Source organism: Gordonia amicalis NBRC 100051 = JCM 11271, assembly GCF_000332995.1.
GTDB lineage: Bacteria > Actinomycetota > Actinomycetes > Mycobacteriales > Mycobacteriaceae > Gordonia > Gordonia amicalis.
On sequence record NZ_BANS01000033.1, the window covers coordinates 1 to 57,671 of the forward strand.

At 67.2% G+C, this 57,671-nt stretch carries 46 protein-coding genes, 1 tRNA gene and 4 pseudogenes (1 of these 51 running past the window's edge); 32 read left to right on the forward strand and 19 right to left on the reverse strand.

The features are described from left to right. Positions 1 to 258: hypothetical protein (locus tag GOAMI_RS23305; protein WP_006437597.1), on the forward strand; the 258-nt coding region annotated here is incomplete at its 5' end. A 57-nt stretch (positions 259 to 315) separates the two neighbouring features. Next, a complete protein-coding gene (locus tag GOAMI_RS16025) occupies positions 316 to 813 on the forward strand; it encodes a hypothetical protein (protein WP_006437598.1) in 498 nt (165 codons plus the stop codon). Positions 814 to 1,243: 430 nt separating this feature from the next. Here the strand turns inward: GOAMI_RS16025 and GOAMI_RS16030 are convergent. Continuing rightward, positions 1,244 to 1,314, reverse strand: a tRNA-Gly gene (locus GOAMI_RS16030). A 158-nt stretch (positions 1,315 to 1,472) separates the two neighbouring features. Here GOAMI_RS16030 and GOAMI_RS16035 point away from each other — a divergent pair. From GOAMI_RS16035 to GOAMI_RS16050, 4 genes and pseudogenes are all read left to right on the forward strand, one after another. After that, positions 1,473 to 2,972, forward strand: coding sequence for an HNH endonuclease (locus tag GOAMI_RS16035; protein WP_006437599.1), 1,500 nt, complete (start codon positions 1,473 to 1,475; stop codon positions 2,970 to 2,972). Positions 2,973 to 2,992: 20 nt separating this feature from the next. Next, on the forward strand, positions 2,993 to 3,565 hold the full coding sequence (gene dcd, locus GOAMI_RS16040; RefSeq protein ID WP_006437600.1) for a dCTP deaminase: 573 nt from the start codon (positions 2,993 to 2,995) through the stop codon (positions 3,563 to 3,565). A gap of 77 nt (positions 3,566 to 3,642) precedes the next feature. Further along, a pseudogene (locus tag GOAMI_RS16045) lies at positions 3,643 to 5,078 on the forward strand (UDP-glucose dehydrogenase family protein). 77 nt (positions 5,079 to 5,155) lie between these two features. Further along, a complete protein-coding gene (locus GOAMI_RS16050; RefSeq protein WP_006437603.1) occupies positions 5,156 to 6,895 on the forward strand; it encodes a hypothetical protein in 1,740 nt (579 codons plus the stop codon). Here GOAMI_RS16050 and GOAMI_RS16055 read toward each other — a convergent pair whose 3' ends face one another. Then, positions 6,896 to 7,486: a TetR/AcrR family transcriptional regulator gene (locus tag GOAMI_RS16055; RefSeq protein ID WP_006437604.1), complete on the reverse strand. Its 591-nt coding sequence runs from the start codon at positions 7,484 to 7,486 to the stop codon at positions 6,896 to 6,898. 112 nt (positions 7,487 to 7,598) lie between these two features. On the opposite strand from GOAMI_RS16055, the pseudogene GOAMI_RS16060 reads away from it, so the two are divergent. After that, positions 7,599 to 9,187: pseudogene (locus GOAMI_RS16060) on the forward strand (DHA2 family efflux MFS transporter permease subunit). On the opposite strand, the gene GOAMI_RS16065 reads toward GOAMI_RS16060, so the two are convergent. The 6 genes from GOAMI_RS16065 to GOAMI_RS16090 form a co-directional block, all read right to left on the reverse strand. After that, positions 9,149 to 10,276, reverse strand: a complete 1,128-nt coding sequence (locus tag GOAMI_RS16065; protein ID WP_006437607.1) for a PDR/VanB family oxidoreductase — start codon at positions 10,274 to 10,276, stop codon at positions 9,149 to 9,151. The pseudogene GOAMI_RS16060 and the gene GOAMI_RS16065 overlap by 39 nt on opposite strands. 9 nt (positions 10,277 to 10,285) lie before the next feature. After that, on the reverse strand, positions 10,286 to 11,206 hold the full coding sequence (locus GOAMI_RS16070; RefSeq protein ID WP_006437608.1) for a metal-dependent hydrolase: 921 nt from the start codon (positions 11,204 to 11,206) through the stop codon (positions 10,286 to 10,288). Continuing rightward, entirely contained in the window at positions 11,203 to 12,984 is a 1,782-nt protein-coding gene (locus GOAMI_RS16075) for an SDR family oxidoreductase (RefSeq protein WP_040004915.1), read from the reverse strand. Before GOAMI_RS16075 ends, GOAMI_RS16070 begins: the two co-directional genes overlap by 4 nt. Positions 12,985 to 13,201: 217 nt before the next feature. Further along, on the reverse strand, positions 13,202 to 14,455 hold the full coding sequence (locus tag GOAMI_RS16080; RefSeq protein ID WP_024497365.1) for a pyridoxal phosphate-dependent aminotransferase: 1,254 nt from the start codon (positions 14,453 to 14,455) through the stop codon (positions 13,202 to 13,204). Between the two features lie 122 nt (positions 14,456 to 14,577). Then, positions 14,578 to 17,934 carry a (Fe-S)-binding protein gene (locus GOAMI_RS16085; protein ID WP_006437611.1) on the reverse strand — a complete coding sequence of 1,119 codons (3,357 nt, stop codon included), beginning with the start codon at positions 17,932 to 17,934 and terminating at the stop codon, positions 14,578 to 14,580. Between the two features lie 234 nt (positions 17,935 to 18,168). Beyond that, on the reverse strand, positions 18,169 to 19,542 hold the full coding sequence (locus GOAMI_RS16090; RefSeq protein WP_006437612.1) for a WS/DGAT/MGAT family O-acyltransferase: 1,374 nt from the start codon (positions 19,540 to 19,542) through the stop codon (positions 18,169 to 18,171). Positions 19,543 to 19,703: 161 nt separating this feature from the next. Between GOAMI_RS16090 and GOAMI_RS16095 the strand changes: the two genes are divergently transcribed. The 4 genes from GOAMI_RS16095 (at position 19,704) to GOAMI_RS16110 (ending at position 24,081) form a co-directional block, all read left to right on the forward strand. After that, the gene (locus GOAMI_RS16095; RefSeq protein ID WP_006437614.1) at positions 19,704 to 20,270 is read left to right on the forward strand and encodes a SanA/YdcF family protein; all 567 of its coding nucleotides are present in this window, start codon (positions 19,704 to 19,706) and stop codon (positions 20,268 to 20,270) included. Positions 20,271 to 20,373: 103 nt separating this feature from the next. After that, positions 20,374 to 21,399: an extracellular solute-binding protein gene (locus GOAMI_RS16100; protein WP_006437616.1), complete on the forward strand. Its 1,026-nt coding sequence runs from the start codon at positions 20,374 to 20,376 to the stop codon at positions 21,397 to 21,399. 58 nt (positions 21,400 to 21,457) lie between these two features. Next, positions 21,458 to 22,951: an ABC transporter permease gene (locus GOAMI_RS16105; RefSeq protein ID WP_006437617.1), complete on the forward strand. Its 1,494-nt coding sequence runs from the start codon at positions 21,458 to 21,460 to the stop codon at positions 22,949 to 22,951. Positions 22,952 to 22,962: 11 nt separating this feature from the next. Then, positions 22,963 to 24,081 (forward strand): ABC transporter ATP-binding protein, encoded by a 1,119-nt coding sequence (locus tag GOAMI_RS16110; protein WP_024497363.1) that lies wholly within the window; start codon positions 22,963 to 22,965, stop codon positions 24,079 to 24,081. Positions 24,082 to 24,112: 31 nt separating this feature from the next. Here the strand turns inward: GOAMI_RS16110 and GOAMI_RS16115 are convergent, their stop codons facing one another. Next, entirely contained in the window at positions 24,113 to 26,341 is a 2,229-nt protein-coding gene (locus GOAMI_RS16115) for an acyltransferase family protein (RefSeq protein WP_006437619.1), read from the reverse strand. Positions 26,342 to 26,499: 158 nt separating this feature from the next. Between GOAMI_RS16115 and GOAMI_RS16120 the strand changes: the two genes are divergently transcribed. From GOAMI_RS16120 to GOAMI_RS16130, 3 genes and pseudogenes are all read left to right on the forward strand, one after another. Next, positions 26,500 to 27,054: a dihydrofolate reductase family protein gene (locus GOAMI_RS16120; protein ID WP_006437620.1), complete on the forward strand. Its 555-nt coding sequence runs from the start codon at positions 26,500 to 26,502 to the stop codon at positions 27,052 to 27,054. A 188-nt stretch (positions 27,055 to 27,242) separates the two neighbouring features. Beyond that, positions 27,243 to 27,953 (forward strand): annotated as a pseudogene (locus tag GOAMI_RS16125) (monooxygenase); the annotation flags it as partial. A gap of 161 nt (positions 27,954 to 28,114) precedes the next feature. Beyond that, the gene (locus tag GOAMI_RS16130) at positions 28,115 to 29,047 is read left to right on the forward strand and encodes an oxidoreductase (protein ID WP_040004910.1); all 933 of its coding nucleotides are present in this window, start codon (positions 28,115 to 28,117) and stop codon (positions 29,045 to 29,047) included. Positions 29,048 to 29,125: 78 nt separating this feature from the next. On the opposite strand, the gene GOAMI_RS16135 is transcribed toward GOAMI_RS16130, so the two are convergent. Then, positions 29,126 to 30,211, reverse strand: a complete 1,086-nt coding sequence (locus GOAMI_RS16135) for an NAD(P)H-dependent amine dehydrogenase family protein (RefSeq protein ID WP_006437623.1) — start codon at positions 30,209 to 30,211, stop codon at positions 29,126 to 29,128. Beyond that, positions 30,208 to 31,287 (reverse strand): aromatic ring-hydroxylating dioxygenase subunit alpha, encoded by a 1,080-nt coding sequence (locus GOAMI_RS16140; protein ID WP_006437624.1) that lies wholly within the window; start codon positions 31,285 to 31,287, stop codon positions 30,208 to 30,210. The genes GOAMI_RS16135 and GOAMI_RS16140 overlap by 4 nt, the downstream gene beginning before the upstream one ends. Before the next feature lie 210 nt (positions 31,288 to 31,497). Here GOAMI_RS16140 and GOAMI_RS16145 point away from each other — a divergent pair, with 210 nt between their 5' ends. From GOAMI_RS16145 to GOAMI_RS16155, 3 genes are read left to right on the forward strand one after another with little or no spacing between them, the layout of a single operon-like run. Continuing rightward, on the forward strand, positions 31,498 to 32,541 hold the full coding sequence (locus GOAMI_RS16145) for an alpha/beta fold hydrolase (protein ID WP_006437625.1): 1,044 nt from the start codon (positions 31,498 to 31,500) through the stop codon (positions 32,539 to 32,541). A 43-nt stretch (positions 32,542 to 32,584) separates the two neighbouring features. After that, positions 32,585 to 33,466, forward strand: a complete 882-nt coding sequence (locus tag GOAMI_RS16150) for an LLM class flavin-dependent oxidoreductase (RefSeq protein WP_006437626.1) — start codon at positions 32,585 to 32,587, stop codon at positions 33,464 to 33,466. A gap of 27 nt (positions 33,467 to 33,493) precedes the next feature. Next, entirely contained in the window at positions 33,494 to 34,138 is a 645-nt protein-coding gene (locus tag GOAMI_RS16155) for a TetR/AcrR family transcriptional regulator (RefSeq protein WP_006437627.1), read from the forward strand. A gap of 15 nt (positions 34,139 to 34,153) precedes the next feature. On the opposite strand, the gene GOAMI_RS16160 is transcribed toward GOAMI_RS16155, so the two are convergent. Then, entirely contained in the window at positions 34,154 to 34,936 is a 783-nt protein-coding gene (locus GOAMI_RS16160) for a hypothetical protein (protein WP_006437628.1), read from the reverse strand. A gap of 177 nt (positions 34,937 to 35,113) precedes the next feature. On the opposite strand from GOAMI_RS16160, the gene thiM reads away from it, so the two are divergent. The 4 genes from thiM (at position 35,114) to GOAMI_RS16180 (ending at position 38,998) form a co-directional block, all read left to right on the forward strand. After that, on the forward strand, positions 35,114 to 35,935 hold the full coding sequence (gene thiM / locus GOAMI_RS16165; RefSeq protein WP_006437629.1) for a hydroxyethylthiazole kinase: 822 nt from the start codon (positions 35,114 to 35,116) through the stop codon (positions 35,933 to 35,935). A gap of 60 nt (positions 35,936 to 35,995) precedes the next feature. Further along, on the forward strand, positions 35,996 to 37,372 hold the full coding sequence (locus GOAMI_RS16170; protein ID WP_006437630.1) for an LLM class flavin-dependent oxidoreductase: 1,377 nt from the start codon (positions 35,996 to 35,998) through the stop codon (positions 37,370 to 37,372). Then, positions 37,369 to 38,253: a sulfurtransferase gene (locus GOAMI_RS16175; RefSeq protein ID WP_006437631.1), complete on the forward strand. Its 885-nt coding sequence runs from the start codon at positions 37,369 to 37,371 to the stop codon at positions 38,251 to 38,253. The genes GOAMI_RS16170 and GOAMI_RS16175 overlap by 4 nt, the downstream gene beginning before the upstream one ends. Before the next feature lie 85 nt (positions 38,254 to 38,338). Continuing rightward, the gene (locus GOAMI_RS16180) at positions 38,339 to 38,998 is read left to right on the forward strand and encodes a GntR family transcriptional regulator (RefSeq protein WP_006437632.1); all 660 of its coding nucleotides are present in this window, start codon (positions 38,339 to 38,341) and stop codon (positions 38,996 to 38,998) included. Positions 38,999 to 39,065: 67 nt separating this feature from the next. On the opposite strand, the gene GOAMI_RS16185 is transcribed toward GOAMI_RS16180, so the two are convergent. After that, the gene (locus GOAMI_RS16185) at positions 39,066 to 39,800 is read right to left on the reverse strand and encodes a cutinase family protein (protein ID WP_051349545.1); all 735 of its coding nucleotides are present in this window, start codon (positions 39,798 to 39,800) and stop codon (positions 39,066 to 39,068) included. Positions 39,801 to 40,119: 319 nt separating this feature from the next. Here GOAMI_RS16185 and GOAMI_RS16190 point away from each other — a divergent pair, with 319 nt between their 5' ends. The 3 genes and pseudogenes from GOAMI_RS16190 to GOAMI_RS16200 form a co-directional block, all read left to right on the forward strand. Then, positions 40,120 to 40,533 carry an SRPBCC family protein gene (locus GOAMI_RS16190; protein WP_006437635.1) on the forward strand — a complete coding sequence of 138 codons (414 nt, stop codon included), beginning with the start codon at positions 40,120 to 40,122 and terminating at the stop codon, positions 40,531 to 40,533. Between the two features lie 200 nt (positions 40,534 to 40,733). Further along, the gene (locus GOAMI_RS16195) at positions 40,734 to 41,984 is read left to right on the forward strand and encodes a hypothetical protein (protein WP_006437636.1); all 1,251 of its coding nucleotides are present in this window, start codon (positions 40,734 to 40,736) and stop codon (positions 41,982 to 41,984) included. Then, positions 41,981 to 43,318: pseudogene (locus GOAMI_RS16200) on the forward strand (lipase family protein); the annotation flags it as partial. The gene GOAMI_RS16195 and the pseudogene GOAMI_RS16200, both read left to right, overlap by 4 nt. 21 nt (positions 43,319 to 43,339) lie before the next feature. On the opposite strand, the gene GOAMI_RS22685 reads toward GOAMI_RS16200, so the two are convergent. Further along, positions 43,340 to 44,251, reverse strand: coding sequence for an alpha/beta hydrolase family protein (locus GOAMI_RS22685; protein ID WP_081598262.1), 912 nt, complete (start codon positions 44,249 to 44,251; stop codon positions 43,340 to 43,342). Between the two features lie 93 nt (positions 44,252 to 44,344). Here GOAMI_RS22685 and GOAMI_RS16210 point away from each other — a divergent pair, with 93 nt between their 5' ends. From GOAMI_RS16210 to GOAMI_RS16220, 3 genes are all read left to right on the forward strand, one after another. Then, complete coding sequence (locus GOAMI_RS16210) at positions 44,345 to 44,926, forward strand: TetR/AcrR family transcriptional regulator (protein ID WP_006437639.1); 582 nt, start codon at positions 44,345 to 44,347, stop codon at positions 44,924 to 44,926. Positions 44,927 to 45,007: 81 nt separating this feature from the next. Continuing rightward, positions 45,008 to 45,523 (forward strand): alpha/beta fold hydrolase, encoded by a 516-nt coding sequence (locus GOAMI_RS16215; protein WP_006437640.1) that lies wholly within the window; start codon positions 45,008 to 45,010, stop codon positions 45,521 to 45,523. 73 nt (positions 45,524 to 45,596) lie between these two features. Further along, on the forward strand, positions 45,597 to 46,799 hold the full coding sequence (locus GOAMI_RS16220; protein WP_006437641.1) for an MFS transporter: 1,203 nt from the start codon (positions 45,597 to 45,599) through the stop codon (positions 46,797 to 46,799). Here the strand turns inward: GOAMI_RS16220 and GOAMI_RS16225 are convergent. Continuing rightward, the gene (locus GOAMI_RS16225) at positions 46,796 to 47,215 is read right to left on the reverse strand and encodes a DoxX family protein (RefSeq protein ID WP_006437642.1); all 420 of its coding nucleotides are present in this window, start codon (positions 47,213 to 47,215) and stop codon (positions 46,796 to 46,798) included. The genes GOAMI_RS16220 and GOAMI_RS16225 overlap by 4 nt on opposite strands. Before the next feature lie 280 nt (positions 47,216 to 47,495). Between GOAMI_RS16225 and GOAMI_RS23225 the strand changes: the two genes are divergently transcribed. The 3 genes from GOAMI_RS23225 to lon all read left to right on the forward strand — a co-directional run bounded on the left by GOAMI_RS23225 (position 47,496) and on the right by lon (position 50,730). Continuing rightward, a complete protein-coding gene (locus tag GOAMI_RS23225; protein WP_167325107.1) occupies positions 47,496 to 47,642 on the forward strand; it encodes a hypothetical protein in 147 nt (48 codons plus the stop codon). 70 nt (positions 47,643 to 47,712) lie between these two features. Beyond that, the gene (locus GOAMI_RS16230) at positions 47,713 to 48,315 is read left to right on the forward strand and encodes a VOC family protein (RefSeq protein WP_006437643.1); all 603 of its coding nucleotides are present in this window, start codon (positions 47,713 to 47,715) and stop codon (positions 48,313 to 48,315) included. Positions 48,316 to 48,402: 87 nt separating this feature from the next. Further along, on the forward strand, positions 48,403 to 50,730 hold the full coding sequence (lon, locus tag GOAMI_RS16235; protein WP_006437644.1) for an endopeptidase La: 2,328 nt from the start codon (positions 48,403 to 48,405) through the stop codon (positions 50,728 to 50,730). 54 nt (positions 50,731 to 50,784) lie between these two features. Here the strand turns inward: lon and GOAMI_RS16240 are convergent, their stop codons facing one another. The 4 genes from GOAMI_RS16240 to GOAMI_RS16255 form a co-directional block, all read right to left on the reverse strand. Continuing rightward, complete coding sequence (locus GOAMI_RS16240; RefSeq protein WP_006437645.1) at positions 50,785 to 51,615, reverse strand: DUF1353 domain-containing protein; 831 nt, start codon at positions 51,613 to 51,615, stop codon at positions 50,785 to 50,787. A 105-nt stretch (positions 51,616 to 51,720) separates the two neighbouring features. After that, positions 51,721 to 52,983: a sulfotransferase gene (locus GOAMI_RS16245; RefSeq protein WP_006437646.1), complete on the reverse strand. Its 1,263-nt coding sequence runs from the start codon at positions 52,981 to 52,983 to the stop codon at positions 51,721 to 51,723. Continuing rightward, the gene (locus tag GOAMI_RS16250) at positions 52,983 to 54,065 is read right to left on the reverse strand and encodes a DUF1214 domain-containing protein (RefSeq protein WP_006437647.1); all 1,083 of its coding nucleotides are present in this window, start codon (positions 54,063 to 54,065) and stop codon (positions 52,983 to 52,985) included. Before GOAMI_RS16250 ends, GOAMI_RS16245 begins: the two co-directional genes overlap by 1 nt. Continuing rightward, complete coding sequence (locus tag GOAMI_RS16255; protein ID WP_210738413.1) at positions 54,062 to 55,249, reverse strand: hypothetical protein; 1,188 nt, start codon at positions 55,247 to 55,249, stop codon at positions 54,062 to 54,064. Before GOAMI_RS16255 ends, GOAMI_RS16250 begins: the two co-directional genes overlap by 4 nt. A gap of 338 nt (positions 55,250 to 55,587) precedes the next feature. On the opposite strand from GOAMI_RS16255, the gene dnaK reads away from it, so the two are divergent. Together dnaK and grpE are read left to right on the forward strand one after the other, a co-directional pair. Next, positions 55,588 to 57,435, forward strand: coding sequence for a molecular chaperone DnaK (dnaK, locus tag GOAMI_RS16260; protein WP_006437649.1), 1,848 nt, complete (start codon positions 55,588 to 55,590; stop codon positions 57,433 to 57,435). Next, a protein-coding gene (grpE, locus tag GOAMI_RS16265; RefSeq protein ID WP_006437650.1) for a nucleotide exchange factor GrpE crosses the window boundary here: on the forward strand, positions 57,432 to 57,671 show its 5' portion. The gene runs 399 nt beyond the window's last position; only the first 240 of its 639 coding nucleotides appear in the window; the start codon lies at positions 57,432 to 57,434; its stop codon lies beyond the right edge, outside the window. Before dnaK ends, grpE begins: the two co-directional genes overlap by 4 nt.

Genomic DNA, 57,671 nt, shown 5'->3' on the forward strand with positions numbered 1-57,671 from the left:
ATGTGCCGCAACTGCCACAAGCTGATCGACGCGTTCGAAAATCTGGAAATCTACTCTGTGGATTCGCTGGTTGAGATCAAACGTAGGCATGAGGAGGCTGGCGTGGCCGCCGGTGCGATAGACGCATCCTCGCAGGTAATTACTGCGCTGCAGTGGACGGTTGCTGTCTACGAGGCCGGGGCAACCCACATGGACTTCCGTAACGCCGTATTCAAAGTGGGGGGTGAGGGGGGCCACCCACTAGGGGGCGGGGGTTAGGGTGGTGTCCTGACGATTGTTGGGATCGGCAGCCTCCCAAACGATATAGCGGCCGAGATGACGATTGACCTTGCAGGCGGGCCGGGGAGTTATCCCGGAGGCGGCGGAGGCGGCGGCGGGGTTCTCAAGTTCGAGGGAAGAACCGTAGAAACTGACGACATCGCTGCTGGGCTGAAGATCCCGGTGTTCTTTCCAGCGAACAGTGTTGCCGTCGCGGATGGGCTCGTGCATCTGCTCGGTGGAGGTTGGGAGTACTACAGAGTTCCCGAACTGCCGTTCGCAACGATCATAGACGCTGCGCTGGTTGTCGAGTTCGGCACGACACAGCCTAACTCGATGCTGAGCTTCGATGTCTCCGTGCTGGACCCCGGAGAACACAGACGACACCTCAGTAGGATTGATGTGGAAGTGCCCGAACCCACGGGATCGCTCAACAGGGTATGTCGTTCCGTTCGCGCGTCCATTGAGTTTGAGGTTCCCGGAGTGCACGAGTTGGTTGTCACGTCAGGCGAGATCCGACTTTGTGTGTACTCGTTCGAAGTTCGTATCCAGTGAGACCCGTGGCCATCGCCAAAACTACTGCATGACAACCTAGTTCGTTATCGACGCGTGTAGGGTTAAGGCCGAGTCGTCGTCGGAGGCGACCGGCTCAGCACCTCTTCCGCTCAACCCCGCTGCGCGGTGCGTAGCAACTCCCTATCGGCTTTGTAGTCCGCGTCGTAGAACACGCGATCCCTGGGTAGGGAGAGACCCCTGACAACGTCTTCTACGAATGCACGTTGTTCACCCGCGATCGAGACAGCCAGGTCGTACTTGTAGTCATAGTCCGTCGGATGGCACCGCTGCCTGTTCAGTCACGCACAGATGATGCCAGACAAACCCGACATCAACAGCAAACGACACAGGTGCGGCCCCTACGCGGCCCGAAATCATCCGTACGAACCATGAAAGCCCGCCCAAGTCGCTCTGACCAGGGCTTTCGCTGAGCCGATGACGGGAATCGAACCCGCGTATTCAGCTTGGGAAGCTGATGTTCTGCCATTGAACTACATCGGCGTGCGAGCGCTGGGCTCGCGATCGAAAGCCTAGCAAACCGGCGTCGGGGTCTTCGCGAGCGGCGCGAAAAACCTTCCCGGATGGGGTTGCGCACCTGCGAGGACGCACGTACACTCGAACATAGTTTCGAGTAAAGCCATGATGACGGGGGTTTAATCATGGCTTTCGGCGAGCCATCTGCATCACAACCACTTCTTCTCGACCAGTACGAGCGTCTACACGCGCTGCTGGACGAGATCAGTGAGACGGCGTCCACGGACTGTTCCGATACAGACCTGCTCAAGGTCGCGATGGAGCACGAACGCGCCGAGCGTCGCATGCTCACGTCGTTCGCCGCCCACATCATCGACATCGACGAACGCTCCGCATACCGGAAAGCCGGCTGCCAGACCGTCACCAACTTCGTCACCAGCGTGCTCAACCGCAGCGGAGAGGCCAATCGGCTGCTGAACCGCGTGTGGGCGATCGGGAAATTCCCCGACATGCAGGGTGAGGTACTCGACCCGCGATTCCCGGAGACCGCCAAAGGTGTTGCCGAAGGCGAGATCTCGGGGAGGAACGTCGACGTCATCATCGAGGTGATGAAGAAGATCCCGGCCGCCGTGGACGCGGCCGACCGCGAAGCCGCCGAGGCGACGCTCGCGCACTATGCGCGCGACTACGATCCGTCCTCGCTACGTGAGCTCGGCGGGCGGATACTCGCCCACCTCGACCCCGACGGGACACTGACAGACGACCGCGACCGCGCCCGAATGCGCGGCATGCGCCTCGGTCCGCAGGACGCACAGCTGATGTCCAAGCTGACCGCCAACCTCGACCCAAAGACCCGGGCCATGCTCGACGTCGTACTGGCGGTCTGGGCAGCGCCGGGCATGAACAACCCCGACGACCCGGAGTCACCGGTCGGAGCTCCCGGCAGTGCTGATCCCGATGCCCTCGCGGCCGCTGCCGAACGCGACAACCGGTCGGCCGAGAAACGCAATCACGACGCCTTCTCCGCGCTGCTCCGATACGCGCTCGACAGCGGCGCGCTCGGCGGTTCCCACCACGGGCTGCCACCGCACCTCATCGTCACGATCACCGAATCGGCCCTCCGCGAGCGGGCCGGGGCTCCCGCGCGCACCGCAACGGGCACCCTGCTTCCGATCAAGGACGCCGTCGAACTCGCCTCAGAGTCGCAGCAGTACCTCGAGGTGTTCCGCGACCACACCAGCGAGGTCCTCTACCTCGGACGAGCCAAGCGCCTGGGATCCCGGGCCCAGCGGATCGCCGCGGTGGGTCGCGATGGTGGCTGTACGTGTCCACGCTGCACGCGGTCGTCCTTCGACTCCGAACTCCACCACGTGGCCGAATGGACAGCCGACGACGGTCCTACCGACATCGACAACATGACCACCGCCTGCGGACCGCACAACCGTGCCGTCGGCCCCGGCGACGACCAGTGGGCCACCACGATCGCCACCGATGGGGTCGACGCAGGTCGCGTCCTCTGGCACCCGCCGACGTCGCACCCGGATCAGACTCCGCGGGTAAACCGCGCTCATCGCACGGACGAGGTCCTCAACCGGATGCGAGCCGACGCCCGTCGACGCCGGTCGGGTGGCCACGGCGAGGGAGAAGGGTCCCGGACGGCCGATACCGGCGCAGACCCACCCTGACCGTTCGATAACCTCGACACGTGCTGCTCTCCGACCGCGACATCCGCTCCGAGATCGCTGACGGGCGCCTCGCCATCGATCCATTCGATCCTGCGCTCGTCCAGCCCTCCAGCGTCGACGTCCGGCTCGACAGTCTGTTCCGCGTGTTCAACAACACCCGGTACACCCACATCGACCCGGCCCAACGCCAAGACGAACTGACCACCCTCGTCGAACCGACCGAGGGTGAGCCCTTCGTGCTGCACCCGGGTGAGTTCGTGCTGGGTTCCACCCTCGAGGTGTGCACCCTGCCCGACGACCTCGCCGGACGCCTCGAAGGCAAGTCGTCGCTCGGACGCCTCGGCCTCCTGACCCACTCGACTGCCGGCTTCATCGACCCCGGCTTCTCGGGGCACATCACCCTGGAACTCTCCAACGTGGCCAACCTGCCGATCACGCTGTGGCCGGGCATGAAGATCGGCCAGCTGTGCCTCATCCGACTCAGCAGCCCAGCCGAGCACCCCTACGGCAGCGCGAAGGTCGGCTCGAAGTACCAGGGACAACGCGGACCCACCCCGTCGAAGGCGTACCTGAACTTCCTCAAGAACGACTGAGAAGTTCACCCGACCGATCACCACACGCAACGCCGCGGTTGGTTCACGGCACACCCGCCTGGGTAATCGTTGCGATCATGAAGCTCACGGTGATCGGATGCGGATACCTCGGCGCGACGCACGCGGCCTGTATGGCCGAGCTCGGACACGACGTCGTGGGCATCGACATCGACCCGCGGAAGGTCGAACGCCTGCAGGCCGGTGACGTCCCGTTCTTCGAACCCGGGCTCTCCGACATCCTTCGCCGCAACCTCGACGCCGGACGGCTCCGATTCACCACCGACCACTCGATCGCCGCCGACCACGCCTCGGTCCACTTCATCGGCGTCGGCACCCCGCAGGAAGACCGCGGACACCGCGCCGACCTGTCCCACGTCCACGCGGCCGTCGACACACTCGTTCCCACACTTCGCGGCCAGCACGTCCTGATCGGCAAGTCCACCGTCCCGGTCGGCACGTGTGAGCAACTGTCGCAACGGATCTCGCTACTCTCGGCGCCGGGCGCCGACGTCGAGCTGTCGTGGAGCCCCGAGTTCTTGAGGGAGGGTTTCGCCGTCGAAGACACCCTGTCGCCCGACCGGCTGGTCCTCGGTGCCGGACGGCTCGTCGACGACCCGCAGGCGGCACCGGCGGTGTCGCTGGCCGGCGAGGTGGTCCGAGACATCTATCGCGAAGTACTCGAAACCGGTGTGCCGTGATCGAGACCGACTGGGCCACTGCTGAACTCGTCAAAGTATCCGCCAATGCCTTTCTCGCCACCAAGATCTCGTTCATCAACGCGATGAGTGAACTGTGCGAGATCGCCGGTGCCGACGTCGGTACGCTCGCCGACGCCATGGGCCACGATCCCCGGATCGGCCGGCGATTCCTCAACGCGGGACTGGGCTTCGGCGGCGGCTGCCTACCCAAGGACATCCGAGCGCTGACCGCCCGCGCCGACGAGATGGGCGCCCCTCGCGCGGTAGGATTCCTGCGCGAGGTCGACGCCATCAACATGCGTCGGCGCAGCGCCGCCGCCGAACTCGTCGCCGAGGCGCTCGGCGGAGAAGCGTTGGGCCGCAATGTCGCCGTACTCGGTTCCTCCTTCAAACCCGAGAGCGACGACGTCCGCGACTCTCCCGCGCTCGCCGTTGCGGGCCGTCTCGCGCTGGACGGGGCGTCGGTCACCGTCTTCGACCCGCAGGCAATGGGCAATTCGCGCCGGGTGCAGCCGACACTGGGCTACGCGGCGTCGGCGCGCGAGGCCTGCGATCGCGCCGATGTCGTCGTCATCGCCACCGAATGGGCGGAGTTCGTCCACATGTCACCCGACGAGCTCGCGCCCGTGGTCCGCCACAAGCGCATTGTCGACACCCGTCGTTGCCTCGACCCACAGGCCTGGCGGGACGCCGGGTGGGACTACCGGGCGCTGGGCGGTCCGGTGCCGGCGCGAAAAATTGGGACAACAAGTTCGTTCACGCAGGTGAACGGGGCTTCGTCGAAAGCGGTTCCCCGAGTGGACGTGTTAGGTTAACCCCGCGATTGACGGGGGGACCTTCGCGCCGTGGGGGCGTGTAGGGCGAGGTGCACACAAGTGCAGGAATTGATCAGATGACCGACACGGTGTTCGATGCGGCCATGGGGCCGGCCTCTGCGTCTGCAGAGGTCTCGGTTCATCCCGCCGTGCTCGACGACGTGCGGGCCACACTCCGTCAGCGCGGGCTCGACGCCCCTGAGGTGGTGCTGCTGGGTCTCGACGGGAACGGTTGCGTATCCGTCGGGCGGTTCGACACCTCCCGGGGCACGGTCGCCGACACCTATTCCGACGTGGCCCTGTCTGTCGGTGCGCTCGACCGCGCCATCGCCGACCACCTGATCAGGATCGGGCGCGTCGAGTCACCGACATCGCCGGAATGGCATGACGAACTGTTCGATCTCATCGCCCGCGGACGCGAACGCCTGCAGGATTCCGACGGCACATTCCTGATGGGACGCCGACACATTCGGCTGTTCCGCCTGGCACGCCGGGATGTCGAGGAGGCGGGCGGCGCGCTGATCGCACGCGGTGAGGAACTGGCACGCGCAGCAGTGGCCGGTGCGCAGGCCCCTGCAGTCGTCATCACCGACGGTCTGAGCGTGTGGCCCGGCCTGCGCGACGGGATCGCCAAAGCCGTACAGGTACCGGTCGTCGACGCTGCGCCCAGTCCGCTGACGGCCACGGTGCCGGCTGTACCGCTCAGCGGCCCGCGGGAAGCGCACATACCGGATGCGGCTAGCGGCACCCCCGACGCCGAGGCAGCGACGTCCGCCGACCCCGACACCGACGGAACCGCGACCGCCGCCGATGCAGACCACAGCGCCGATGCAGACAACAGCGCCGCCGCAGACGACAGCGTCGATACAGACAACAGCGCTGCCGCGCACACCAGCCAGAGCACCGACAACATATCGACCGAGCCGGAAGCCGTGGACGGCGATCGAGACGAGACGCAGCCGTATGCGGACGCGGTGGAGGCCGAGAACGCCGACGAGTCACAGGCTGCGCGTGCCGGTGCCGACCCCGACAACGAGCCCGAGGTCGAAGATGGTGTCGGTGCCATCGTCGAACTCGACGCAGAACCAGTCGTCGACACGGCGCCGAACCTTGTGGCCGACGAGGTAACCGAGCCGCCGATCGGGAGTCCTGGTCGCTCAGGCGATTTCCCGGTCGTCGATGCTGACCGCATATCCAGTGAGCAGCCTTCACGTCCGGTAGATCCTGCGCCCGCAACGGCATTCGGTGCCACAGCGACCTCTGCCTTCGGAACTCCACCCGCGCAAGACCCCGCGCCGGTTCGAGAGCACGTGAACATGCCGCCGGCCTTCGAGGACGAGGCACGCCTGATTGACCCGGGTCCGCAGGTCGTCGGCACCGCCCCGATGATCCCAACCCATCGCACGTTCCCTGCGCGGGAACAGCATTCGCCCTACGGCCGACCTGCTCCGGTGCCGTCCCGTTCGCGACGCACGGTCCTGGCAGGCCTGGCGCTGGTATGCGCGCTCGCCATCACCGCGGTCGCGGTCGCACTGGCCACGGGGAACGATGACTCCTCGCAGGCGCCCGTTGCTGCTCCCACCACGCCCACAACTACGGCGCCCACCACCACGGCGCCGACCGGCCAGGAGTACGCCGACCCGGCCATCTTCGCCGAGGCGCGTCAGCCCGCGCAGGGCTACACGCCACCGCCACCGCCGGTGGTGACCAACGAGCAGGGGCCGGCACCGCGACCACGATCCCGCGCACCGCGTCCGCAGCGCGGCGTGACGATCCCGAATCCGATCCCCGGACTGCCGCCGATCGTCCTGCCGTGATCAGTCGGCGGGGCTCGGCGCCAGGCCTCGCGCGACGAACGCCAGGACCCTCTCGTAGTTCGCCGCGCCGTCGACCTGTGGCGGGTGCGTGCCGGCGAGTTCCAGGCTGACTGCACCGTGAACCGCTGACCAGGCCTGCATGGCGAGATCGGCGGGATCGCCGGCCATCACGACGCCGGCCACCTGTCCGTACCGGATGACGTCGACGAGTACGTCGAATGCATGCGCCGCCACCTCGAGATCCGGCGTGCAGCGCGTGGAGAACATCAGGCCGTAGAGGACGGGGTTCGACACGGCGAACTCGCGGTAGCCGCGACCGGAGTTCCGCAAGCGGGCGACCGGGTCGTCGTCGGTGGCTCCCACTGCTCGTGCGAATTCGACGAAACCATCGGTGACCAGCGCATCCAATAGTCCATCGCGGCCGTCGAAGTGGTTGTAGACGCCCATCGGCGCGACCTTCGCCTCAGCCGCGGCCGCCCGTACGGTGAGCCCGGCTTCGCCGTCGCGCTCGAGGATCGCACGACCTGCGCGCAGCAGTGCCGACCGGACGTCGGCGGCGGAGGTTCGGGTGCGCTGCTTTGCGGTGGGCATATTGACAATCTACTAGCACGGTGTTCTTCTTGAATAGAACAGTATTCTATAACTGTAGGACGAGGTTCTACTCCGTCTGAACTTCATCAGCTCACGGAACAGGAGAATGCCGATGCGTACAGGACGTATGGGCTCACGCTGGTGGGCGCTCGGCGCCCTCAGCTTTGCCGAACTGCTGGTCATGATCGACAACACGATCGTCAACGTCGCTCTGCCGACGCTGGCCCGCGACCTCGACGCCGGGATCTCCGGCCTGCAATGGATCGTCGACGCTTACACGCTCGTGTTCGCCGGCCTGCTCTTGACCGGTGGCTATCTGGGTGACCGGTTCGGCCACCGGCGGATGCTCCTCGCCGGCGTCGTCGGCTTCATGGCGGTCTCGATCCTGGCGGCGTCGTCGCAGAACCTGGGCCAGCTCATCGCGTCGCGCGGCGGCCTGGGACTCTTTGCCGCACTGGTGTTCCCGGCGACGCTGGCGATCATCACGACGATCTTCGTCGACGCCAGGGAGCGGGCGACGGCCGTCGGTATCTGGGCGGCCGTCTCCGGTGTGGCCGTCGCCATCGGTCCCGTCTTGGGTGGCTGGTTGCTCGAGCACTTCTCGTGGACCTCGGTCTTCTGGGTCAACGTCCCATTCGGGCTGGCCGCGCTGGCGGTGATCCTCGCGGTCGTCCCCGGTACCCGACCGTTGGCGGTGCCGCGATTCGACGCCATCGGTGTGGGCTTGTCGGTTGCCGGTCTGGGGCTTCTCACCTACACGCTGATCGAGGCGCCGCACGTCGGTTGGGGTGAGGTCCGAGCCGTCCTCGGAATCGTTGCGGCCCTGTCGATCCTGTCCGTGTTCGTGGTGACGCAGCTACGCATCGCCCATCCCATCCTCGATGTGCGACTGTTCGCCAACCGGCACTTCGCCACCGCGGCCGGGATGATCAGCGTGGCGTTCTTCGCACTGTTCGGGTTCATCTTCCTGATCACCCAGTTCTTCCAGGCGGTCAAGGGATACGGTCCGCTGGCCGCCGGTGTGCGAACCCTGCCGTTCGCCATCGTGATGGCGGTGCTGTCGCCGGTGGCGATGGCCCTGTCCCACCGGTTCGGTGCACGCTTCGTCGCCGTGGCGGGTGCATTCCTGATGTCCGGCGGCTTCGCGCTCGTCGAGATCTCCTCGCGCGCTTCGGGTTACTGGGAGCTCATCGTCTGGTCGATGTCGCTGATGGCTGCCGGCCTGGCCTTCATCTCGGGCCCGTGTACGCAGCTCATCATGGATGCGCTGCGGCCGGAACAGGCCGGTGCCGGCAGCGCCGTCAACGACACCACCCGCGAGATCGGCGGCACCCTCGGGGTTGCGGTGCTCGGCTCGATCCTGACCTCGGCCTACGTCGCGGCATCGGGGATCGGCTGTCGGACAGCGGATTGCCTCGAGAGGTGGTCGCAACCGCGGAACAGTCGGTGATGGCCGGGGTCGAGGTCGCCGGCCGGGTGCCCGCCGCGATGAGCGAGACGGTCCGGGTCGCGGTCCAGCAGGTGTTCATGGACGGTCTGCACAACGCGGTGTGGGCGGCGGTGGCGATCACGGCCGCAGCCGGTGTGACAGCGGCGTTCCTGCTGCGCGGCACGGTCGCCGGACGGCACGCGGTGCCGCGTCCTCAGGAAGCCGGGGACACCTCACAGGTCGAGCGTGAGGTTCCCGCCGGCACTGCGTGATACGCAGGTCAGCATGGTCCCGGCCTCCCGCTCGGGCTCGGTCAGGATGTTGTCACGGTGATCGATGTCGCCGGACAACGTCCTGACCTTGCATGTGCCACAGAAACCCTGCTGACACGAGTAGGGCACCGACGGCATCACTCGCCGGAGCGCGGCGAGCGCCGACTCGTCGGCGGCCACCGGAATCCGTTCGCCCGTGGACGCCAGCGTCACCGTGAACGGTGTGCCGTCCTCGACCGGCGGCGGGCTGAAGCGCTCGTAGTGCAGTTCGATGTCCGCGCGGTCGGCCAGGTGGCGGCGGAGGTTCTCCAGCATCGGGACCGGTCCGCAGCAGTACATGGCGAGGCCGGCGTCCGAATCCGGGACCGGACCGACCAGTTCCGACATCGTCGGGAGTCCGTGCCGATCGTCGGTGCGGATGGTGATGCGGTCGCCGAACCTCGCCACCTCGTCGAGGAAGGGGATCGAGTCGGCCGAGCGGCCGGTGTAGATCATCGACCAGTCCAGGCCGAAGCGCTCGGCGACGGCCAGCATCGGCAGGATCGGCGTGATGCCGATCCCGGCGGCGATGAAGCGAATCCGGCGAGCGGGCGATCCGTGGCCGGGTACGGCCAGGGGGAAAGCGTTGCGCGGTCCCTTGATCGACATCACGTCGCCGATCTCCAAAGCGTCGTGGACCTCGATGGAACCGCCACCGCCGTCCGGGATGCGCCGCACCGCGATGCGGTAGTGCTCACGGTCGGCGGTGTCGCCGCACAACGAGTACTCGCGCATGCGGCCGGACGGGAGCAGCACGTCGATGTGGGCCCCCGCACGCCACGGCGGCAGCACCCCGCCGTCCGCGGCCGTGAGGGTCAGCGCGATGACGTTCTCGTCATGTGCGACGACCTCGCGGTCCACGATGCGGACCCGGGTGATTCCGTCGTTGACCGGCGCCGGCCTCAGCGGGGACAGCGGCCGCCAAGCCGGCCACCACGCCCGCATGAACGCGGTCCCGACGGTGAGGATCGGATCGCGGCGCCACCGCCCGTACAGATGCGGCGGTGGCTGGGTGAGACTCGTCGAATGCGGATGTGCGCGTTGGTTCATCGGAGTCCCTCAGGCGGCGTTGCGTGCGGCCGGTGACTTGGCGAGGTATGCGACCGCCTGGGCGGTGCTGCCGATCTGTACGGGGCGGAAGCCGGGCCGGAAGTAACTGAACGTGGAGAAGACGATGCTCCGAAGCGGGGGCAGGACGTTGGCGCGCACGCCGCGGTGGAACTGCCACTTCTTCTGGATGTAGGACACCGACGTGTCCTGCTTCATGATGAACCGGTAGCCGCGCTGTATCAGGAACAGCAGCATCGGGAGGACGGCGAGCATCGCGCGCCCGCGGCGGAGGTAACTGTCGCCGAAATAGGCTGCGACGTCGTGCACGACGGCTCGATGTTCCACTTCCTCCGCGCCGTGCCACATGAACAGATCGGCCATCGTCGGATGCGCGCCGGTCTCGATCCAGTTGTTGTTCAGTGCGAAATCGCCGAGCACGGCGGTGTAGTGCTCGAGGGCGGCGATCAGCCACAACCGCTCGATGAGGTGCTTGTGCCGCGCTTGCGGCGGGCCGCTCGTCGCCGGTCCGAGAACTCTGCGGAAGACCCACTCCATCTGCAGCTGGTACGGACGTGGATCGATGCCGTGGTGATCGAGGAACTCCCACAGCACATGGTCGTGAGCTTCGGCGTGCATCGCCTCCTGTCCGATGAAACCCCGCATGCGAGAGGCGAGTTCCTCATCGGCCACCAGCGGCAGCGCCTCGTTGTAGGTCTGCACGAACCATCGTTCCCCCTCCGGGAGAAGAAGATTCAGCACGCTGATGAAGTTGGACGCCACCAGGTGGCCGGGAATCCAGTGCAGGGGCACGTCGTCCCAGTCGAATGCCACGTTGCGGGCATGCAGTTCGACCGGGCCGGGATCGGCTTGATCAGCACTCGCCTGATCGGTGTGGCTCAGGTCCGGACGCGGGCGTTCGACGGTGCTCATCCGGTCACCTTCTGTCGGGCGCCGATGCGCGACAGCCACGGCGCGAAACGGTAGATGCGATAACCGACCTTCGCCTCGGGCGTCACCGGGACGACTGCCTTGTTGTGCTCGATGGCCGAGACGATCTCGACGGCCACCCGATCCGGGGTGAAACCTCGGCGCTGGTAGAAGCGGTTCAGCCGATCTCGTTGTGCCTGTTCGGTATCGGCGTCCAGTCCGGCGATCGGCGACGACGACACGATGTTGGTGTCGACGATGCCCGGGCAGATGGCGCTGACACCGATGCGGTGCTCAGCGAGTTCGGCGCGCAGCGACTCCGAGAACAGCAGGACCCCCGCCTTCGACGCCGAGTACAATCCGAGGCTGCGCGACGGCGTGAACGCGGCGGCCGAGGAGACGTTGACGATGTGCCCGCCCACTCCGCGGTCCACCATCTGACGGCCGAACTCGCGGCTCCCGGTGATGACCCCGCGCAGGTTGACGTCGAAGAGTCGATCGACCTGCTCGTCGGTTGCGGCGAGAGCCCCACCGGCCAAGCCGATCCCGGCGTTGTTGATCACGATGTCGGGGACCCCGTGATTCTCCCGGACCGTCGCGGCGAAGGACGCGAACGCGTCGGTGTCGGACACGTCGAGGAGGTAGGCGTGCGCCACCGCGCCGGCGAACTTGCAGGCCTGCGCCGTCTCGGCGGCGGTGTCGAGATTCCGGTCGGCGAGCACGAGTTCGCACCCGCGCTCGGCGAGGAGCAGTGCGGTCTCCCGACCGATGCCGCTGCCCGCGCCGGTGATCACGACCAGCTTCCCGGCCAGGGGTTTCGGTTCGGCGAACACCCGCGACCGTTCGACGGTCGGCGGCGCCACGTTGTCGGTCTGCGCAGCAAGGAAATCCAGGATCGTGTCGGTCAGGTAGCCCGGATGGGTGTACGGCAGCCAGTGGCCCGTCGGGGTGTCGCGCCGCCACAGCTTGGCCGCGTAGGCCGGGGTGTTGTCGTAGATGGCCGGACGCAGGGCGATGTCGCGTTCGTTGACCACCTGCAGCACCGGCACCGCGGTCGAACGGGGCTCCGGGCGGGCCAGTTTCTGGCGGATGTTGGCGCGATAGAGCGCGAGTCCGGTGATCATGTCGCGGCGCAGTGTCTCGGCGACGACGACGTTCTCCGGTGGGGTGCCCTCGATGGTGTGCAGGAACTGCTTCCACGCCCGCGGACTGCCGAGCGCGGTCAGCAGGGCGTTCGGCAGCAGCGGCAGCTGGAACAGTCCCGTGTAGGCCGACGAGAGTGACTGTGTCGCAATGGTTCGCACGCGGCGGGGTGTCGGGCGGGTCAGTCCTTCGCGTAACAGCTGACCGAGGTGGTCGAGGTTGGGTCCGGAGACCGAGACGAAGGATGCGATGCGGGTGTGCGACCTCGGTCGGCTGACGGCCTCCCAGGCCTGGACCGAACCCCAGTCGTGACCGACGACGTGCACGGGAGCGTCGGGACTCACCGCTTCGGCGACGGCGAAGAGGTCGTCGGCGAGCTCGGCCAGCCGGTACGCACCGACCTCGCCGGGACGGTCGCTCTCGCCGAATCCGCGGCAGTCATAGGCGACCACGTGATACTTCTCGGCCAGCCGAGGTGCGATGTGGGTCCAGGGATGGTGGGTGTCGGGCCAGCCGTGCACCAACAGGACCGTCGGATTCTCCGGGTCCCCGAGTTCGAAGGTCGCGAGGGTGACGCCGTCGCCGGTCACCGTTCCCCGTCGCCAGTCGGGACGCACCTGCACTGCATGTTCGGACATCCGTGTCACCTCGCTGTAGACCACGATTGGAGGTACACGTTACCAACGGTACACAAATGTCTAGACCCTGGAGGAAACAAAGAGGCCCGGTCAGAAGACCGGGCCCTTCGAGACGGCGCTCCGCAAGCTCCGCACCTCCTCAGGGAGCGAGGAGCCGAGTCCGCTCCGCAAGCTCCGCACCTCCTCAGGGAGCGAGGAACGGAGCCGGCGTGCGGGGCTACTGTCGGTACGACGACAGGAAGTTGCCGATCCGCTCGACGGCCTCCTTGAGGTCCCGCGACCACGGCAGCGTGACGATGCGGAAGTGGTTGTGGTCCTCGAGGTTGAACCCGGTGCCCTGCACGACGAGGATCTTCTCCTGCAGCAGCAGGTCCTGGACGAACAGTTCGTCGTTGTGGATCTCGTGCACCTCGGGGTCGAGGCGCGGGAAGGCGTACAGGGCCCCCTTGGGCTTCACGCAGCTGACACCAGGGATCTCGTTGAGCTTCTCCCAGGTGACGTTGCGCTGCTCGTAGAGGCGACCGCCCGGGGAGACGAGCGCGTCGATGGACTGGTACCCACCCAGCGCCACCTGGATCGCGTGCTGGCCGGGCACATTCGCACACAGGCGGGTCGATGCGAGGATGCCCATGCCCTCGAGGAAGCCCGTGGCATGGTCCTTCGGGCCGGTGAAGACGACCCAACCGGCGCGGTAACCGCATACGCGGTACGCCTTGGACAGGCCGTTGAAGGTGAGGCACAACAGATCCGGCGCCAGCGAGGCGACGTTGATGTGCTCGGCGTCGTCGTAGAGGATCTTGTCGTAGATCTCGTCGGCGAGGATCAGCAACGAGTGTTCACGCGCCAGTTCGACGAGCTGCTGCAGGATTTCGCGTGAGTAGACCGCGCCCGTCGGGTTGTTGGGGTTGATGATGACGATCGCCTTGGTGCGGTCGGTGATCTTCGACGCGATGTCGGCGATGTCGGGGTTCCAGCCGTTTTCCTCGTCGCAGCGGTAGTGCACCGGACGGCCGCCGGACAGCGAGGTCATCGCCGTCCACAGCGGGTAGTCGGGGGCCGGGATGAGCACCTCGTCGCCGTCGTTGAGCAGCGCCTGCATCGTCATCGTGATGAGCTCGGAGACACCGTTGCCCAGGATGACGTCGTCGACGTCGAAGTAGGGGAAGTCGGGGATGAGCTCGTACCGTGTCACGACGGCGCGTCTCGCGGACAGCACGCCTGCCGATTCGGAGTAGCCCTGCGAGTACGGCAGTGCATGGATCATGTCGCGCATGATCACGTCGGGTGCCTCGAACCCGAAGATCGCCGGGTTCCCGATGTTCAGCTTGAGGATGCGATGGCCCTCTGCCTCGAGCCGCTGCGCGTGCTCGTGTACGGGACCGCGGATCTCGTAGCACACGTTCTGCAGCTTGAGCGACTGCTCGAGCGGCTTGAGGTTCTGGTTCAGATGCGACACATGGGGCCTACTCACGAGTTCAATTGTCGCAGCCGCGTGCAAATCGGTTTCCGCCAGTGCGGCGCGGTAGTGGCCCCGCCTACGAAAACGGGCTCCGACCGTGGTGGTCGGAGCCCGTTTCGCGGTATCGCTGGTGACTACTGGTGGCCGGGCCGCTTCTTGCCCGCGGCGATGCCGAAGCCCTTGGCCTTCGACGCCCCCGTCTCGGCGATGGTGCGGGCATCGCCCGAGCCGTTGCTCGACGGAGCCGGGACCTCGGCCCCGTTCGTCTCGGCCGGGGCTTCCGCTGCCGGTGCCTCGGCTGCCGGGGTCGCCTCGGTCTCCTCGGCAGGAGCCTCGGCGTCCGGAGCCGCCGCAGCCGGTGCCTCGGCTGCCGGTGCTTCCGCGGCCGGCTTGGGGGCGGCCTTGCCGATCCCGCCCGGACGCTTCTTGCCAGCGGCCATACCGAAGCCCTTCGCCTTGGCCGGCTTCTCCTCGGTCGCGGCAGCGGTGCCCGTTGCCGCGGTTGCCGTGGCCGACTCGGTGTCGACGGTCGGAGCCGCGTCGGGTGCCGACTCGGCCTCGGCGACCTTGCTCTCGGCAGGCGCGGTCACTCCGGCGTCGGCAGCTGCCGCGTTCGGGGTGGCCGTCCTCTGACCGGGACGCTTGCCGGCGGCCATACCGAAGCCCTTGGCCTTGGCAGGCTTGGCCTCGGCAGGCTTCTCAGCCGCGGGCGCCTCGGCCTTCACGGCCTCCGACGACTCGGCCTCGGCGGGAGCGGGAGCGGCCGACGCGGCAGGCTTGCTCGCCGCACCCGGACGCTTCGCGCCGCCCTTCATGCCGAAGCCCTTCGACGCGGGCTTCTTCTCGGCCGGCGCGGCCGTCGTCTCGGCGGTTGCCTCTGCCGTCGTCTCGGCGGGTGCCGCCTCGGCAGCCGGTGCCGCGGCCGCAGCACCCGGCTTCTTGCCGCCCTTCATTCCGAAGCCCTTCGACGCGGGCTTCTTCTCGGCGGGCGCCTCGGCAGGTGCGGCGGCCGGTGCTTCGGTCTTGGCCGCGGCACCGGGCTTCTTGCCGCCCTTCATGCCCAGGCCGACCTTCGGCTTCGGAGCCGCCTCGGTGGTGGCCGTCGCAGCTGCGGCGGCGGCCGCAGGAACCTTCTCGGGCTCCGGTTCCGGCTCGGGTTCCGGGGCGCTCGGACGCGGTCCGAGGAAGCGACCGCCGAGCTTGACCTCGGTCTGGCCGCGCTTGACCGAGTCGAGCAGCAGCTGCGCGACGTCGACGACCTCGACCTTGCCCTCGGACTCGGTGCCGCTGGTCCGTGCGGTCACACCGTCGGTCAGCATCACGCGACAGAACGGGCAACCGGTGGCGACCTTCTTGACCTGGTCACCCGTGGTGTCACCGAGGGTGTCCAGCGCCTCGTCGACCCGGTCGAGGTTGATGCGCTTGCCGATCTGCTCTTCCATCCACATGCGGGCACCACCGGCGCCACAGCACATGGACCGTTCGCCGTGACGCGGCATCTCGGTGAGGGTCGATCCGGCGGCACCCATCAGCTCGCGCGGGGCGTCGTAGACCTTGTTGTGGCGGCCAAGGTAACAGGGGTCGTGGTAGGTGACGCCCTCGCCGAGCGGGGCGACCGGCACGAGCCGCTTCTCGCGGACCAGTCGGTTCAGCAGCTGCGTGTGGTGGACGACCTCGTACTTGGCGCCCAGCTGCGGGTACTCGTTGCCCAGGGCGTTGAAGCAGTGCGCACAGGTGACGACGACCTTCTTGCGCTGCTCGGGCGCGGTCGAGAAGACCTCGCCGAGCATCTCGATGTTCTGCTGCGCGAGCATCTGGAAGAGGAACTCGTTGCCGGCGCGTCGTGCGGAGTCACCGGTACAGGTCTCGCCCTCGCCGAGAACCATGAAGTTCACCGCGGCCATGTCGAGAAGCTCGGCGACCGCCTTGGTGGTCTTCTTCGCGCGGTCCTCGTAGGCGCCGGCGCAGCCGACCCAGAACAGGTACTCGAAGCCCTCGAACGACTCGACGTCCTTGCCGAAGACGGGGATGTCGATGTCCATCTCGTCGATCCAGGCGGTACGCGCGGAGGCGTTCTGGCCCCACGGGTTGCCCTTGTTCTCGAGGTTCTTGAACATGCCGGCCAGCTCGGTGGGGAAGTCCGACTCGATCAGGACCTGGTAGCGACGCATGTCGAGGATGTGGTCGACGTGCTCGATGTCGACCGGGCACTGCTCGACGCAGGCACCACAGGTGGTGCAGCTCCACAGGGTCTCGGTGTCGATGACCGCACCCAGCGCCTCGGGATCGAATTCGCCGTCCGCGGACTCGAGACCCTCGCCGCCGCCGAGCCTGCCCTTCGACTCGCCGACGAGCTTGCGGGATGCCTCGGCACGAGCGGCCTCGGGGATCGCGTTGAGCTTGTCCTCGAGGACGTTGCCGTCGGCGTCGACCAGGCCGACCTCGTCCCCGCCCATGTCCTTGCGGCCACCGGCCATCAGGTACGGGGCCTTGGCGTTGCCGTGGTCGCGCAGCGACATGATGAGCAGCTTCGGAGACAGCGGCTTGCCGGTGTTCCAGGCCGGACACTGCGACTGACAGCGGCCACATTCGGTACAGGTGGAGAAGTCGAGCCAGCCCTTCCAGGAGAAGTCCTCGATCTTGCCCGCACCGAAGGCGTCGACGTCGGGGTCGGCGGTCTCCATGTCGAGGACCTTGCCCTGGCTCATCATCGGCTTGGCGGCACCGAGGGCGACGCCGCCGTCGGCCTCACGCTTGAAGTAGATGTTGAAGAACGCCGAGAAGCGGTGCCAGGCGACGCCCCAGTCGGTGTTCAGGCCGACGACGGCCAGCCACACCATGCCGCTCATCAGCTTGATGACCGCGAAGATCGACACCAGGGTCGGCGACTCGGGCAGGATCTTGGCGACCTGCATGGTGAAGAAATCGGAGTACGCGTTCGAGTGGTGGTACGTCGCGATCTTCGATGCCTTCACCAGGATCATGCCCAGGCCCTCGAGCAGGACGACGGCCTCGACGAAGTAGGCCGCGCCGAAGCGTGATCCGGAGAACCGCGACAGCCGCTCGGGTACGCGCGGGTGGTTCATCTGGCGGATGACGATCAGCACCATGATGCCGACCACGGTGCCGATGCCCAGCAGTTCGTCCCAGAGGTGCCACGCGAAGGTGTCACCGAAGAGGGGCCAGTGGAACTCCGGGTTGATCGACTGACCGTAGGCCTCGAACCACAGCAGGGCGCCGCCCATGAAGCCGATCATCACCAGCCAGTGCGCCCAGCCCACCGTCCGGAACTTCACCATGCGGGTGTGGGCGATGAATTCCTTGATCATCGTTCCCAGACGCGGGCCTATCGGCCAGAAGCGGGAACTGTCGACCTTCTGGCCGAGTTTGATGGTGCGGAACATCCGCACCACGCCGCCGAGGAACAAGTACCAACAGAAGAGGCTGATCACCGCTGCTGTGGTGCCGATGGCAATCGTCGTGGCTGTCACGGGCGCGTACCGGCCTTTCGTCTAGGTCGTCCGCCACAGAGGAAGCGCACAGAGTGCGCAGGGCTCTCCCACAGGGCGGTGTACTACAGGTAACCGTAATTCGTCGCGCCGTCGGCGCGCTGCCAAGGTTGACCTAATTTCGCTGGTCTATCTCACATCGAATGGTACTCGCGAGTAACTTACTGTCGAGTCAGGGTGTCGAGGATCCCATTTGGCCCCCGCGGTCACTCCGCGTCAGCCGACCCGGGCCACCTTCTCCAGCTCCTCGAGGGCTGTGTCGAGGTGGGTGAGCAGCCGCTGCAGGCTCGGGACCTGCGCACGAGCGCCGATCAGGCCGAAGTTGACGTGGTCGGCCGAACTGGTCACGGTGATGTTCAACGCCAGGCCCTCCATCGCGATCGAGACCGGGTAGACGCCGTCGAGCCGGGCGCCGTTCCAGTAGAGCTGCTCCGACGGCCCGGGCACGTTGCTGATGATGATGTTGAACTGCGGCGGAACGTATTGGACGAAGCCGGGAACGGTCGCGAAGGCGAGCGGCGCGAAATTGGCCGCGCCGAGAGCGAGTGCCTGCAGTGGCTTCAGACTACGGACGACGTTCTTGGCCTGGCGAGCCGACGCGACGAGTGCGTCGAGCCGGCGTTCGGGATCGGGTTGATCGGTGGCCAGGTCGACCATGATCGCGGTGACGGCGTTGCCGTCGCTGTCCCCGTCGGTGTGCATCGACACGGGCACGGCGGCGATCAGGGAGGAATCGGGCAGGGCATCCTGATCGATCAGGTACGAGCGCAGCGCACCCGAGCACATCGCGGCGATGACGTCGTTGAGCGTGATGTCCAGGGCGTCGGCGACCGCACGTAGGCGCTCCATCTCCCACTGCTGGGCGGCGAAGCGGCGGGCGCTGCCGATCGCCACGTCGAGGATGGTTCGCGGGGCGCGAGGCACCGGCGGCACGAAGTCCGGCTCCCGTAGGCCGGCGATGGCCACCTTCGCGGCCGCGGGTACGAGCCCGGCCACCTGCAGTCCGACGTCGGCGATTCCGGAGATCCGCGACCGCAGCGTCGGTGCCGGTCGCGGACGCTTCTTCCCGGCGAGGGCGGGGTCCCAGGGTGCCGATCCGGATCGGTCATCGGGGTCCGGCGAGAGCATGCGCTGCAGTAGGCGAAGCGCTGACACCCCGTCGACGATGGAATGGTGGATCTTGCTGTAGAGCGCGATGCGGCCGTCCTCGAGGCCCTCGATGACGTGGATCTCCCACATCGGCCGGAACCGGTCGAGCAGGGTGCCGTGGTTCAGCGACACGTAGCGCAGCAACTCGCGGATGCGGCCCGGGCGCGGCAGCACCGCACGGCGGACGTGGTAGTCGAAGTCGATCTCGTCGTCGTAGGTCCAGGCGAGGTTGCCGAGGATCGTGACCGGGGACGCCGGCCGCTTGCGGAACAGCGGATGGACCTCGCGACAGGAGGAGAAGGCTGCGATGACCTCCTCGGCGAGGTCGGCCGACGACTGACCCTCCCGCGGCACGAACAACTGCAACCCGCCCACGTGCATGGGCTGCTCGCGCGTCTCGGCCAGCAGGAATATCGACGAGGTCACCGGCATGTACTGCATTCACACTCTCTTCCACGGTTGTCGGTTTACGCATCGGGCTGAGCGCGGCAGATGTATCCAGTATCGGTCCGTCACCACCGGAGGGGCGTCGAATGGTCATCTTGGGTGAGATGTGTTCGTGCACCTAGGTTGTACGGGTGAGGTCAGCAGCTCGTCTCGTCATGCCGGTGTTGCTGGTGGTCGTCGAGCTGTGGATCACCGTCTCGGCGACGTGGATGTACGTCGTGTCTGCGGATCGGATTCTCGACGCCGGTCAGGTGCCGTCCGGTTCCACGCTCCTGGTGCTCGGTTCCCTCGTCGAGGACGGTTCTCCAGGGGACTACGTGCGCGGCCGGCTGGACACGGCGTCGGAGCTGCATCGCGACGGTCGTGCCATACGAATCATCAATTCCGGCAACGGTTCTCCCGAGGCGGGTGATGAACCCGCGGTGATGCGGGAGTACCTCGAAGCCGCGGGTGTACCGGCGCAGGTGATCCTCGACGACCCGTCGGGGTTCGACACCGCGGCGAGCTGCCGCCGCGCGCGGGAGGTGTTCGGTGTGCGGCGCCTGATCATCGTGACCCAGGACTTCCACCTGAGGCGTGCCATCGCGCTGTGTCGCGGCGAAGGGGTGGACGCCCGTGGTGTTGTCGCTGAATGTGATTGTCCGTCATGGACATTGGTGCGCAATCACATTCGCGAGACGGTGTTCGCGGGTCCGCGTGCGCTGCTGACGGCGATCGGCTGAGTTGAACCACCGCGGCTGGGGTCGACGACGCTTCGTAGGTTAGGCTGCGCATGCTGGCGGGCGACAGGGTCGACCGCATGACCTCCACAGAAGGGTGGAACAGGTGGAAGCCAAGAGATGGGCCCGACGAGTGATCGCGATCGGCGCAGCGGCGATCGTTGCGGCCGGACTGCTCGCCGCCTGTGGAGGTGGCGACACATCGGGAGACGACGAGACCCTGGTCCTGTACTCGGGTCGTTCGGAGTCGCTGGTCGGTCCGCTCGTCGAGCGCATCGGGGGCACGATCCCGGTGACAGCCGGGTACGACAAGAAGGCCGCCCAGATTCTCGAGGAAGGCGACCGGTCGCCGGCCGACCTGTTCTTCGCGCAGGATGCCGGTGAGCTGGGTGCTCTTGCCGACGCCGGTCTGCTCGAGCCGCTGCCCGCCGACATCGCCGCGAACATCCCGGAGGCCTATCGGTCCGAGACGGGTACCTGGGTGTCCACCTCCGCACGTTCGCGTGTGCTGATCTACGACCCGCGCCAGCTGCCCGCGGCCCAGCTGCCTGCCGGCATCGACGGCCTGCTCGCACCGGAGATGCGCGGAAAGGTTGGCTATGCGCCGACCAATGCTTCCTTCAAGTCCTTCGTGACGGCTCTGCGACTGACCCGCGGTGACGCGGGTGCGCGGGACTGGCTCTCCGCATTTCTGGCGAACGACCCCAAGTCCTTCGACGGCAACGGCCCGATCGTCGAGGCTGTGAACAGCGGTCAGCTCGCCGCGGGCCTCACCAATCACTACTACTGGGTTCAGGAAGTGCAGGAGAAGGGGATCGAGAACGTGCCCGGTCGACTCCACTTCTTCTCCGACGGCGACCCCGGCGCGCTGGTGAATGTCGCGGCTATCGGTGTGCTGAAGACGGCATCCGACAAGGAGCAGGCTTTCGAGTTCATCCGGCAGCTGCTGACGCCCGAAACCCAGACGTACTTCGCGACCGAGGTCGGCGAATATCCGGTGATCGGCAACGAGCCGCTTCCGGTCCCGGGGCTGCCGACCCTGGACCAGCTGTCGCCGCCGCAGATCACGCTCGACGAGCTCGCCGACGTCGCGGGGACCGACAAACTGCTGAACGAGGTCGGCGCTGTCTGATCTGTTGACCCGCATCCGAATTCGTCCCGGCCAGAGAACGCGGTCGGGACGAATTCTGTTGGGGTCGGTCAGTGTCGTGATCGCGTTGCTGCTGATCACCCCTGCGGTTTACCTCGTGATCCGGGTTGTGGGGATCGGCATCGATGAGGCGGTCGCGCTTCTGTTCCGGCCCCGCACGGGGCAACTGCTCTGGCGCACGGCGCAACTCGCGGTCATCGTGACGTGTGCGTCGATCGTGGTGGGTGTGGGGTTGGCGTGGTGCGTGGCCCACGGCATCCGCCGCGGACGAGCGGTGGTCATCGCGCTCCTGGCTGCACCACTCGCGATCCCGTCCTACGTCTCGGGGTTCGTGTGGGTCCGACTGTTCCCCGGATTCGAAGGGTTGTGGGCCGCGGCGCTGGTGTTGACCCTGGCCTGCTATCCCCTCGTCATGCTGCCCGTCATGGCGGTGATCTCCGGGACCGGACGGGCGGACGAGGACGCCGCTCGCACCCTCGGGTGCGGACCGGCCGGAGCGTTCCTGCGTGTCACGCTCCCACGCATCCGTCCCGTCGTGATTGCCGGCGGGCTGCTGGTCGCGCTCTACGCGATCAGTGATTTCGGCGGTCCTGCCATCGTGCGCTTCGAGCCGTTCACGGTGGGGATCTACAACGCCTACAACGGAACCCTGGACCGATCGGTCGCCGCCTTGTACGGTCTCGTGCTCGCCTTGATCGCCGTGGTGCTCGCAGTGGCCGAACGCCGCATGCGCCGCGACGTCGACTCCGGGTCCACGCCGCTGCGAGCGCGACAGGTCCAGGACCGACCGGTGGCCTGGGGTGTCGTCACGTCCGTCGTCATGGTGGGCGTCTGTGTGCCCGTCGTCGGGTTGTGCACGGAGATCAGCGAATCCCAGCGACTCGGCTTCGACGATCTCGGCGACCTGCTCGCCTGGGTCGGGCCGTATGCGGGCACCACGATGGAGTTGTCGGTCCAGGCCGCGATGGTGATCGTGCTCCTGGCCCTGCCGTTGGCGTTCTTCGTATCCCGGCCGCGCACACGGACCGGTGACGCCGTCGAGGTGGTGTCTTACCTCGGATACACGCTGCCCGGCGTGACGGTCGCCCTGTCCATGGTGTTCCTGGGCACCCGGCTCCTGCCCGATTACTACCTGACCGCGGCGATGCTCATCGTGACCTACGCGGTCCTCTTCCTACCTGTGTGCCTGGGGCCGGTCCGCTCCGGCGTCGATGCGATCCCGCCGCAGATGGCGGAGGTGTCGCGGACCCTCCGAGCGGGACCGGTGGCCACCGCAGTCCGCGTCCAGCTGCCACTGCTCGCGCCGGCCGTCCTGGCCGGCGCGGCGCTGGCATTCCTCTCGGTGGCCAAGGAACTGCCCGCCACCTTGATGCTGGCGCCGATCGGCACCAGGACCCTCGCGACCGACATGTGGAGTCTCAACAACGACATGAACTACGGGCGTGCGGCAGTCCTGGGTCTGGTTCTCATCGTCGTCGCCTCGATACCCACCGCGGCACTGTCCGCGCTGTTCGGAAAGGCCGGTGGTCGGTGAGTGACACGTCAGTGAATGACGCAGTGCGAGTGGAGGACATCTCGGTCGTCTTCGGCGACACGACGGTCCTCGACGGCGTGTCGCTCGAGGTGCCGGCAGGTTCGATCACCGCGGTGATCGGGCCGTCGGGATGCGGCAAGACGACGTTGCTGCGGACGATCGCCGGTCTGGAGCCCATTCGGTCGGGGCGCATCGAGATCGGCGGAACCGAGGTCGCCGCGGTCCGAACGGACGGGACACGTCGTGTCGATGTGCCCACCGAGAAGCGCAGCTTCGGCCTTGTGCCGCAGGAGGGTGCACTCTTCGGGAACCTGAGCGTGGCGGGGAACATCGGGTTCGGGCTGGGGCCGTGGTGGCGCCGGACCCCTGGCCGTGCACCGCGGATCACCGAGTTGCTCGACGTCGTCGGGCTCAGCGAGTTGCGTGCGCGCCGTCCCAGCGAGCTCTCCGGCGGCCAGCGGCAGCGGGTGGCATTGGCACGGGCGCTCGCCCCCCGCCCGGCGGTGATCGGTCTCGACGAGCCGTTCTCCGCCCTCGATGCGCAGCTGCGCACGCGCCTGCGCCGTCATGTCCGCGACACCATTCTGGCCGAGGGCGCCAGTGGCCTACTCGTCACACACGACCGTGAAGAGGCGATGTCGATGGCCGACCGCATCGTCGTGCTGATGGCCGGGCGGGTACGGCAGGTGGGTCCCCCGGAAGGGATCTACCTCGAACCGGTCGACGTCGAGGTCGCGCGTATGTTCGGCGAGGTGTCGGAACTCCCCGGCGAGGCTCGCGGCGACCACGTGCAGTGTGGTGCCGGCGTGCTGCGGTTGCGTCAACCGGCGTGTGGGCCGGGCACGGTGCTGCTGCGGCCGGGGGATCTGGAGATCGTGACCGGCACCGGCAACGGAGACAGCACGGAAGGTTCCGACGGCGCCGACCGCGGTCACGGGAGAGTGCTCGCGGTCACGCCGTGCGGTGATCACATCGAGGTCGGGCTGTCGGTGTTGCCGGTTGCCGATGGTGATGAGCACGGCGCGGCGGCTGACCTCACCGTCCGCGCCGAACCGGAATGGGCAGGCGCCCCGGGAGATCGGATCACCTACCGGCAGCGGCGTCCGGTGCACTTCCGTCCCAGCGCCTGAGCACCTGACCCGCGGTCCGCGTGAGGCCGCTTCACCACCACCCGGTCGTCTTCTGCAGATCCGCTTCCATCGCCGGGATGAGGCTGCGCACGAAGGTCGCGGACAGATGGTGGAAGTCGTGCCACATCAAGATGTTCCCGACGACCGCCGGGCAGTAGGTGTCGTCGCACATCGCGTCGGTGTAGTCCAGGAACGTCATGTTCGGGAACTCGTCGGCCAGAGTGGCGGCCGGGTCGGTCGGCGCCATGGCCTGTGCGCGCGAGACGCCGCAGACCTCGGGCTTGCGACCGCTGGCGAGGCACTCCGGCGGCTTGAGCTGGCCGGTCGACCACGGGTTGTCGCGGATGCCGATGACCTTCTGACCGCGATCGCGGAACTGGGCGAAGATCTCCTTGTAGTCCTTGGGCACGCTGTCGCCCCTGGCGGATCCCTCGGGCGGACGAGTCGAGGTGGTGAACACGTAGTCCGGCTTGTCCACGGCGAGGCGGTCCATCACCCGTCGGGACCAGTCGTTGCACTGGTAGTACTTCTGGCCGAACCAGGTGAAGACGTGCTCGGTGGTGAGCGCACAGCCCACCTTGAGGTACGTCGTGACGCGGAAGTTGTGCCGTTTGCCGATCTCGTTGAGCGCGGTGATCCACTGCTCGGCGTGTGAACCGCCCACCAGGGCGATGGTGCGGGTGGCGGTCACGTCGCCGTAGTACCCGACCTTGATCGTCGGGTCCTTCCAGCCGCTGATGATGGAGTCGTAGGAGGTGATCGGCCAGTCCATGTCGACCACGTCCGGACTCGGCTGGGCGGTCACCTTCGGGACCGGCGCACCGTCGAGGAAGGCGCGACCGCCGGGGTAGAGGCGAGGGTCGAGGTTCTCGGTGTCGAGGGTTGCGTTCGCGGCGTCGCGCTGCCAGGTCACCGCGGCGCTGCCGGCGGCAACGCTGATGACCAACAGAACCGCGAGGAGAGTTCGGCGGTAGCCGCGCGAGTTCTGGAATCCCGGCTTGGTCGGCTTTCCGGGCGTCGTCTTCTCGACGGTCGCAGGCTTGCCGACGGTCGTGGCCTTGTCGGTCTTCGTGCGCCGGAACGACCCGGAACGCAGCGGTGCCTCGACGTACTTGGTGGTCAGCCAGGCGATCAGCACGGAGACGCCCAGGATTCCGGTGCCCTCGAGCCAGGACACCTCATCCTGGTAGCGCCAGGCCATGTAGAAGATCAGCAGCGGCCAGTGCCACAGGTAGAGCGCATAGGCGATGGAACCGAGCCAGACCAGCTGAGGATGCGCGAGCCCGCGACTCACCGGGGCCTGTCCCGCGGCCGGGCGGGCGGTGGCCGGAGAGCCGGCCCAGATCAGGATGAGCGTCGCGCCCACGGGCACGAGCGCCCACGCCGCGGGGTACTCCTGGACTCCGGCGATCCACCAGCCGCAGGTGATGATCAGACCGAGCGCGACGATGCTCAGCAGGTTCCGCATCCGGGCGGACAGCGCGAGCTTCGGCATCCACACCGCGAGCAGACCGCCGGCGAGCGGCTCCCAGAGGCGGGCGACGGTGTCGTAGTAGGTGAACGGCTGGTTGATGCCGTGGCGGTAGTTGGCCCACGCGAAGGACACCAGCGCGACGCCCAGCAGCGCCGACCCGACGACGCCGCGCACGACCTGAGGCCGGCGGAAGAAGGCGATCCGGCCAGACAGCGCGCGCAACACACCACCGAGAGCGAGCGCGCACAGCAGCGTGAGCAGGAAGAACTGACCCTGCATCGACATCGACCAGAGGTGCTGCATCGGGCTGTTCGCGGAGTCGGCGGCCGCATAGTCCTGTGACTCGAAGGCGAGATGCCAGTTCTGGTTGTACAGGGCGCTGGCCTGCAGTTCGGCACCCAGCGGCCCCCACCGCGTGGTGGGCATGACCAGCGCGATCATCGCCGCGACGAACGCCAGGACCAGGAGCAGTGCGGGCAGCAACCGGCGGACGAGGCGCCAGAAGCGCGGCCACGGATTGATCGCGGCGCCCCAGGACGCCGAGACCGGCTGGGTCGCGAGGACGTGCTTGAGTAGCGACGCGACGAAGAAATAGCCGGACAGCGTCAGGAAGACGTCGACGCCGCCGGAGACCCGGCCGAACCAGACGTGGAAGACCGCGACCAGCGCGATCGCGATGCCGCGCAGGCCGTCGAGGTCGAGCCGATAGCCCGAGGTGTTACCGGTCGCGGCGTCCTCGTTGGGCGTCGCGACGACCGGGGTCACTTCGGGAACGGGCGTGCGCACAGAGGGCGATGGTACTTGCCGGCGGCCCGGCCACGCCGCCCCTGCGGCGGGTGTCGGCGGACGCACAGGTGGTTCGCAGGTTGGCGATTTGCCGCGACGACCTCGGAATACGGCCGTACGCTCGGAGGACCCCCGCAAACCGCAGTGTGAGGAGTTGCATGCTGTTCTTCTCGATGGGCCTCTCGCTCGACGGTTTCGTCGCCGACCGTGACGGCGACTTCAACTGGTCGGTGCCGAACGACGAACTCTTCGAATTCCACACCGACCGGATACGCGAACTCGGGGCGGAGATCCTCGGACGCCGGTTGTACGAGACGATGCGGGTCTGGGAAACCGACCCGGCGATGCGCCACGACGAGGCGAGCATCGCCTTCGCCGACCTGTGGACGGCACTTCCCAAGGTGGTGTTCAGCCGCACGCTCGACAGCGTCGAGGGCAACGCCAGACTTGCCCGACGTCCATTGGCGGACGAGATCGCCGAGGTCGTCGGCTCGACCGACGGTGATGTCGAGATCGGCGGTGCCGACCTGGCGTCGCAGGCCTTCGAGCAGGGCCTCGTCGACGAACTCCGCGTCTTCCGCTACCCGGTCGTGGTCGGCGGCGGTACGGCGTTCTTCCCGCCGGTCACCGCGAGGGTCGACCTCGATCTCGTCGAGACGCGGGTGTTCGGCGATCAGGTGATCTACGAGAGACATCGGGTGAATCGCAAGTAGCCCCGCCCCTCCCTCCGGTGGCCGAGCAGCGCCGACCACACATTCGTTCGTGCTGCGTCTAAACCTTCAGCCGCGACGATCCCCCCGGCACCCTGTCTCCCAGTCATCGACGCAGTCAGCGCATGCAACCGATCAGGGGAGAAACACATGACGACACGACGATCCGCCGCGATCATCGTGGCGGGCCTCCGTTCCTGCACAAGGATGTCGGCGCGACCTGGTCGTTCATCGTGTTCGCCAAGCCGTCGGGTGCATGGGCCCCGCGCATCGACGACGTCCACGACGCGGTGACCGCCCGCCGGACGATTGCCGGGATCTTCCAGGAGTTCTTCCCCGAGGACGCTCCCGTCATCGAGCAGCTCGACGTCATCGAGTCCGATCCGGTGTCGTGGCTGAAGGGTGCGGTCACCCCGACCGTGCGTCAGGCCGTGGCAACCACCACGAGCGGACATCCGGTCGCGGCCATCGGCGACACCGCCATCGCCGTCGACCCGGTCGCCGGCCAGGGGGCGCAGAACACGGTCATCCAGGTTGCCGAGCTGGTGAAGGCCGCCCGTGCGCACGACGGTGAGTTCACCGCGGACTGGCTGGCGGAAGAGTTCGAGAAGCACTGGGAGCGTCGCGGCCACGCCGCCGTCGAGGTCACCCGCCTCTTCCTGGGCGATCCCGATTACGCGACGCACGCGGAGTTGTCGTTTCCGGCAGCCGCAGTCAGTCCGGCCATCGCTCAGGCGCTGTTCGGCCTGCTCTCCGACCCCAATCCGCTGCTCGGTCTGCGGACCCGCGAGGATGTCGAGGGCTTCATCACTGCGGTGGCAGAGCCGCATGATCAGGTCCTCGCCCGCTTCGCGCCGGCCGGACGGTTCAGCAGCGCCGCACCGGCGGCCGTGACGGTCTGACGTCCCGATTCCGTTGCGCTGACCACCAGTCGATCCGCACCCCGATCGCGTTCCCGGACGCAGTCGGGGTGCGGTCGCGTGTGACACCCGGCCCGGATATGTCACATGAGATGTGATACGAACAACAGCGTCTGTTGTGCCGGAACGCAGAGGGGGAGCACGTGAAGACGGGTTGGACCTTGACCGACGCGCCGCCACAGACCGGGCGGGTGGCCGTGGTCACCGGCGCCAACGGAGGGATCGGCCGGGAAGCCGCGCGCGGGCTCGCCACCCTCGGCGCCACCGTCGTGCTGGCCTGCCGCAACCCCGAGACCTCGGCCGTCGCGCGCGATGACATCGTCGCAGAGGTCCCGGGTGCCGAGTTGGAGATCGTCGACCTCGACCTCGCCAGTCTCGACTCCGTCCGCGCGGCCGCCGAGGAGATCGGGCGACGCCACCCCCGCATCGACGTACTGGTGAACAACGCCGGCGTCATGCGCGCGCAGCGCGACCTGACCCCCGACGGTTTCGAGATGGACTTCGGTACCAACTTCCTCGGTCATTACGCGCTCACCGGGTTGCTGATGGACCGGCTCCTCGCGACCGACGCCGCGCGGATCGTCACCGTCGGCAGTCACGCGCACCGCGCCGGCAACATCGACTTCTCCGACCTGCCGATGGATCGCACGTTCACCAGCGCCGGTGCGTACTCACGCGCCAAGCTCGCCCAGATGCTGTTCGCACTCGAACTCGACCGTCGGCTGAGAACAGCAGGGGTCCAAGCGATCTCACTCGCCGCCCATCCCGGTGGCACGAGGACCGGCGTGATGCGCGAGCAGAACAAGTTCCTGCAGTGGGCCTATCACGCACCGTCGCTGCGGTGGCTCACCGATCGGTTCATCATGGACCCGCCCGAGGGAGCATTGCCCATCCTGCGCGCAGCGACCGACCCGAAGGTCTCGGGAGGCCAGTATTACGGCCCCACCGGAAGTTTCGGTCTCGCCGGTCCGCCGGTACTGGTCGAACCGTCGCCGAAAGCGAAGGACCGCGCGGTCGCGGAGCAGTTGTGGGACATCGGCGCGGAGCTCACCGGCATCAGTATCGACCTCGGCTGAAGGGGATTCCCGAAGAAGTCTCGAGGGAGGGATTCTCGAGGGTGGGTTCGCCGAGGTCGACACCGACCCCGCACCGACTCACAACTTGAAGCGGCCGGCGAAGCTCCGAAGCGGAAGGTCGGCACTGGTCACGATCCCGGGCGGGGCCGCGACCACCGACCGGATCGAGTTGAGTGCGGGCAGGCCGGTGACGGTCATGCCGATCGACGCAAAGTTCTCCGGCTTGGACAGGTCGAAACCCTTGCGCGGGAAGATCATGTGTTTGGAGTAGATGTTGGGGTCGCCGGTGACCTGGGTGATGTAGCAGGCCTGGATGTTCCACGACGGGTCGGTGTGCGGCGTCATCTGCCATTCCAGGTGGGACTCGACGCGGGGCACACCGTCGACCATGCCCTGGTACTTGATGCAGCTGCCGCCCAGTGACCCGGCCGGGAGCTGATACCAGCCGAGGTCGACGTCCTTGGTGCAGGCGCCCAGTTCGTAGGAGAACGTGACCTCGTCGAGTTCGAGATCGAAGGCGTCGGCCATGAGATACACCGAGTCGGCGAAGACGGCGGTGTACTTGTACAACGAGTCCGGGATGCTCGGGTCGTCGACGGGCAGGCCGTAGCCGACCGCCTTCCACGTGTCGACCGAGTGATGGCAGGAGACGTCCACCGACTCGGTGACCGTGACGTTCTCGATCTCGGCGACGTCGGCGGTGTGCACGATGCCGAGGATCTGGGCCAGGCCGGGGTTCATCCCGGTCCCGTAGAAGGTCGCGCCGCCCTTCGCGCAGGCCTCGGCGATGACCTCGCTGACCTTGCGCCCGGAGTGGTGCGGATGGTTGGTGTCCCGGTGGAAGCCGGTGATCCAGTCGGCGGTGGTCACGATGTTGATCCCGGCCTCGAGGACCTGAACGTACAGATCCTCGTCGGGGAACACGCCGTGGAACGTGAGCACGTCGGGCCGTGCCGCGATGATCTCCTCGACCGTCCCGGTCGCGATCACCCCGACCGGCCCGATGCCGACGATCTCACCGGCGTCCCGGCCGATCTTGTCCGGTGTATAGCAGTGCAGGCCAACCAGTTCCAGGTCGGGATGATGGCGAATGCGATCGATCATCTCGGTGCCCAGATTGCCGGTGGCGACCTGGAAGACCCGGACTCGCTCGGGTGTGGTCATCGGTGAGATCCTTTCGGGGCGGCGGCGCGGAGGGCGTCGAGTTCGGATCGGCGCACGCGGACGAACTCGTCGGCGGTGGCGCCGCCGTCGGGGTAGAACTGCCGTGCCCACTGTCGCAGGGCGGTGAAACCGTCGAACTCCTTGCGCGAGAGGGCAGGTGGATCGGAATAGCGCTGATGAGCCCAGATGTCGATGTCGGCGGCGAACTGTTCGATCACCAGGTCGGCCAACGTCTGTCCGTATCTGGTGATCTCGCCGGTCTCCTCGCCGGGCTTGCGTCCTATCCAGACGGTGAACCGCACGTCCGAGGTGTGCTCGTCGACCGGGGTCACCGCGGGCATCGTGCGGTTGTCGACCATGCCCCAGCTCTTGGTCACCGAGCATCCGAGCCCGGCATTGACGGATTCGACACCGCTGGTGGCGCTTTCGAGGGTTGCACCTTCCTCGAATGCGATGGTGAAGTCGACGAAGGACACCGGGCCGGAGAAGTCGTGCCGGGTGAAGTCCGGCATGAACGGCGTCTTGTGGACGAACTTGAAATGGGCGAAGTCGACGCCGTTTTCCATGATGTACTGCGGGTGGATCTCGAGCCCCGGCCGGAACAGCGTCGCCGCGGGAACCGGCGGATAGTAGTCGGCGGCGGTGGTCTCCCCGCCGTTGTCACTGTCGAAGTCGGTGAAGATGTCGGGAACGTCGAAGTACGGTGGCCGCCCGTCGACGTCGTGCCAGATCCACACCGCCTCATTGCGTTCGACGACCGGGTAGCTTCGGATGCGCCGGCCTCTGTTCGGGTGGTTCTCGTACGGGATGCAGACATTGCGGCCCTCGTGGTTCCACTCCCACCCGTGGAAGGGGCACACCAGGTTCTCGCCCTCCACGTGGCCGCCGTGACCGAGGTGGGCGCCGAGGTGCTCGCAGTAGGCGTCGAAGACGGAGATCTGTCCCGACCGCGATCGCCACGCGACCATCTCACGTCCGAAGTACTTCATCGTGCGCACGGCGCCGACGGCGATCTCCGTCGACCGTGCGACCTGAAACCACCCGGTGGGCGTCATCGACAGCGGCGTTCTCGCCATGGAGTCACGGTAGGACCGGCGGGCCCAGAATGCAAGAGGGTTCTGTGAAAAATCTCAGACACTGTGTTTGCGTGGTGGTTTGAGTGCCGTCCGGTTTGGTTACTCGTGTGTCCAACAATTCTTCGAACGAAGTGTTGGAACATTCGGCACCGGTTGTATCATCAGCTGGTGCTGTGACGCGGGTTACAGCAGTGACGCCGGGAGGCCGAGATGAACGCAGGTGGCGCGTTGGGCGTTGCACGATTGGCCGCGGCCGGAGCGGTGTTGACCGGTTTGGTCCGACCGGCCGAGGCTCGCCGCCGGCTGCGCAGCCGCCAGTACGAGAACGCGCTGTTCAACTCGCGCGAGCCCGAGCGCACCTCGTGGGCCCTCACCGACGACGGTGCCCGGCTCCGGGTCCACCACTACGGTTCGGCGGATGCGCCGGTGCTGGTGCTGATCCACGGGTGGTCGTGCTGCATCGAATACTGGAACCCGCAGATCAACGCCCTCGCCGAGCGCTACCACGTCATCGCCTACGACCAGCGCGGCCACGGTGAGAGCACCTGGGGCAAGCGCAAATTCGACGCCGATGTCCTGGCCGACGACCTGCAGACGGTGGTCGAGCAGGCCGTGCCGGACTCGTCGAAAGCTGTCTTCGTCGGCCACAGCATGGGTGGCATCACCGTGCAGGCCTGGGCTCACCGTCATCAAGACAGGGTCGAAGAGCGTGCTGCCGCATTGGTTCTCGCAAACACGACGTGGGGCGGGATAGCCGCCGAGACCCGCGTTCTGCCACTGCTCAACAACCCGCTCAAGGCTCCGCTCTGGCTCGGCCAGGCCGCTCTGGCCATACCGTTCCCGTTTCCCGGAGGCCGGGTCGCGCGGAGTCTTGTCCGGACCCGCATACTCAACGGTCGTGCGGCGACCATCGATCATGCCGCGTTCGTGCTCGCGATGACCCGCTCCTGCAGCCCCGCGGCACGGGCGAAGGCTGCGGTCGCGCTCGTCGAACTGGCCCTCGGTCCGGTGGGGGCCGAGGCGATCACGGTACCCACCACGGTCATCGGCGGCCGCCACGACCTGCTGCTTCCCCATGCGATGACACAGCGCATCGCGCACACGCTCTCGATCCGCGGATATCTCGACCAGCTCGTCGTGTTCGACACCGGCCATGCCTCCAACATCGAGGCCGCCGAGGACTTCACCGCCGAGATCCACCGGGTCATGTACTCGGTCTCGACTTCTCCAGAAGTGGAGGGCGCCGCGAGCTGAGTCATCCCGGAGTCACTCCCCGGTTCGCCGATACGGAGACGTCATGACCGACTACGGACAACCGTTGCGCTTCGGGTTCTTTCCGAGTCCGCGTGCCGACCGGGCCGACGACCTGCTGCGGCTCGTCGGCACCGCCGAGGACGCGGGTCTCGACCTCGTCAGCGTGCAGGACCATCCCTACCAGCGACGCTTCCTCGACACCTGGACGCTGTTGTCCGTCATCGGCGCGCGCACGACGTCGATCAGGTTGTCGCCCAACGTCGCCAACCTGCCACTGCGTCCGCCGGTGATGCTGGCCAAGGCGGCGGCGAGCCTCGACATCCTGACCGGGGGCCGCGTCGAACTCGGTCTGGGTGCCGGGGCATTCTGGGACGGTGTGGTCGCCGCGGGCGGGCCCCGCCGGTCGCCGGGCGAGGCGGTCGACGCGCTGGCCGAGGCGATCACCGTGATGCGGGCCTTCTGGTCCGGTGGCACAGTCGATCTCGACGGTGAGTTCTATCCCGTCCGCGGTCTGCACGCCGGACCCGCTCCGGCTCACGACATCCCGATCTGGCTCGGCGCGTTGGGTCCCCGGATGTTGAGACTGACCGGAGAAGTCGCCGACGCCTGGGTGCCCAGCCTGCAGTTCGTCCCGCCGGATCAGATCGCCGAGAAATCGATGGTCATCGACGATGCGGCCCGTGCGGCCGGTCGTGACCCCGGGGGGATCACCCGGATCTACAACATCGCGGGTACTTTCGGTTCCGGCGACGGACCACTCGCCGGCACCCCTGCGCAGTGGGCCGAGCAGCTCACCGATCTCACGGTCACCCTCGGGATGAGCACATACATCCTGGCCACCGATGATCCTGACGATCTGGCCAGGTTCGCGAACGAGGTGGCGCCGGCCGTCCGTGAACTCGTCGCCGCCGAACGTCAGGGCTGAACGCCCGAGCGGCTACCATCGGCGATCATGGCACCCGTCGACGCCCGCACCCCGACCGGTACGCCGGTGCGCGGTGCGCGGCGTGCGAATCGTCGTGGGCAGGCGACCCGCGACGCGATGCTCGACGCCGCGATCAGCTCGCTGGCCTCCGGCGACCCGTCGTCGGTGTCCGGCAACCGGATAGCCAAGGACATCGGGGCCACGTGGGGTGCGATCAAGTACCAGTTCAACGACATCGACGGTCTCTGGGCGGCCGTGCTGCATCGGACTGCCGAACAACGCGGCGACCTCCCGGTCAGTGTGAAACCCGAAGCGCCACTGGCGGAACGGGTGGAGGCGATCATCGACCTCATGTACGAGGGGCTGACTGCCCCCGAGTCGCGTGCCATCGAGACGCTGCGGGCCGCCCTTCCGCGGGATCCTGACGAACTGCGGCGGCTGTTCCCCAAGACCGCCGCCGAGTTCGCCTCGTGGGGGCCGTCGTGGACCGACTCCTGTCAGCGGGCCTTCGCCGATCTCGACGTCGATCCCGACCGGGTTCGCGAGGTCGCGGCATTCCTGCCGGGTGCAATGCGCGGTCTGGTGTCGGAGAAGCAGCTCGGTAGCTTCCAGGACCAGGTACTGGCGCGCCGTGGCCTCGCCGGCGCGATCGTGGCGCTGCTCCAACGCTGAGTCGCCCCGGCTGCCTCAGTCCGGACGGCCCGGTCCGGTGAACCGGGCGACTTCCTCCGGACCGATCACGGCCCACACGGTCTTGCCGCTTCCTCGAGGTGTGTAGCTCCAGTGGCGGCTCAGAGACGTGAGCACGCTCAGTCCGGAAGCGATCGGCGTGCCCCCGTCCGCGTCCTCGACTCTCACCGGCAGGTCCGGACTGTCATCGCTCACGGCCACGATCAACCGGTCGGAGTGGTGGACCTCGATCGAGATGTCGGGGTCGGAAGATGTGTGCGCCAGGACGTTCCGCACCAGGATGGTGGCCAGCACGAGTGCCAGGGAAACGAAGTCGGGGTCCCATTTCTCGACGGCGTCGGCGACGGCGACCCGCGCAGCGGCTATCGGCGAGCCGGCGTCACGCGGGATCGTGGCACGGGTTCGGTGCGTGACGCGGGTACCGAGGTCCTCTGTCATGCGCTCGAGGGCGGTGTCCATCGACGAGTAGGCGGGGACCGACCGGGTGACGCCTCCCCGGCGCAGTTCGGACATGCGGATCGGATCGGCGACCACCGCCATGCGCACGCCCGGCCATCCGCGGACGAGCCACGCCGCACTGGAGAGCACCGTCCAGGCCGACGGCGCAGGCACCTCCAGATCGCGGACATCGACGACGAGGCATCCCGTGGCTTCGGTTGCCGCGTCGACGAGGGCGTTGCGAACGCTCAGGTATGTGGTGGAGTCGAGGACGCCGGAAACGGCCAGCACCGTGGTCGGGTCGGGGTGGGACGTCCTCGCGGGTAGGTCGTCGGAGCTCATCGCTTCCTCGTGGTGGTGTTCTCCAGAACTGAGGAGAGTGCGGGTGGCCGTGACCGGATACCCATGAGGGTGGCGTTGTATTCACGGATCGGCCGAACGCTGTGAGGTGTCTTTTCAACCGGCATGATTCTAAAACCGCCCACGCTGGCAGGTCGGCATCCATCTGTATACAACTAAATGCAGTTGTCCGGCAGTTCTGCTGCGAACCCGAAGGAGTCCCGTGGGGATGGAAACGACGACCATCGAATCGGTCGAGGTGAAGGCCGCCGTCGCGAGCCTGCGCGAGGGGCCCCCTTCGTCTACGGCCTCACCAACTATGTCGCCGCCAACCTGAGTGCCAACGTGCTCCTCGCCCTGGGTGCCGGTCCGGCGATCGGATCCGCTCCCGGGTGGACGGCCTCGTTCCCCGCCGGAGCGGGCGCGGTGTGGATCAACGGCGCCGCCCTGATGTCGTCGGTGACCCCGAAAGCGCTGGTGGAAGCTGCCGCAACCGCCCACGAGTCCGGCACGCCGTGGGTTCTCGACCCCGTCGCGATCGGGGCGGGAGCAGCCGAGTACGACGCGATACTCGGATCGCTGCTCGAGTACCGTCCGTCGATCATCCGCGGTAACGCCAGCGAGATCGCCGCCCTGGCCGGCGGTGCCGGTGGCAGCGGCGTCGACTCGACCCTCGACTCGTCGGAGGTGATCGAAACGGTCAAGGACCTGGCCCCGCGGCTCGACGCGGTGATCGCGGTGTCGGGTGAGGTCGACTACCTGTGCGACTCCTCGGGTCGGGCAACCGCCGTCCCCGGCGGTGACGCCAGGATGCCGCAGGTGACCGGTACCGGATGCAGTCTCGGTGCCCTGAGCGCCGCCTTCTGTGCGGTCGTCGACCCGTTCACGGCCGCCGTGGCCGCGCACGCATCGTTCGCCGCGGCGGGGGAGCGGGCCGGTGAGCGTGCCACCGGAACGGGATCGTTCGCCGTCGCCTTCCTCGACGAGCTCTCCAACCTCTGACACGCTGCGCGTCACTGCGCGTCGCCGTTCCACCTGATCACTCGCAAAGGAGCGAATGAGATGCCCAGCAAGAAGATTCATCTGGCCGCGTTCATGAATGCCGGCCCGCAGGGGACGGTGGGCTGGCGGCACCCCGACGCCGGGGACGACTTCCTCACCGCGGAGCACTACCTGCACATCGCCCGGGTTCTGGAGGCCGCCTGCTTCGACATGGCGTTCGTGCCGGACGCCCTCGCCGTCCCCCGCAGCCTCGGCGGCTCGTTCGAGCCGGCGGTCAGATTCGGTTCCGGCACAACACGTCTGGACCCGATGACGGTCATCACTCTGATGAGTTCGGTCACCACGCGGCTCGGTGTCGCAGCGACGATGTCGACCGGCTACCAGGAGCCCTACAACCTCGCCCGGAGCATGGGGACCCTCGATCACTTGAGCGGCGGGCGCGCCGGCTGGAATGTCGTCACCAGTTTCCAGGATGCGGAGGCGCAGAACTTCGGCCAGGACAAGCTTCCCGACCGCGAGGAGCGTTACGCGCGAGCCGAGGAGTTCCTCGAGGTCACCACCCGTCTGTGGGACTCCTGGTCGGACGACGCACTGATCCGCGACAAGGTCTCGGGTCGGTTCGGTCATCCCGACCAGGTGGAGGCCATCGACCACCGGGGCAGGTTCTTCCAGGTGCAGGGGCCGCTCGGTGTTCCCCGTCCGCCGCAGGGATATCCGGTCATCGTGCAGGCGGGTGCGTCGCCGACGGGACGCGACTTCGCTTCTCGTTGGGCCGATGTGGTCTTCTGCAGCCACGAGTCGCTCGAGAGCGCCGTCGACTTCTGTCAGGACATGAAGAAGCGGGCGGCCGCGCACGGACGGGATCCGGAGCAACTCAAGATCCTGCCGGCGGCCACCACCGTCGTCGGGATCGACTACCGCGACGCGATGGCGAAGCACGAGGCGTTCTTCGATCTCGTCGACCACGAGGCGGGCCTGTCGCGGCTGGCTTACCACTGCAACGTCGACCTCACGAAGTACGACCTCGACGGTCCTCTCCCTTCTCTCGAAGTGGTTGGCGTGGAAGGCCATTACCGGGAGGTCGTCGAGTTCGCCGAGCGTGAGAGGCTGTCCATCCGCGAGATCGGCCGCTGGTACGGCGCCCGCACGGAGGGCAACATGATCGGGTCCGCCGCCGACATCGCCGACACGATGGAACAGTGGATCGACGCCGGCGCCGCCGACGGTTTCATGATCCAGGCGACGCATGTCCCGGCAGCCTTCGAGGACTTCGCCACGCACGTCGTCCCGGAACTGCAGCGTCGCGGACTGTTCCGCACCGAGTACGAGGGAAACACGCTCCGGGAGAACCTGGGACTGGCCCGGCCCGGACGCGGCGAATGGCGTCACCGAGCGAAGGGGGCGACCGCCGTGACTGCGCACGGAGCGGGCGCGTGACCGGGGCCGGCTCACTCGTCTCGGCGGAAGAGCTTTCCGAGCATCTGGATTCGGCGATCATCCTCGACGCGAGCGTGAAGCGTTTCGTCGACGACGACGGGCAGACGGTCTTCGCGCCGGGCGACGAGGTCTTCCGGGAGGCGCACATCCCGGGTGCGTGTTTCGCCGACCTCTTCGCGGCCTTCTCGGATCCCGACTCGCCGGTGGCCTTCACCCGTCCCACTGCCGATCAGATGGCCGCCACCGCAGAACGCCTCGGCTTCACGCAGACGGACCACATCGTGGTCTACGACCAGCTGAGCGGCGCATACGCGGCCAGGGTGTGGCTCGTCCTGCGGTCGTACGGATTCGACCGCGCCCGGGTGCTCGACGGTGGTTTCGCCCGCTGGACGGGCCTGGGTCTCCCGGTCGCCACCGGCGACGAACGGCACGGGGCTTCCCGCGAGCCGGCCGGCGTCGAGGTACACGACATCAGCGGGACGCGACCGGCGTTCGCCGACCTGACCGAGGTGTACGAGGTGGCGTGCGACGAACAGTCGTCGACGACTCTCGTCTGCGCGTTGCGAGAACCCGACTACACCGGGGAATCCGGCGGTGAGCGGCCCGGTCACATCCCGGGAAGCCTGAATGTGCCGTTCCCTGACCTGCTCGACGACGACGGAACCTTCTCGGCCGAGAGGACCCGGAGTGCTTTGCGGGCGCGGGGAATCGACGCGGAGTCGGACGTGATCGTCTACTGCGGCGGTGGGATCAACGCGGCGGGTGCCGCCCTGGCCTTCGTCGAGGCGGGTCTCCCGCTCCCCCGCGTCTACGACGGATCGCTGAGCGAGTGGCGGATGCAACCGGATCTCCCGCTCGTGACCGGCGGACGTCCCCGGTGAGGTCGGCCGTGGTGGATACCCTCTGCAAAGATGATCCAGGGTCCGTCCTGCCCGCCCTGCACGACCCGAGGGAAGGTGACCACCGATGAAGAGCGCTCGCGACGCGGTCTACGAGGCGCTGCACGAGCGGCTGACGCACGGGCACTACCAGGCCGACGCCACGCTGATCCCGCAGGCGCTCAGCGAGGAGTTCGGTGTCTCGCGGACTCCCGTGCGAGAAGCGTTGGGATTGCTGGAGCGCAAGGGTCTGCTGGTCGCGGCCTCACGGGGATTCGTCCTACGAATCCGTAGCGACGAGGAGATGCTCGAGATCTTCGAGGTGCGCGCCATCCTGGAGTCCGGTGCGGCGGCAGCCGCGGCCGAACGTCACACGCCCGTCGACATCGCCCGCCTCCAGGAGGCGATGGCGCTGAGCTCGAGTCACACCGAGCCCGCCGACATCCGGCAGGCGCTCAACATCTTCCACGACTGCGTGGTGCGAGCCGCGCACAACCAGACCATCTACGACATGGAGCGTGACCTGCGCGACCAGATCAAGGTCAGCGCACCATGGTTCACCCCGACCGGACGCGACAGTTTCGAGAGTTCGGTCGGCGAGCACGAGCAGATCCTCGAGGCGATCATCGAGGGCTCGGCCGAGAAAGCGCGGCTACTCATGCTCGAGCACCTCAATCACGATCGGGACGTGCGTATCTCGCAGCTCGTGTCGCGGACCATGGGGGCCGCCGGCACCACCGCGCCCTGATCCGGAAGATCCGGCACCGGCAGGCTGATCAGGTGAGGGCTTCGTCGATTCTTCGTGCCGCTCCGCGTCACATACGACGTGCCACGAAGCGTGCGGCGTCGAGCGTCATGCCGTTCACCGCATAGAGACTGTGGATGGCATTCGGGTAACCGACGCGAGCGCCGTCGCAGATGGTGTCACCTTCGACGCAGTATCGGGCGGTCTTGCCGCGGTACGGGGTGGAGACCCGGACCGGGGGTGCGCCGATGTCGTCGATGAAGCGGTCCGACGGAGCTCCGAAGAAGACGATCGCCGCGACATTGCGCGAGAGCGACGCAGGCAGCGGTGGCGGCACAAAACGGTCGTAGGCGGCGTACCGAGCGGGGAGGTCGAGACCGGCGTGCACCGCATATCCGGCGACGACGGCGCCCTGGGAGTAGCCGCCCAGAACGACCTTGGTGCCCGGGCAGTTGGCTGCGAGGTACTTCACGCGGTTCTGCGTGGTGCGCACACCGTCGGCGACGGTCCGGGCGAACTTCAAGCGGTTGCGGAACTGGTCGCTCGCCGGATACGGGACGCCGTAGGCGGCGACCGACTTGCCGGGGAGCTGACTCCGGACGGCCTCGACGAAGGACAGTCCGGTCACCCCCAGTGGAGGGGCGGGTTCGACGGTGCCGCGGGCGAACACCACCTCGGCGTCGGAACACCCCGGCCGGGCCTCGGCCGCCGTACTGCCTGCGATCACCGACCCCGTGACGGCAGCGATCATGGATACGGCGATGATGCCCAACCGCGTGATCATGCCGGACTTTCGCCTGGTCATTCGGGAGTCCATGTGCCCGTTCGAGTCTTCCTTGGTCGATTCACCTTGCGTCATCTGTCGGATCCTCCGTCGTCCTTCGTCTCCGCAGGGTCGTCGGCTTCGCCCTCGGCTTGATCGGTTTGCGTCGTGGTGGAAGTCAGCATGTCGGGATCGGCGTCCGGGTCGTGCTGACTCTCGGGGGCGGCCGGTCGGATGGATGGTTCATCGGTCATTCGTCCTGACTCTCATGTCGGATGACATGACGGTCGAAGAATTTTTTGTCGCAACTTTTCGACGTTCCCCCACCACAGATGCGCGAAACCCGATTTAGAGTCTGCTCATGAGGAGTCGTCATGTCAGCACGGTGATCGGCGCGTCAGCCGACGATGTGTACGAATTCGTTTCCGAACCCGACAATCTCCCCGAATGGGCCGCGGGGTTGGCGACCTCGGAGGTCGTCCGACGCGGTGACGACCTCGTGGCCGAGTCGCCGATGGGCACCGTGACGGTCCGCTTCGTTCCGCGGAACACCCTCGGGGTCGTCGACCACGACGTGATCCTCCCGAACGGCGCCACCGTGCACAATCCGCTGCGCGTGCTGCCCCATCCCGAGGGCGCGGAGGTGGTGTTCACCGTGCGGCAGTTGTCCATGTCCGACGAGGAGTTCGACCGGGACACCCTCATGGTCGAAGAGGATCTGGCCCGCCTCAAGGCGCTGTTCGAGACGCGGCCCACCAGAATGCGCTCATCCTGAGCGGAGAATGATCCGGGCAGTTCGGGCATCGTCGAATACGGTGTTGCGCTGCCCTGTTCGCCCGGCAGGGCGTGTTTCGGCGGATTCGTACGGATTTATCGATGCTGAATTGCTGTCTGACTACATCAAGGATTCGATTCACTTCGGTTATTCGAATGTGATTCGGCCGTGATGGTCGGTGCCTTGAAACGGGGGGCGTCGTGAACAAGGTCTTACGGGGGTCGGTCTGCGCGGCGGTGGCAGTGGTCGTCGCGCTCGGTTCGCTCGTCGGTGGCGGTTCGGCCTCCGCCGAATCCCTCGCGCGGTATCTGAACCTGCCGCTGGTGAATCGTGATGCGTCGCAGGGGCCGGGCGGCGTGCACCCGGCATTGCCGACCGATCCCGGCACTCTCCATCGATTGGTCGAGCAGGCCCGCGATCGCGGGCTCGCCCCGTCGTCGTATGAGGCGTTGCTGTTCCCGTACTGGCTCGTCGAGACCACGACACGTGCCGGCATCGACCTCGCATCGTGGAACCCGCGCGACGGCGTCGGCGCCAATCACCAGAACCTGTTGAAGTCCTACCGCTATTACGAGGACCTGCAACTCGCACACCGTGAACTGCAGTGGGCCGGCATGGGTGGTCTGGTCGGCGGCGACTTCGGTGGCGGCCTCCTCGATTACAAGGACGCCACCGAGATCTTCGAGTTCAGCCGCCTGCAGCCCGTCGCGCACGCGATCGTGGCTCGCGCCAACGAACTCGCGGGACCGCAGGCGGTCAACAGCCTGCCCGGTGGTCTCCGCGCCCTGGCTCGCGTGGGCGCGAAGATCACCGCCGACGACCTCCGGCAGGTCCAGGGGCAGATCCTGGTGATGCAGAAGAACATCTTCTCCGACCTGATGCCGATGCACCGGGCCTACGTCGTCGGCGGTCTGCCGGCACTCCGGGAGATGCACGAGGCGGGCATCTTCGACGACGAGATCATGCGCGCCTGGGAGGGTATCGCCTCCAAGGCTCCCGCCGCGGTCGCCGCCGGTAACGCACGGTTGCTGCAGCGCGAGCAGGGGGAGGTCATCAAGAAGCAGTGGGATGCGACCCGCAACTACAAGGGCGAGGTCGGCGAGGCCATGACCTACGGCAGCACCGTGGCCGCCGCGCCATCGGTCGCCGGAGTGATCCCGCCGCGCTCCTTCCGCCCGATGACGGTCGAGGGCCGCGCGCCCGATGGTCGTCGGGCGACAGTGACTCTGCCGTTGCCGGAGTGGAATTGGTCGGTCTACGAGGACCGGTGGATCTACATCACCGATCAGCTGCTGCCGAAGTACCGGGCACAGGTCGAGTACAGCTGGCCGGAACTGAGCGCGGCCATGAGGGCTCCGTACTTCGAGCAGATGGAAACGCACCGTCCCACCCGTAACCTGCTGCCGCTGATGCAGTCGGTTCTGACCTCGATCAAGGTGACCTACCAGTGATCTCGCCCTTCTCTCGTGCATCCCGACGGATAACACTCGCGGCAGTCCTGGCCCTGGTCGTCTCCGGCATCGGACTGGTCGGACCGGCCACCGCCGCACCGAACCGGACGCCCGGCCTCGACGAGGTGCTGAACGGTTTCGTCGTCGGCGCGCTGCGCGACGGTCGTCTCGCCAGCCCGCAGGAGGTCATCGACCCGCTCGTCGCCGGCGATCCGTTCTACGCCGAGCCGCGCCTGTCCGGTGACGAAAAGCCCGGCGACGTACTGAAAGCCAAGAAGGTCGCGGTCCAGTTCATGGGTGTGCGTCCCGGCAAGCTCGACGCCTACAAGCTGATGTACGTGACCCGGGGGCTGCACGACGAGCCCGAGATCTCGACCGGGCTCCTGATGATCCCGCGCGACGGGCGCTCCGACGCCACTCGGCCGTTGATCGGATACCAGCTGGCCAACGACAGCGTCGGCGCCTACTGCCATCCCTCCACGATGTGGACCGGCGGCGATCCGATGGACGGCGCGTCGTGGTCTGCGCTGGGCCCGCTGGCGCAGTTCTTCGGCAAGGGTTACGCGGTCATGATGAGCGATGTCGGCAACGACGGTGATCCCAAGCCGCACGGCGTCTTCGCCGGGAAGTTCGCCGGCAAGGCGCTGCTCGACGGGCTGCGAGCTGCACTGCGCCACAAGGACAACGGCCTCCCGGCCGCGTCGCCCCTCGGCGTGTTCGGCATCGCCGGCGGCGGCGTCGGCGCGGCCTTCGCCGCGGAGAACGCGAAAAAGTATGCGCCCGAACTGGATATCAAGGGCGTCGTCCTCGAGGGCATGGTCGTCGACCAGAAGAACTTCATCGCCACCGCCGACGGCTCGGTCGGTTCGGCCTTCGTCCTCGCGACGCTGCTCGGTCTCGAGCCGCGCTACCCGGAGATGAAGCTCGACGAGAAGCTCACCCCGACGGGCAAGGCCATCGCCGACGTGTTCCGCACCCAGTGCCAGACCCCGGCGTATTTCACGATGCCGTTCGTGCCGATGAGCGCGCTGTTCAAGTCCGGGGAGAATCCCGCCGAGATCGCCGACTTCCAGGCGGTGTACGACGACAACAAGCTGGGCCGCAAGTCGCCTGACGCCCCGGTGCTGATCGCCTCGTGCGTGGCCGACGACTCACCGATGTCGCTGGTCCCGGCCGCGGACTCGCGGAAGCTCGCCGCCGACTACCGCCGCGGCGGCACCAAGGTCGACTACCAGACCACCGACTGCAGCATGGTCCGGTTCCTCACCAACCTCTACGGCTGGGGCACGGATCTGTTCGGCATGCAGACCGTGGATTGGCTGGCGGAGAAGCTGGCGGGAGTAGCCGGTGAAGGGCTACTTGCCCTCGACGCTGTACGCACCCTCCGCAGCGCCGACGGCGATCTTCTCCCATTCGCCTGTGCTGAGGCCGAATACGTCCAGCAGGTAGGCGGATACGGCGTCGGCAACCAGTTCGACCCGCCGCGGGTCCTCGTCGGTGGTCTCGTGAACCGCTTCTCCGGCAATCCCTCCCAGGGTGTGCTCGCCGTCGTCGATGTAGAGCAGCCGCTTGGGTCCCGGGCTGAGGTGGTAGGCGTCGGTGAGCCACTCCGGGCCGCGGGTCGACAACGCCGAGTCATCTTTTCCGCCCGCGATGACCAGAGCCGGCGTGGACATCCGGCTGAAGTCCGGTCGCATGAACGGCAGGTGTTCGCGCGCGAAGTCGGTGAGGCTGTCGCCCGTTCCCGCGGTCGCGATGAGAGCTCCGGCACGTACTGACGAATGTGAGAAGTCTTCGCCGACACCACCACCATCGACGTCGAGGACGCGCGCTCCGAGAAGTGTGCCGACGGTCTGCCCGCCCCAGGAATGTCCGACGGCTGCAAGCTTCGATGTGTCGGCCCGGGTGTCGAGGTCATGACCGGCGGTCGAGAGGATGACGTCGAGATGATCGATGACCGCGTGAACGTCGCTGATCCGGATGCGCCAGATGTCGATGAACCGCGGGTCGTCGAATCCGATTCCGTGGCGCCGGGAGTCGAGGTGTGTGGGGTTAACGACCACGAATCCCGCAGCGGCCCAACGGTCCACGAGCGGTTCGTAACCGTCCATGGACCACGCGTTGCCGTGCGAGAACACAATGAGCGGAAGGTTGTCCCCGTCGACCGGTGCGGTGACCTTCACGGCAAGAGGGACCGGGCGGTCGGTGGTGGGCACGATGACCGGCTTGACGGCGACGATTCGACGTTCGAGCAGGGGAGTGGACATGATGGCTTCTCTCGCGAAAGGGTTGCGATAATCTTGACGGAACACTGTTCCGCCAACGTAGCGGAACAGTGTTCCGCGAGCAAGGGGTGAACTGTGTCGGAGTCGAAAACCGCACGTCAACTGGGTGCAGAACGAAGCCGTGAGGCGCTGCTGGATGCGGCTGCGGCGGCCTTCGTCGAAACCGGGGTGCAAGCGCCGGTCCGCGACATCGCCAAGCGTGCCGGTGTGGGTGTCGGCACTGTGTATCGGCACTTCCCGACGCGCGCCGACCTGGTGACCGCGGTGTACCGCCATCAGGTCGAGGAGTGCGTCGCACTGGCCGAGACGTTGATCGCCGACGACGTGCCTCCGACGGATGCGTTGTGTCGCTGGACCTCGGCGTTCACCGACTTCCTGGTCACCAAACACGGGTTGAGCGATGCTCTGAGTTCGGACGATCCGAGCCTGAACAACCTGCACGCGTTGATCTTCGACAGTCTCGTTCCGGCGTTCGCGTCGCTCGTCGAGCGGGCACAAGAGTCGGGTGAGGTCAGCAAGGACGTCAGCCCCGTGACGTTCCTGCGTGCGATCGGCAACCTCTGCATCGTTGGACCCGGCTACACCGAAGCGGATGCCAAGGCGATGGTCGGGTTGCTGTTGGCGGGTTCGGGCGCCACGACCGCCCCTGCTCCCTGAGTCGCCAGGAGCGCAACCCTGCGATGAGATCGCGCGTCTGCGCGAGTCGAACCCGGTGACGCATGAGTTCGAGGAGGATCGATGAGTCGGACACATTTGTTGTTCATCCACGGTGCTGGTGGGTTCACCGACGACCGGCCGATCGCCGCCGGCCTGGGCACAGCGCTCGATGTGCCCGTCGACATGCCCGAGTTCTCCTCCGACGACATGTCCCTGCAGGCGTGGGCCGACCCACTACGCGCATGGCTGTCGACGATGGATGCCGACGACCTGCTCGTGGCCCACTCGTTCGGGGCGTCGGTGCTGCTGCACCTGCTGGCGGAGCCGGCGTATGCCGGACCGAGACGCGCTGTCCTCCTGGCGATGCCGAACTGGGGGCCGGACGGGTGGGCCATGGAGGAGTACGACTTCGCCGGACCGCCACCGCGCCATGCCGCACTGTCCCTGCACCACTGCGTCGACGACGAAGAAGTCCCGATCGGCCACCTGGACCTCAACGCCTCGCTGCTTCCCGACGCCCAGCTCCATCGTCACGAGACCGGCGGTCACCAGTTCGTCGGACTGGTCGACGACATCGCGGCCGACGCGCGTCGCTGACGGCGACGGTTGCGCGTCAACGTTCTGACCATGACCCTGGGGAGACGGCGACCCCGGTCTCGGGAAGGCAGACATGATCGCGAACCGTTCGGCGGAAGAACCGGTCGGCATTCGCGCTGCGTCGTCGGCGGGCCGGTGGCTGATCGTCGCCGCGGTCCTGGGGTCGGGCGTCGCGGCAGCGGCTGTCGTGCCGGGCAGCCTTGCACTCATCAACGCGGAGATCGCGCCGTCGGATCGCGGTGCGGCCGTGGGTCTGTGGGCCGGGCTGTCGGGCGCGACCAGTGCGCTGGGACCGTTCGTCGGCGGATGGCTGGTCGACGCGGCGTCGTGGCGCTGGACCTTTTTCCTGAGTGTGCCGCTGGCGGTGGGTGCGCTGGTCATCTCCATTCGGCATGTGCCCGAGTCCCGCGATCCGTCCGCGCCGCGCCGGCTCGACGTCGCGGGCGCCGTGACGATGACGCTCGGTCTCGCGGGCGTCATCTACGCGCTGATCGAGGGCCCGTCGAGCGGCTGGTCCGCCGGTACGACGACCGCCGGTCTCGCGGGTGTGGCGGCTCTCGTCGCGTTCGTCGTCATCGAGACGCGGGTGCGATCGCCGTTGTTGCCGCTGAGGCTGTTTCGATCGTCGCAGTTCACCGGCGCCAACCTGACGACGCTGCTGGTGTACGCGGCCCTGGGCGGCGCACTGTTCCTGCTCGCCCTGCAACTGCAGCAGAGCCTCGGATACTCGGCGTTCGAAGCCGGCGCGGCGATGTTCCCGAGCACGTTCATCATGCTGTTTGGTTCTCCGCTGGTGGGCAGGCTGGCCCAGACCACCGGGCCGCGGCTACCGATGACCGTCGGTCCGCTGATCGCCGCGGGTGGCTTCGCGCTGATGTCGCGGGTACAGCCGGGCACCGAGTATCTGGCGTACGTGCTCCCCGGCGTCCTCCTCTTCGGGCTCGGGATGACGGTGACCGTCGCGCCCCTCACGTCGGCTGCCCTCGGTGCGGTCGACGATGCGCTGGCCGGGACCGCGTCGGGCGTGAACAACGCGGTGGCCCGCGTGGCCGGTCTGTTGGCGGTGGCGGTGTTGCCCGCGGTGGCCGGGATCGACGCCGGACCCGGCGAGCCTCTCGGTGACGGCTTCCGGACGGCGATGTACATCTGTGCAGCGGGTTGCGCCGTCGGAGGGCTCGTCGCGGCTCTGACGATCAGCTCGGGCGCCGGCTTCCGGCCGCAGGTCCGGGCCGGGATGGACACCGCTTGCCAGGATGCGTGCACCCGTCGCCGCTAGTCGGAGCGCTTCCCGGTTCCGGCCGCGATCGCCCACACCACCAGGACCGGCTGGAAGAACAGGCGCGTGAGCCGCTTCTGGTCGGTGTCGAGGCCGAAGGCGTCGATGTGCTCGACGTACTGATGGATGTTGCCGGGGAATACCGCGACGAAGAACGCCGCCACGATCCACGAGACGATCTTGCGATGACGCGGCAGCGCGATGAGGGCTGCGCCCAATGCGTTCTCCACCCCACCCGAGGCCAGGACCACGAAGTCCTTGCTGAACGGCACCCAGTCGGGGACCTGTGCCTGGAACTCGTCGCGTTGTGCGCTCAGGTGACCGATGCCGGCGATCGCCAGGATTGCTCCGAGCGCGATCCGGGCGATCGCGCGTCCCAGCGGCTGGCGGGTGCTGGTGGGGGACAGGACCGACATGCAGGCTCCTCGGATGTAGATGTGTTCGTTGCGTTCCCCGTGGTTCGTGGCCGAGGCGGCAGTCGGACTGCCCCGGAGCGAGACTCGTCGATTCGACCCGCTGACTCCGACTTCAAATTTAGTCGCGCTATCAACTAATGTGTGGTACATATGTGACCCCGGACACCGTCGTCCGGGGTATTTGTCCGCACGGAGGTCAGCCCATGCCCCTCGACTCGATGTCGGTTCGCCGACACCCGTCCATCGACCGCTTGTTCGCCACGCGACTAGGGGATCGGTCATGACGCTGAAGTCGGTGTGGGATGCGCTGAAGGCTTCCGCGGGAGTGGTCGTCACGGCGGCGGCGTTCGCCATTGGGCTGGCGGTACTGGTCGTGGCGCAGGTCGTCGTCTTCGCGGCCCGCGTGGCCGTCGACCTCCCGGGCTGAACCACCCCTGTCCGCCGATCGATCAGGAATCGAGAAGCGTGAGCAGTTCAACGCGCCATAGCGTCGAAGCATGACGAACATCAACGCACTCACCCTCGACGTTCCGGACATCAGCGCTGCGGAGGTCTTCTACGACAAGGCTTTCGGACTCGGCGATCGACTGCGGTTCCAGGCCGCTGCATCGCCAAGCCGAGGCTTTCGCGGTTTCGTGATCTCGCTCGTGGTCGCCGACCCGACGGTCGCCGATTCCCTCCTCGAACCGGCGCTCGACGCCGGCGCCACCGTGCTCAAGCCCGCCAAGAAGTCCTTCTGGGGCTACGGCGGCGTGATCCAGACGCCCGACGGCGCGATCTGGAAGGTCGCCAGCTCGTCGAAGAAGCCGACCGGTGCACCGGCCCGGGAGTTCGACGACCTGGTCCTGCTTCTCGGCGTCGACGACGTCGCAGCCACCAAGCAGTTCTACGTGGACCGGGGGTTCACGGTCGGCAAGAGCTACGGCCGCAAGTACGTCGAGTTCGAGAGCGGCCCGGACTCGGTGAAGCTCGCTCTCTACGGCCGCAAGGCCGCAGCGAAGGATGCCGGCGTCGACGCTGCGGGTTCCGGGCCGCACCGGTTGGTCATCGGCAGTGACGCCGGGCGGTTCACCGATCCGGATGGGTTCAGTTGGGAATGACTCTCCGTTCGCCCCTGGCATAAACCACGCGGGAACAAACTTCCAGCCACCTCAGTTGAGTCGATCAGACTTAACTCTGGAGGTTTCATGTCGCAGACATATTCACTGCCGGTCCTCTTCGTCCCGGACGTCGTCGTCCTGCCCGGCATGGTCGTGCCGATCCCGCTCGATGATGCAGCGCAGGCCACCGTCGACGCCGCCCGGGCGAGCGAACCCGGAAAACTGCTGGTCGCCCCACGCCTGGACGACCGGTATCCCACCTACGGGGTGATCTCCTCGATCGTGCAGGTCGGGCGTATCCCCGGCGGTGGACTGGCCGCCGTCGTCAAGGGTGAGCTGCGGGCTCAGATCGGGACCGGAACACCCGGCCACGGCGCGGCGCTGTGGGTCGATGTGACCGAGGTCGAGGACTCCGAGGTCACCGACGAGGTCCGGACTCTGGCCGGCGAGTACAAGAAGCTCGTCCTGGCGATGCTGCAGCGCCGCGAGGCGTGGCAGCTCATCGATGCGGTCAACAAGATGACCGACCCGTCGGACCTCGCCGACACCTCGGGCTACGCATCCTGGCTCACCGACGAGCAGAAGCGCGAACTCCTCGAAACACCCGACACGGCCGCGCGCCTGCGCCTGCTGATCGAGTGGACCGGCGACCATCTCGCCGAGTCCGAGGTCAGCGAGAAGATCGCCGAGGACGTCCGTGCGGGAATGGACAAGCAGGAGAAGGAGTTCCTCCTTCGTCAGCAGCTCGCCGCCATCCGGAAGGAACTCGGCGAGGACGAACCCGAGGGCGCCGACGACTACCGGTCGCGCATCGACGACGCCGACCTGCCCGAGAAGGTGCGCGAAGCCGCACTCCGGGAGGTGGGCAAGCTCGAACGCGCCAGCGACCAGTCGCCGGAGACCGGGTGGATCCGCACCTGGCTCGACACCGTCCTCGACCTGCCGTGGAACACCCGCACCGAGGATTCCACGGACATCAAGGGGGCCCGCGAGATCCTGGATGCCGACCACCACGGCCTCGACGACGTGAAGGACCGCATCGTCGAGTACCTCGCGGTGCGAGCTCGACGTGCCGAACGCGGCCTGCAGGTCGTCGGCGGACGTGGATCGGGTGCCGTCATGGTGCTGGCCGGTCCGCCCGGCGTCGGCAAGACGTCGCTGGGCGAGAGTGTCGCCCGGGCGCTGGGCCGCAAGTTCGTGCGCGTCGCCCTCGGCGGTGTGCGCGACGAGTCGGAGATCCGCGGGCACCGGCGTACCTACGTCGGTGCGTTGCCCGGCCGTATCGTGCGTGCCATCGGCGAGGCGGGATCGATGAATCCCGTTGTGCTGCTGGACGAGATCGACAAGGTCGGCTCGGACTACCGGGGTGACCCGGCCGCGGCGCTGCTCGAGGTCCTCGACCCCGCGCAGAACCACACCTTCCGCGACCACTACCTGGACCTCGATTTCGACCTGTCCGACGTCCTGTTCCTCGCGACCGCCAACGTCATCGAGAACATCCCGTCGGCTCTGCTCGACCGCATGGAACTGGTCACCCTCGACGGCTACACCGAGGACGACAAGGTTGCCATCGCCCGCGACTATCTGCTGCCGAGGCAGGCCGAGCGTGCGGCACTCACCACCGACGAGGTGACCGTCACCGACGCGGCGCTCCGCGAGATCGCGGCGAACTACACCCGGGAACCCGGTGTGCGACAGTTCGAACGGCTTCTCGCGAAGGCGCTGCGCAAGGCGGCGACCAACCTCGCGCAAGGTAAGGCGAGCGCACCGGTCACCATCGACGAGCCGGACCTGCGCGACTACCTCGGCCGTCCCCGGTTCACCCCGGAATCGGCCGAACGAACCGCAGTCCCCGGTGTCGCAACGGGTCTCGCCGTCACGGGGATGGGTGGTGATGTCCTCTTCATCGAGGTCAACGCCACCGACGGCGACCCCGGACTGAAGCTGACCGGCCAGCTCGGCGACGTGATGAAGGAGTCGGCACAGATCGCGCTGTCGTATGTGCGGGCGCACGCGGAGCAGCTCGGCGTCGACCCGGAGTTGCTCAACAAGACCATCCACGTGCACGTTCCGGCCGGAGCGGTGCCCAAGGACGGTCCGAGTGCGGGCGTCACCATGGTCACCGCCCTGGTGTCGATGGCGACGGGTCGACGGGTGCGTGCCGAGGTCGGCATGACCGGTGAGGTCACGCTGAACGGGCGCGTCCTGCCGATCGGCGGCGTCAAGCAGAAGCTGCTCGCCGCGCAACGCAACGGGCTGAAGACCGTCTTCATCCCGCAGCGCAACGAACCCGACCTCGACGACGTGCCGGCCGAGGTCCTCGACGCCCTCGACGTGCGTCCGATGACCGATGTCGCCGAGATCGTCGCGCAGGCACTGGAACCCGCAGCGGGGAAACAGGTCAGCGCGGCCTGACATACACGAGCGGGGCATCGTCCGATTTCAACCGGGCGGTGCCCCGCTGTCGTGTCATCGCAATCCCACAGCGCGTGCGATCCGCTCCAAGGCGCTGTACACAATCCAGGCGAGACTGGTCATGGCAGCAGCAGGCACGAGCCACAACGCGCCGACCGCGGCGATGAGGCTGGCGGCCCACTGCCGCCCCCACAGGGGTGCGGCGACGAAGATCATCAGCAGTGCCACCACGAGCGACCACGCCGGTGACGACACCGGCCACGGCCAGTCGAACAGGAGCGCACCGACGGAGCCGACCGTCGCAGTGATCCCGACGACGCTGAGCAACAGCCACAACACGATGCTCCAGCGTCGGTAACCGCCTGCAACCCAACGGGTGCGGAGTGCCACTGCGGACCACATGAGCCAGCGCTTCAGCCAGGGGACCCCGGATGTCCGCATCATCTCCCGGAAGAAGCGGTCGGAGAGCGTGTCACTCTTCAGCGCGCCGGAGTTGACCGCGTCGCTGATGAGCTCGTCATGGATCATCGCGGCGAGCGTGTGCCGCCCGTACGAGTCCTCGAACCACCGCATGAAGCGCGGGACCGACGCCAGATCCGTGGGATTGTCCTCACGTGGGACGAAAGTCCGCGCGTCGTCAACTGCCGCGCGTGCCTGAGCGTCACTCATCCCGCTGCGGACCAGTCGCGTCGACAGGTCCTTCTCGACATCCGGGTCCGAGTAGCGAAAGGTGTTGAGTACGACGAACTGCCGATCGTCGACCTGGATCACCTGGACGCTGCCCTTACCCGTGGGATCGTCGACTACGAAGCCCGAATGTGGCGCCACCCGCCACGGCACCCACCGGACATCCGTCTCGGCCTCTGCCGACGTGGCATCGCCCATCTCGACCTCCCGAGTCCGACACCGCGACGGTAACCCCGCTCGAGGATGTGCGGGCGAGAAATCGGCTCGTCGGATACACAAGTGCAACCGGTCGTCGTCCTGCCCTCAGGACACCGGGTGTGACGTCCACTCGGCGACGACGTCGGTGTAGAACGCCATCCGTTCGCGCAAGGCGCCGGGGTCGATCCCGAATTCCTCGGGACCGTAACGATGTCTGCCCTTGCCGTGCCGCGGTTGCTCGGCGTTGTGCGCGATGAGCATCGACGAGATGTCGGGGGGTTCGACATCGGCCGCGGCATAGACCCGGCCGACGGTCTCCTTGGGTCGGGACACCAGGTCCTGGTAGTCGATGTCGAGGACGGTCGCCGACGCGGCGGCGGGTGAGTCGCGAAATTCGAGTGCCCGCCGGAACCACAACTCGGACTGCTCGATCTGGAACCGTCCGACGTCGTGCCCGTCGACGCCATCGCTGTAGGTGGAACGGTACGTCGCGAACAGGCTCGCCCCCGAGGCCACGGTTTCTACGATGTCGCGGTGCAGCTGCACGATGCAGACGCCGGGATAGGTCTGTGCGAGGTGGGTCAGTTCCGGGGTGTGGGCCGGCGCCTTGAGCAGCCAGCGGCGTCGGGAACCGTCGTCGAGGATCTGCAGCATCGTGCGGTGCGCCGCGTACTCGCCGGCGAAGTCCTGGCCGGCCAGCCAGCGCGAGTAGCTGTCGAGGCGCATCGTCGAGCTGAACGCCCAGTTGCGCATGGTCGTGCCCATTCCGAGCACGCACTCTTCGGGCAGTGCCGGCCCGGAATCGTGGACCGCGGCCATCGCCGGATTCAGCATGTGTAGTGGATTGGGCTCGGCGGCCTGGGTTTCGATCAGCTGCTCGCGCTCGTACGTCGACAGCTGTGCAACCCGCCAGGGGGCGTACAACTCCACCGGGCGTGGCGCGCGGAGACGGGGATCGCGGGCCATCAGCCGATACAGGAACGTCGTTCCGGTGCGCCAGCCCCCGATGATCACGATCGGCGGGAGCACATCACGCTCACTCACCGAGGGGTTCTCCCGCAGGGTCTTGTCGAAGATGGAGCGCGCCCGCAGCTTTCCGATCACCGCGTCCTGTGCATTCCGGACGCCGACGGCGTTCAACCGTCCGTCCTCGCCGGCCGATTCCAGGTACTGCTCCAGGCCGGGACGCCACTGCGCCGGCTCGCCCAGACCCTCGACCCCGTGCTTCGCGGTGGCCCGTTCGACGATCGCGTCGACCGCGCCGACGCCCAGCCGATATCGATCGGGTCGTGCAGCGCGATCGGCTTCCGCTGCCGCGTAGATGTTCTCGGCGACCGCTGTGCGCGGTGGCGGCGTCCAGGCGACCATCATTCACCTCGCAGTTCGTGGAGCTGCACCATCCGCGCCGAGGGCAGGGGAGGGGTGTCCGTCGGTTGGAGAAAACGCATGACGACGATGCCGAAGTCCCGTCCCTCGGAATCGATCCAGTCTCCGACACCGGGATCTTCGGCCGCGACGACGAAACGGTAGCGACCGTCGACCACCGTGGCGGTGGCACCGGTGTACGACACCGGCCGGTACCGGAAGTCGAGGGAGTTCAGGAATCGGCTGTAGGCCAGGATGTTCCAGTACCGGCACTCGACGGTGTCGCCCTCGAGGAGCAGTGCCTGATCCGGTTGGAGCTGCCATCCGCCGCGGACGTAGTGGATGCCCGGTTCGGTGAACACCGCGCCCCCGGCCATCTCCGACCAGTGCCGCAGGGTGTTGGGCGGATCGAGATCGTCCTTCGTCGAGATCTCGAAGATCGTCGGCAGCATGGACGTCGTGGCCGCCAACGTGCCCAGCGCAGAAGTGAACCTGTCCGGATCGATCGACGGCGGAACCGGCGGTTCGACCACCGGTTCGATACTGCACCAGCCCAATTCGTTGTGTGCGACATCGTCGTGGAAGAACCTGACCCAGATCGCCCCGGAGCGTTCCGGGAGGTCCAGCCAGTCCCCGGCACCCGGCGCGGTACCGCCGACCAGGATCTCGAAGCCGCCGTCGTCGTCGAATCCGATGGCGTCGCTGTCGATGCGGGCTGTCGCCTCCGAGCCGATGCCGCCGGTCCGCTTGTAGACGGTCACCGACAGATACGACGCATCCCCGCGGTTCCCGCGGATGCGGTAGGTGCGGTCACCCCGGACCTCGGTGACCCAGTACCGGAAGTCGGGATTGTCCATCAGGAACTTGTGGCGCCACCCGTTGAACGGCACGAGTTCGGGACGTTCACGGTCGATCTCCAAGCGCGACAACTGATTCGACAGCGCGCGGACCAGTGCACGGAAACCGTCCGCCTGCTCGGCCGGATCGAGGTCGGCGGTGTCGGCCGCGAGCTTGTCGCCGGCGGTCCGGAGTGCGTCGATCAGGCCGTTCCACGCGGCGACCTCCGGCCGCGCGTCGCCGCTCACGGGAGTCGGACCCGGTCGTCGTGCCGGTAGTGAGGGCCCACGTCGTCGACGAGGATGCCCGGCTCGGCCTCGACCACCGCCGGGACGGCATCGAGCACGGCCCGCACCGACGCCGTCGTGATCGGGTTGGTGTGCCCGGACCCGATGCCGAACTCGAGTTGTGTCCGCATCTCGGCCGGTTCGCCGCTGATGACCAGTGTGTACGCGATCGGGCTGGTGAACCCGCCGAACGGCAGGTCGTCGCCCCGGTACACGAGTTCGGCGCCGGGAGCGGAGCGAGCGGGCCGAGTGGGTACCGAAGCGAGATACCAGCATTCCTCGTTCGTGAAGAAGTGGTCGTCGCCGAGGTAGCCGCGATGAGTCAGATGCAGGGCCGCCGCGGTGCCCTTCCTGATGGTCGTCGCGCCGACCTGGGCGTCACGTTCGGCGGGCAGTCCGCGCAGCGAGGTCTCGACCCTGACCTCGGCACTGTCCGCGCCGTACAACGCGTGCGCGACGTTGCCGGTGAGGTCGCCGTAGTAGATGTCGCCGCCGCGTGCGACCGGGGATTCGGCACTGAGGGAGTCCGGGTCGGCGCCGAAACCCAGTGCTTCCAGGCCGCCCCACATGGATCCGGCCCGGGAGAAGTCGACGGCCTCCACCGATCGCACATGACTCACCGACGACATCGCCTTGGCCATCGTCATCGCGACGCGTTCGACGATGAACGTCGGATGGACACCGGTCCCGTGCAGGGTGGCGCCGCCGGTGCGGCACGCCTCGAGCATGCGCTGCGGGGACTTGCGGAAGGGGCTGAGCCAGTTCGGCATCGACACGTTGTGATAGGCGGCGGTCGCCACGACGTTCTTCCCGGACTCGAGCAGATCGATGACGTCGTCGTCGAGCCCCTTGATCACCGCGGCCGGTGCCGGGGTGAGGACGACGCAGTCCACGTCGAGCTCTTTGAAGGCCTCGCGATCTCTGGTGGCGGCGATCCCGATCGGATCGGTGCGCACCAGCTCTCCGATGTCCTTGCCGTCCTTCTTCGGGTTGTGCACCAGCGCACCGACGACCTCGAACGCCGGGTCGGCGACCGCGGCGCGGATGACCGCGCCGCCGACTTCGCCGGGACCCCACACGGCGATCCGATAGGGACGTGTGGGAGCGGAGCCGGGTTCGGCGGTCGCCGGTCGGGGCAGCGTCATGTGCGGGTCCTCGGAGTCGTCGAAGTGGAATCGCTTGCTTCCTGTTGAAATCTGCACGGTGGTGGCCGGTGTGTCAAGGACCACACGGCTTGAGCGAAATCCGCTCAACTTTTCCCGGTGGCGCGGGAACAAACCCCGTGGGACCCCCGTTACACACTTCGAGAAACCTGAGCGATCCAGACTCAAGTAGGTTTGACTCACGGCTCCGGATTCAGTAGGACATGAGTCGGACGCACTGAAGTCCACCTCGCGCAGGGTTCGGACATCATCCCCGCGTCTCCGGCCGCGGGGGGCACAAGGACTTGGGTGCACACCCACAAACTAGGAGGAAGCCAAACATGTCTCGTGCTGTTGGAATCGACCTCGGCACCACCAACTCCGTGGTTGCGGTGCTCGAGGGTGGCGAAGCTTCGGTCATCGCCAACGCCGAGGGCTCGCGGACCACGCCGTCCGTGGTCGCCTTCGCTCGTAACGGAGAAGTACTCGTCGGTCAGCCGGCCAAGAACCAGGCGGTCACCAATGTCGACCGCACCATCCGCTCGGTCAAGCGCCACATGGGTGAGGGCAACTGGACGATCGAGATCGACGACAAGAAGTACACCCCGCAGGAGATCAGCGCGCGCACGCTCATGAAGCTCAAGCGCGACGCCGAGGCGTACCTCGGTGAAGACGTCACCGACGCCGTGATCACCGTGCCCGCATACTTCAACGACGCCCAGCGTCAGGCCACCAAGGAAGCCGGCCAGATCGCCGGCCTCAACGTGCTCCGCATCGTCAACGAGCCCACCGCGGCCGCGCTGGCGTACGGACTCGACAAGGGTGAGAAGGAACAGACCATCCTGGTCTTCGACCTCGGTGGCGGCACCTTCGACGTCTCGCTGCTCGAGATCGGCGACGGAGTGGTCGAGGTCCGCGCGACCTCCGGTGACAACCACCTGGGTGGTGACGACTGGGATCAGCGCGTCGTCGACTGGCTTGTCGAGAAGTTCAAGTCCACCTCGGGCATCGACCTGACCAAGGACAAGATGGCTCTGCAGCGTCTGCGTGAGGCTGCCGAGAAGGCGAAGATCGAGCTGTCGAGTTCGCAGAGCACCTCGATCAACCTGCCCTACATCACCGTCGACGCCGACAAGAACCCGCTGTTCCTCGACGAACAGCTCTCGCGCAGCGAGTTCCAGAAGATCACCTCTGATCTGCTCGAGCGCACCCGCGCACCGTTCCAGGCCGTCATCAAGGATGCGGGCATCTCCGTCGGCGACATCGACCATGTCGTGCTCGTCGGTGGCTCGACCCGTATGCCGGCCGTCACCGACCTGGTGAAGGAACTCACCGGTGGCCGCGAGCCCAACAAGGGTGTCAACCCGGACGAGGTCGTCGCCGTCGGCGCCGCCCTGCAGGCCGGTGTTCTCCGCGGTGAGGTCAAGGACGTGCTGCTGCTCGACGTCACCCCGCTGTCCCTCGGCATCGAGACCAAGGGTGGCGTGATGCACAAGCTGATCGAGCGCAACACCACCATCCCGACCAAGCGGTCGGAGACCTACACGACGGCCGAGGACAACCAGCCGTCGGTGCAGATCCAGGTGTACCAGGGTGAGCGCGAGATCGCCTCGCACAACAAGCTGCTCGGCAGCTTCGAGCTGGGCGGCATCGCTCCTGCGCCGCAGGGTGTCCCGCAGATCGAGGTGACCTTCGACATCGACGCCAACGGCATCGTGCACGTCACCGCGAAGGACAAGGGCACCGGCAAGGAGAACTCGATCCGCATCCAGGAGGGTTCCGGCCTGAGCAAGGACGAGATCGACCGCATGATCAAGGACGCGGAGGCTCACGCCGACGAGGATCGCAAGCGTCGCGAGGAGGCCGAGACCCGCAACCAGGCGGAGTCGCTGGTCCACCAGACCGAGAAGTTCCTCAAGGACAACGAGGACAAGGTCCCGGCCGACGTGAAGGAAAAGGTCGAGGCTGCGGTCGCCGACGCGAAGGAAGCGCTGAAGGGCACCGACTCGGCCGCGATCAAGACCGCGATCGAGAAGCTGTCGGAGGAGTCGCAGGCTCTCGGCCAGGCGATCTACGCCAACGCCGCTGCGGAATCCCCCAACGGTGAAGCCGGCGCAGCCGCCGACACCGAGTCCGATGTCGTCGACGCCGAGGTCGTGGACGACGCCGACGCCAAGGAGAACAAGTGACCGCAGGATCCCATTCGACGAATGGGTCCGGCGAGGAGCCGGTGACGGTGACCGACCGTCGTCGCATCGACCCGGAAACGGGTGAGGTGCGCGACGAGCCGGCCGCCGGCCCCGGCCCGGCCGGCCCCGGCCCGGCCGACGCCGAACCCGTCGTGGACGAGTCCGACAACGAACAGCCGGCCGATGCGACGTCGCCAGATGCGCGGGTCGCCGAACTGACGGCGGATCTGCAGCGG

Bases quoted from the DNA above. Each gene is read 5' to 3' on its own strand.
- GOAMI_RS16025 (WP_006437598.1), top strand. From the start codon at position 316: ATGACGATTGACCTTGCAGGCGGGCCGGGGAGTTATCCCGGAGGCGGC.
- GOAMI_RS16035 (WP_006437599.1), top strand. From the start codon at position 1,473: ATGGCTTTCGGCGAGCCATCTGCATCACAACCACTTCTTCTCGACCAG.
- GOAMI_RS16050 (WP_006437603.1), top strand. From the start codon at position 5,156: ATGACCGACACGGTGTTCGATGCGGCCATGGGGCCGGCCTCTGCGTCT.
- GOAMI_RS16055 (WP_006437604.1), bottom strand. From the start codon at position 7,486: ATGCCCACCGCAAAGCAGCGCACCCGAACCTCCGCCGCCGACGTCCGG.
- GOAMI_RS16065 (WP_006437607.1), bottom strand. From the start codon at position 10,276: ATGAACCAACGCGCACATCCGCATTCGACGAGTCTCACCCAGCCACCG.
- GOAMI_RS16070 (WP_006437608.1), bottom strand. From the start codon at position 11,206: ATGAGCACCGTCGAACGCCCGCGTCCGGACCTGAGCCACACCGATCAG.
- GOAMI_RS16075 (WP_040004915.1), bottom strand. From the start codon at position 12,984: ATGTCCGAACATGCAGTGCAGGTGCGTCCCGACTGGCGACGGGGAACG.
- GOAMI_RS16090 (WP_006437612.1), bottom strand. From the start codon at position 19,542: ATGCAGTACATGCCGGTGACCTCGTCGATATTCCTGCTGGCCGAGACG.
- GOAMI_RS16095 (WP_006437614.1), top strand. From the start codon at position 19,704: ATGCCGGTGTTGCTGGTGGTCGTCGAGCTGTGGATCACCGTCTCGGCG.
- GOAMI_RS16120 (WP_006437620.1), top strand. From the start codon at position 26,500: ATGCTGTTCTTCTCGATGGGCCTCTCGCTCGACGGTTTCGTCGCCGAC.
- GOAMI_RS16135 (WP_006437623.1), bottom strand. From the start codon at position 30,211: ATGACCACACCCGAGCGAGTCCGGGTCTTCCAGGTCGCCACCGGCAAT.
- GOAMI_RS16140 (WP_006437624.1), bottom strand. From the start codon at position 31,287: ATGGCGAGAACGCCGCTGTCGATGACGCCCACCGGGTGGTTTCAGGTC.
- GOAMI_RS16145 (WP_006437625.1), top strand. From the start codon at position 31,498: ATGAACGCAGGTGGCGCGTTGGGCGTTGCACGATTGGCCGCGGCCGGA.
- GOAMI_RS16150 (WP_006437626.1), top strand. From the start codon at position 32,585: ATGACCGACTACGGACAACCGTTGCGCTTCGGGTTCTTTCCGAGTCCG.
- GOAMI_RS16155 (WP_006437627.1), top strand. From the start codon at position 33,494: ATGGCACCCGTCGACGCCCGCACCCCGACCGGTACGCCGGTGCGCGGT.
- GOAMI_RS16160 (WP_006437628.1), bottom strand. From the start codon at position 34,936: ATGAGCTCCGACGACCTACCCGCGAGGACGTCCCACCCCGACCCGACC.
- thiM (WP_006437629.1), top strand. From the start codon at position 35,114: ATGCAGTTGTCCGGCAGTTCTGCTGCGAACCCGAAGGAGTCCCGTGGG.
- GOAMI_RS16170 (WP_006437630.1), top strand. From the start codon at position 35,996: ATGCCCAGCAAGAAGATTCATCTGGCCGCGTTCATGAATGCCGGCCCG.
- GOAMI_RS16180 (WP_006437632.1), top strand. From the start codon at position 38,339: ATGAAGAGCGCTCGCGACGCGGTCTACGAGGCGCTGCACGAGCGGCTG.
- GOAMI_RS16185 (WP_051349545.1), bottom strand. From the start codon at position 39,800: ATGACCAGGCGAAAGTCCGGCATGATCACGCGGTTGGGCATCATCGCC.
- GOAMI_RS16190 (WP_006437635.1), top strand. From the start codon at position 40,120: ATGAGGAGTCGTCATGTCAGCACGGTGATCGGCGCGTCAGCCGACGAT.
- GOAMI_RS22685 (WP_081598262.1), bottom strand. From the start codon at position 44,251: ATGTCCACTCCCCTGCTCGAACGTCGAATCGTCGCCGTCAAGCCGGTC.
- GOAMI_RS16215 (WP_006437640.1), top strand. From the start codon at position 45,008: ATGAGTCGGACACATTTGTTGTTCATCCACGGTGCTGGTGGGTTCACC.
- GOAMI_RS16220 (WP_006437641.1), top strand. From the start codon at position 45,597: ATGATCGCGAACCGTTCGGCGGAAGAACCGGTCGGCATTCGCGCTGCG.
- GOAMI_RS16225 (WP_006437642.1), bottom strand. From the start codon at position 47,215: ATGTCGGTCCTGTCCCCCACCAGCACCCGCCAGCCGCTGGGACGCGCG.
- GOAMI_RS23225 (WP_167325107.1), top strand. From the start codon at position 47,496: ATGACGCTGAAGTCGGTGTGGGATGCGCTGAAGGCTTCCGCGGGAGTG.
- GOAMI_RS16230 (WP_006437643.1), top strand. From the start codon at position 47,713: ATGACGAACATCAACGCACTCACCCTCGACGTTCCGGACATCAGCGCT.
- lon (WP_006437644.1), top strand. From the start codon at position 48,403: ATGTCGCAGACATATTCACTGCCGGTCCTCTTCGTCCCGGACGTCGTC.
- GOAMI_RS16240 (WP_006437645.1), bottom strand. From the start codon at position 51,615: ATGGGCGATGCCACGTCGGCAGAGGCCGAGACGGATGTCCGGTGGGTG.
- GOAMI_RS16245 (WP_006437646.1), bottom strand. From the start codon at position 52,983: ATGGTCGCCTGGACGCCGCCACCGCGCACAGCGGTCGCCGAGAACATC.
- GOAMI_RS16255 (WP_210738413.1), bottom strand. From the start codon at position 55,249: ATGACGCTGCCCCGACCGGCGACCGCCGAACCCGGCTCCGCTCCCACA.
- dnaK (WP_006437649.1), top strand. From the start codon at position 55,588: ATGTCTCGTGCTGTTGGAATCGACCTCGGCACCACCAACTCCGTGGTT.